We start from the raw sequence: 55,889 nt of genomic DNA, 5'->3' as shown, positions 1-55,889 counted from the left end.
AATTGCCCGCGGTGTGCACGGCGGTCGGCATGACGGGCTTCAGCCGGGACAGCGCCTCCATGCTGGTGTCGCGCAGCCCCTCGTCCCGGTCGACCAGCCGCCACATCCCCTGTCCGGCGGCCTGCTCCTCCTCGGTGGTGGGCACCTGCACGGCGAACGTCTCGTGCTTGAAACGCTCCTCGGCCCATGCCCGGCCCGCCCGCTCCTGCGAGAGAAGGCCGAGCGCGTCCACCCTCTCCCGGGTCAGCCCACGGTGGCGGGCGATCCGCTCGGCCGCCTCGAACTGGTTGGGCAGATCGACGTTCCACTCGTCCGGGAACGGTTTGCCCGGACCGTGCTTGGAGCCGCTGCCCAGCGGCACCCGCGACATGGCCTCGACCCCGCAGCCGATGCCGATGTCGATGACCCCGGTGGCGACCATGTTGGCCACCATGTGATTCGCTTGCTGCGAGGAGCCGCACTGACAGTCCACCGTGGTCGCCGCGGTCTCGTACGGCAGACCCATCGCCAGCCAGGCGGTGCGGGCGGGGTTCATCGACTGCTCCCCCGCGTGGGTCACCGTGCCGCCGACGATCTGCTCGACACAGTCGGGCTGGATACCGGTGCGGGCGAGGAGTTCACGGTAGGTCTCGCCGAGCAGATAGGCGGGGTGGAGGTTGGCGAGCGCACCCCCGCGCTTGCCGATGGGCGTGCGTACGGCTTCGACGATGACGGGTTCCGCGGCCATGTCTCGTCCTCTCCTCGTCCTCGCCTCCGCGGGGCTCCCGGCGGCGCCCGCGCCCGTAGCGTACGTACGGCCCCTACAACTAGTACGTGTTCTAGTTGCGCTCTCAGTCTGCTGACGCCCGCCCCGGCGGCGCAAGGGTTGTGCAGAGCCCGAGTCGGGCCGTTAGCACAACAATGACCGCCATATCTCTTGCCACTTGTAGAACCCGTTACTACGTTGCGGACACTTCTGATGCATCGTCAGATCCTGCTAGGTCCGGAATCTGGAGTGGCCGATGTCGTGTCCAGCGCTCCCCGAGGGCTTCGATCTCACCGACCCCGACCTCCATCAGCATCGGGTACCGCTCCCGGAGCTCGCCCTGCTGCGCCGGACCGCCCCGGTCTGGTGGAACGCGCAGCCGCACGGCATCGCCGGTTTCCAGGACGACGGGTACTGGGCCGTCACCCGTCACGCCGATGTGAAGGCGGTGTCCACCCGGCCGGAGATCTTCTCCTCACACCGCAACACCGCCATCATCCGCTTCAACGAGCACATCCAGCGTGAGCAGATCGACGTCCAGAAGATGATCATGCTCAATATGGATCCGCCCGAGCACACCCGGGTCCGCCAGATCGTCCAGCGCGGTTTCACCCCGCGCGCCATCCGCGCACTGGAGGACGCCCTGCGCGACCGCGCCGTCCGCATCGTGGCGGAGGCGAAGACGAACGGCACCGGGGACTTTGTCACCGACATCGCCTGTGAACTGCCGCTCCAGGCCATCGCCGAGCTGATCGGCGTCCCCCAGCGGGACCGCTCCAAGATCTTCGACTGGTCCAACAAGATGGTGGCGTACGACGATCCGGAGCTCGCCATCACCGAGGAGATCGGCGCCGAGTCGGCCATGGAGCTGATCTCCTACGCGATGAACCTGGCCGTCGACCGCAAGGCGTGCCCCGCCCAGGACATCGTCAGCACGCTGGTGGCGGCCGAGAACGAGGGCAATCTCCAGTCCGATGAGTTCGGCTTCTTCGTGCTGCTGCTCGCGGTGGCCGGCAACGAGACGACGCGCAACGCCATCAGCCACGGGATGCACGCCTTCCTCACCCACCCCGACCAGTGGGAGCTGTTCACCCGCGAACGCCCGGCCACCGCCGCGGACGAGATCGTCCGCTGGGCCACCCCCGTGATGTCCTTCCAGCGCACCGCGACCCGGGACACCGAGCTCGGGGGTGAGCGGATCCGGGCCGGGCAGCGGGTCGGTGTGTTCTACTCCTCCGCCAACAACGACCCGGAGGTGTTCGACCGCCCCGAGGTCTTCGACATCACCCGCGACCCCAATCCCCATCTCGGCTTCGGCGGCGGCGGACCGCACTTCTGCCTCGGCAGGAGCCTCGCGGAGCTGGAGATCCGGCTGATCTTCAACGCGATCGCGGATGCCGTCCCCGGTATCCGGCTCACCGGCGATCCACGGCGGCTGCGGTCGGCCTGGCTCAACGGGATCAAGGAGCTGCGGGTCGCCTACGCCTAGGCCCTGTCCTGCCGGGCATGGCGGCCCCACGCGGTCTCGGCGGCCTCCTGGTCGTACTGTTCCGGACCGCCGACGGATCAGCACCGGACAGCCGAGCCGGGGTTGAACTCAAGCTCACGTCGCGTTCAGTGCCTCGGTCGGTGCCAGGCGGGCGGCGCGGACGGAGGGGTATACCCCGGCCAGGACACCGATGGCCGTCGCTCCACCCGTGCCCAGGGCGATGGCGGACAGCGGGATCACCGGTGGCCAGCCCTGATAGACCGCGTAGACAACGGTGGCCAGTATGCCGATCGCCGTTCCTGCCACACCGCCGAGCAGGGAGAGCATCACGGACTCGGTCATGAACTGGCTCCGGATCTGCCCGCGGCCTGCTCCCAGCGCGCGCCGGAGACCGATTTCGCTGCGTCGCTCCAGGACGGAGATGTACATGGTGTTGGCGACTCCGACGCCGCCGACCAGCAGCGCCACCCCGGAAAGTCCCAGGAAAAGTGCCGAGTATGTGCTGTTCGCCGCGCGTTTGGCGGCCAGGGCATCGGACGGCCGGCTGACTTGCACCAGCCCGGGGAGCTGCGGGTACAGGGACGCGGGAAGGACGTCGGCCACGGCTTCCATGGCGTCTTCGTCGGCCCGCACATAGACGACCGTGGGGTGTCCGTCGAAGCCGAGCTCCTGTTCCGCTGACTGCCAGCCCACCAGTACGGAGCGGTCGAGGTCCTTGGCAAGAGGTATGGGGTCGAGGACGCCGATGACGGTGAACCATGTCTGGTCGATGACGACTTGCGGCGCCTCCTGTCCGGGCACGATCCGGGGAATCCCGAGCCGGGCAGCGGCCTGGTGGCCGAGCACGACTGTGGGCAGCCGATCGGTGGAGGGGCTCAGGAAACGGCCCGATCTCACCTGGCCGTTCAGGGTGGGGAGCAGGTCGTCCTGGCTGGCGAGAACGGTGAGCCCAAGTCCGTCGTCGGGGTCGGTCCGGTCGGAGCGCCGGACGATGGCGTGCGTGTTGGCGACGGCACTGGTGCGGCTGACCGGGCCGATCCGCGCGGCCATTTTCGCCGCCTCCGGAGGCAGCAGTACCGGGGGCTTCTGATTGGGCTGCGGCTGCGCCCGGAGCAGATTCGTGCCCAGTGCCGCCAGTTGCCGGTTGAGGGCACTCTGGCTCGACGCCGGGATACCGGTGACCAGGACGAGGGTGAGGATGCCGATCGCGATGCCGAGTGCGGAGAGAGCCGCCCTCGTGCGGCGGGTGCGGAGGCCCAGGAGGCCGAGGCGCAAGACGTCCGACGGCGCCAGCCGCACGGGGCGGGCCGGATCGCGGCGCTCGTCACCGGCGGGGCGATCTGAGCGATCCGGGTGTCCTGGGTGTGCCGGGAAGCGGAGCTCGCGGGTGTCATCGTGCTCCGCGTTGCCCCCGAGGTCTCCATTGCCTCCACGGTGGGTTTTCCTGCGGGTCACGTGCCGCTCCCGAGGGTGAGCGCCTCATGGTACGAGTCGGTGATGACGCGCCCGTCCCGCATCTCGACCCGGCGCGGCAGGCGTTCAGCGATCTCCCGGTCATGGGTGATGACGGCGATGGTGGTGCCTTCGCCGTTCAGCTCGGTGAGCAGATGGAGCACGGACTGTCCGTTCGCGGTGTCGAGGGCGCCGGTCGGCTCATCGGCGAGTACCAGCGCGGGCTCGTTGACCAGCGCTCGCGCGATGGCCACCCGCTGGCGTTCGCCTCCCGACAGCTGGTACGGCAGGTGGCGGGTGCGGTGGGCGAGACCGACCCGGTCCAGGGCGGCGGCAGCCATCGGCAGGCGCCGGCGGCGCGGCACGCCCGCGTAGAGCAGTCCGGTGGCGACGTTCTCCTGCGCGGTGAGGCCGTCGGTGAGATGGAAGTGCTGGAAGACGAAGCCCAGCCAGCGTCCGCGCAGCGCGGACAGTGCCCGGTCGGACAGCCGGGCGACATCCCGGCCGCCGATCTCCACCGTGCCGCTGGTCGGCCTGTCGAGGGTGCCCATGATGTTCAGCAAGGTGGATTTCCCGGATCCCGAGCGGCCGACGATCGCCAGCAACTCGCCTGCCCGGATGGTCAGAGATACGTTGTCGAGGGCGGTGACCCCTCCCGCGTACACCTTGCCGGCGTTCCGCACGGCGAGCACGGTCGGGCCCCGGTCCGGCGGGACGGTCATGATGCCGTCACCACCACGTCGCCTTCCTCGACGCCCCGACCGCTGACCTCCACGAGCCCCTTGGCGACGAGGCCCGTCGTGACACCGACCAGCTTTCCGCCGGGGCGCTGCAACGCGTAACCGCCTTCGCTCAGGGCGAGGAGCGCGCCCACCGGAACGACCAGGACGTTCTTCCTGGACTTGGCCGTGAAGACGACCTGTACGGACGCCGCGTCAATCTTGGCGACATCGTCGCTGTGCGTCGCCTGGACGCTCACCTGAAGGGTGGGGGCGGTGTCGGTGGCGTCGCCGGCGTCGCTGTCCTTGCTGCCCTGCACGGTGGTGCCGACGGACACGACCTTGCCGGGGACGGTCTTGGTGTCGGGAAGGATGACGCCGACCTTGTCGCCCTTGCGGATGGAGTCGGCGCTGCCCGCGTCCACCTTCACCGTGACCGTCTTCTTCTGTGACGTGAGGGTGAGGACGTCCTCGGCGGCCGGGTCGCCCAGATGCGCCACCACGGTGTCGATGCGTGAGGGGCCGGAGAGGACGGCGGCCTGGTCCGGGTCCAGTGTGCCGGTCGGCTTCCGGCCCGTGTCGTGCTGCCAGCGCTTGAGCGCGTCGAGTACTCCGGTGGTCAGTTCGGTGCCGACGCCGCCGGCTCCGCTGCCCGCGGACGGCTCCGCGGACTGCCGGGGCCGAGAACCGATGTCGTATCCGAGAGCCTGTAGATTCTCGACGAGGACGGTCACGTCCCGCCCGGTCGTTCCCGCCTTGTCCAGCGTGCGGAAGAACGGCGTGTCGCCGAAGAACGCCGTGACCGGCTCGTCGTCGACCCAGTACAGAGGTTTCCCCCGCCCAACGACCGAGCCCGAGGCGGGGAGTCGGCTGATGATGCCCTTCCCGGTTCCCTTCACCGTGATGTGCCGCGCGAAGCCGAGGACGCCGGGCAGGGTCTGGGTATCGGACAGATCAGCCCGCTTGACCCGGGTGGTCTGGGTGGAGGGAGCGGCCGCGGGGCCGGGCTGCCGCCGCTTGCCGTGTTCCGACAGCACTGTGGTCCCGTACACCCCGCCCGCGGCGACCGCGAGCACCGCCGCCACCGCTGTCACCTGGCGCACCGTGCGGGCAGTCGGCCGTGGCCGCTTCCCCATCCTGGGCGAGCGGCTACTTGTCACCGAACGCCTCCAGGGAACAGGCCCGGTCGGCCTGGTCGATCTTGGACTCGGGGAGAGTGCCTGTGGTGTCCTCGTCGAAGGTCCAGCCCAGGCCGTCCGGGCTGACACTCGTGTCGGGGACCAGATGGATCTTCATGCCCTTGTGCTGGAGACACTTGACGTACGCGCGGTAGTCGTCCGCGTAGTCCGGGTTGGTCTCGGGGCGGGTCTCCGGAGGCCGGAGCGGCAGCTTGACCAGGCAGGCTTTGTAGGCGCCCCGGTACTTGGGGGTGTCCGCCTCGCGCTGAAGGGGGGCGGCCTGCTTGGCGCCCGCAAGGGCCGCCCGCTTGGTGTTCATCGGAACACCGTGCGCCTGGAGGCAGGCGTTGTAGGCGTCCCCGAGCCGCTGAGACTCCTCCGGGGAAGTGTCCAGCCTCAACTGGGGACGCTTGGCGTCGACGGCCGAGTCGTGAGCGCCGCCCTTCGAGGCCGTGTTCTTGCCCTTCGGTGCGCCGGAGGCCAGGGTGTCCACGCTCTTCTGGTCGGAACTGCTCTCGACGCCCCCACCGCTACTGCACGCGGCGAGCGGCATCATGGCGGCCACAGCCAAGCCGGCGACCAGGAGGCGAAGGCCCCGGCGGCGGATTTCCGGCGTACGGGGGAGACCCGTCGCCTCGACGGAGCGGGGGATCAGGGGTGCGCTTCTCTGCATGCCGAACAGCGTTCACCAACATTGTCAGGCAAATGTCAGAAACCGTTGGTGGTCCGGTAGCCCCTCCCCCGGCACGGACATGACGTGGCCGTTGCCGTTCCTAAACTGACGCCATGTGTGCACATGTGGTGGTGGCCGAGGACAACGCCGACCAGGCCGAACTGGTCCGCCGTTACCTGGAGCACGAGGGCCACGAGGTGACCCTGGCTCACGACGGCCGCTCCGCCCTCGACCTGCTGCGCGGCCGGCGCCCGGACCTGCTGGTCCTCGATGTGATGATGCCGCGGGTCGACGGGCTCGACGTGTGTCGCGTGATACGTGCCGAGCCCCGTCTCGCGCACCTGCCCGTGCTCATGCTGACGGCCAGATCGTCGGAGGACGACCTTCTCCTCGGCCTGGACCTGGGCGCCGACGACTACATGACGAAGCCGTTCAGCCCGCGCGAACTCATGGCGCGCGTCCGGTCGCTGCTCCGGCGCGGCGACCGCGGCCCGAGCGCCGCGGCCGGCCGGGAGGCACACACCCCTGTGCTGCGCGCCGGGCCGGTGACGGTCGACCGCGCCCGGCACGAGGTGCGGGCGTACGGCCGCCTGATGCGCTGCACGCCAGGAGAGTTCCGCCTCCTGGAGATGCTCGCCGAGCACCCGGGCCAGGTCCTGTCCAGGACGCAGATCCTTGAACGCCTGCACGGATCCGACCCCTTCATCACCCCCAGAACCGTCGATGTCCACGTCATGAACCTGCGGCGCAAGATCAAGGACGCGCGACCGGACACCACCCAGCACGCCATGCCTCTGGTGACCGTGTACGGAGCGGGCTACAAGCTCGCGGACAACCAGCCCGACCAGCAGACGTACCCGTATGCATAGGTTCCGTACGGGTGCGGCCCGGACCTCCGCCGTGCCGCTGCGGCGCAGTCTGCTGATACGTCTGCTGGCGGTGTCGGCTCTCGTCTCGGTCTGCTCGATCACCGCCACCGCGTGGGCGGTGGTGAAGACCACCGCCGTCGTTCTCAGCCGTGAACGAGGCCAAGCACTGGCCGACGACGCCCGGATCTACGACACCCTCCTGGGATACGCCGCGACTCATCCGAGCTGGAGCGGCATCAGGCCCACCGTGGACCGCCTGGCACAGTCGACCGGTCACCGCATCGTGCTGCTCGGCAGGGACGGCCACCCCTGGGCGGACTCGGCCGCCGGCCGGCACGGACCCTTCCAGCCCCCGCAGAAGGCAACCGCAGTCATCGACCCCCTGGCCGTCGACCCGGAGCTGAGCAAGGACACGGACGACGGCTCGGGAACACAGCGGATCGACTCCCGGGCCGTGGGCCCGTTCCAACTGCCCGAAGAAGACAGCGAAAGACTCAAGATCATCGCGAACCGGGTGGTGCTGTGCCTGCGCGATCGCGGCGATGTCCAGGCACACGTGCAGATGACACCCGGCGGACGCCCGAAAGTGGTGGTGGCCGGCCCTGGCGGTACGCTCGCCCTCGGCAACTCAGGCTGCGTCACGACCGTGCTCACCGACCCCACACCGCCGGAAGCAAAAGCCCTGGCATCGCTCACCGCACTCGTCAACGCCTGCCTGGCCCGCCGGCATGCGGACGCGGTGACCGTGCACCTCGACGGCAGCTGGGAACCACAGACCCGCCACGCGCTCCCGTCCTCGACCGTCTCCTCATGCCTGACGACCAGCCGCAGTCAGCAACTGGCACCGTACGTGGCACCCGCCGCGCTGATGTACGTCAGCAGCCCCGGGCGTACGGCGACGACCTTCTTCGATGTCTCCCCCGCCAACAGGCTCCGTATCGCCGGCTGGGCCGCGGCCGTGCTCGTGCTGACGGTGACCGTCACCACGCTGGCGGGCATCCGCCTGGTGAAACCGCTCAGAACACTGACCACAGCGGCCATGCACATGGAGGCCGGGGAGGTGTCCACCCGCGTGCCGGTACGGGGAGGCGACGAGATCGCGAGGCTGTCGGCCGCCTTCAACGCGATGTCGGAACGCCGCGAACAGCTGGAATCGGCGCGCCGGGACATGACCAACGACATCGCCCATGAACTGCGCACCCCGGTGAGCAACATCCGAGGCTGGCTGGAGGCGGTGGAGGACGGCCTCGCGCGTGCCGACCCCGGCCTGGTGACCTCCCTGCTGGGACAAGCGCTCCAGCTGCAGCACATCATCGACGATCTGCGGGACCTGTCAGCCGCCGAGGCCGGCGAGCTGCGTCTGGCCCTGGAGCCCGTCCACGTCACAGAACTGCTGTCGGCCATCGTCATGGCCAACCAGGCCACAGCCACGGCAGCATGCGTCACCGTCAGCGTCACCGACAACGGACCCGTCCCGGTCATGGCCGATCCCGTACGGCTGCGGCAGATGATCGGCAACCTCGTCTCGAACGCGATACGCCACACACCTGCGGGAGGATCCGTCGTCCTCAGCTCCCGCGTCGAGTACGAGACCGTCGTGATCGACGTCGCGGACACCGGGTCCGGCCTTTCCGCCGACGAGTTGCCACACGTCTTCGACCGGTTCTGGCGCGCGGAGAAATCCCGCAGCAGACAGAGCGGCGGCAGCGGCCTCGGACTGGCCATCGTGCGCCGCCTGGCCGAAGCCCACAAGGGAACGATCAGCGCGGTCAGCGTGCCGAACGTCGGGTCGACGTTCACACTCCGCCTGCCCCGCCACGGCAGGGGTAACTGAGCGTTCGACGAGTCGGACACGCTCTGGCCCGACGGCGAAGCGAACTGCCCCTCAGCCCGTCGGCCGGCGGCGGGTGGCCTGCGCATGGCGGGTGGCCCACGCACAGTGGTCGGCGCTGGGGCTACTTGAACGGCACGTTCACACAGGCCACCCGGTCCCCGGCCATCCCGGCCTTCCCCTGGTGCGTACTGGTGGCATGCTCGTGGATCACCACGGAGCGCGCCTCACCGGACCGGAAGTGCCACTTCACCCACGACTTGGACCAGCCCTTGCCGGCCCTGTTGGTGGTGAGGTCGAGCCACACCTCGTTGCGCGGGTTGGCATACGTGGGATTGGTCGAGGGCTGCGTGGGGTCCTGCTTGTTCTGGTAGTGCGGGCCCGACGAGTCGGGCTTGGTGCCACACGGCTTCGTATGGACATGGATCCCGAAGCGGTAGTCGGGCGCGAGGCCGCGCAGGCTGATGAACACGAACGTTCCCTTGTGCCTCATGTGGTAGCCGCGGTCGTGGCCATCCGCACCGTCGTGGTATTTCATGCCCTTGCCGCCCACCCGCGCCTCCGCGATGAACACGCTCGCGGACGTCGGCACCAGCGACTTGTCGTAGGTCACCGCACCGGCGCTCTCCGCCTCTGCCGCAGGCTGGAACTTGTCGTGGACGAAGACGAAGGGGTGGGGCGGCGCGGCGACCGCGGGTGTCGCGATGGCCATCGAGGCGCCGATCGCGACCGCCGCGGTTACGGCCTTCACCAGCAACATCCTTGATCCCTCCTCGGTCGGGGTCCCCGCTCCCCGTCTCGGTTCCCGGATCCCCCCGTTCAACGCGTTTTCGCGCCCTTCCGCCCCCTTTTCACCACGCTAGACCCGCTGGTCATGCAGCTCAACGCGAGGATCACCCCCCTTTGGGGGCTCATCCGCGGCGGACTGGGCCTCCTCGACGGGCCCGGCATCGTCGTGCTGTCCGCCGCGCCGCGGCACCAGCCCCGGTACCAGCCCACGGGCCCGGGCGACCGCGGCGCCCATCGTCGCCGACAGCGGTGGCGCCTCCTCGTGCGGGCGCTTGCCCACCCCGAGCAGCAGATACTGGAGCCCGAACCCGGCCGACACGACGGCCGCGCCGCCGACCGCGTCCAGGACGTAGTGGTTCGCGGTGCCGACGATCACGGCGGTCGTCAGCAGCGGGTACAGCATCCCGAGCACCTTCGCCCAGACGTACGGCGCCACGATCGCGATGACCACCCCGCACCACAGCGACCACCCCACATGCAGCGAGGGCATGGCCGCGTACTGGTTGGACAGCTTGGTCAGCGCGCCGAAGTCCGGGTTCTCCAGATCCTGTGGACCGTGCGCGGTGTCCACAAAGCCCAGGTCCATCAGCCGCGGCGGGGCGAGCGGATAGAGCCAGAAGCCGACCAGCGCGAGCATCGTGGCGATGGCCAGCGGGGTACGGGCCCACCGGTAGGTGGCCGGACGGCGCACATACAGCCAGCCCAGCAGCGACAGCGGGATCAGGAAGTGGAAGGTGCTGTAGTACCAGTTCATGCTGCCCTTCAGCCACGCCGTGTCCGCCACGATCGCGTTGAACCAGTGCTCGATGTCGATGTGCAGCCAGCCCTCGACGGTAAGGACCTGATGTCCGTGGCCCTCGGCCACACTGCGCTCACCGGGCGCGTGGCCGCGGATCCACGAGTACGCGAAGTAGCCGACGCGGATCAGCATCAGCTCGAGCATCAGGTTCGGGCGGGACAGCGGCCGCTTGAGGACGCGCAGCAGCGGCACCCAGGCAAAGCGGCTCTTGGCCGGTTCGGCGACCGGCGTCGGCTCGGGGTCGTCCCAGCGCGGCGAGGTGCGGGAGAGGAACGGCACCACGCAGGTGGCGGCGAGCGCGGCCAGAAGCGGGGCATTATAGCCGATATGCCCCAAGACATCGATGTCGGGCAGCAGCGCGGTACGGTCGAGCGACATCACCAGCACCACCAGCACCGGCCACACCAGCCGGTCCGAGGCGCGCTTGCCGACCCGGCCGACCACCGCCGGCAGGATCCACAGCTGCTGGTACTGCCAGGAGGTGGGCGAGACCGCCAGCGCCACACAGCCGGTGATCGCGGTGGCCAGCAGCAGCTGGCCGTCCCGTGCGTAGCGCACCGCGCGCCGCAGACCGACCACCGCCACCGTCACGGCCAGCAGCGCGAGCAGCGCCAGTTCGGCCGGGCCCTCGAAGCCGATGCGCAGCAGCAGCCCGTGCAGGGACTGGTTGGCCAGGCTGTCGGCGGGTGCGCCGAGTCCGGCGCCGCCGATGTGGTGCACCCAGTACGTCCAGGAGTCACGCGGCATCAGGGCCCAGGCCAGTGCGGTGCAGACGGCGAACGTCGCGCCCGCGAGCGCGGCCGCGCGGCGCCGTCCGACGAGCCACATCACGACGGCGAACAGCAGCAGCGCGGGCTGGAGCGCCGCCGCCACCCCGATGAGCACACCCGCCTGCCGTCCGGAGGTCCTGGGCAGCACGGTGAGGACGACCAGCAGCACCGGGATGATGCTGGTCTGGCCGAGGGTGAAGGTGTTGCGCACCGGAAGCGAGAGCACCAACAGGCAGATGCCGAGCGGCGCGGCGAGCAGCGAGGTGCGCCGGGAGACCGGACCGGGCAGGGCGCGGGCGGCGACCAGGCCGAGGGCCACGACCAGCAGCAGCGTGCCGAAGGTCCAGGCGACCCCCAGGCTCTGCTCGGCGGCGCGGGTCAGCGGCTTGAGCACCAGCCCGGAGAAGGGGGTGCCGGTGAACGCGTCCCCGTCGTAGAGCGATCCGCTCACATGCAGAACGCCCTCGTCGCCGATCCATGTCTCGAGGTCGGTCAGCCGCTCGTCCGGTGGCAGCCGCAGCACCGCCGCGGCCTGACGGGCTGCCAGCACGAAGGCCAGTAACCACAGGGCGCCCAGGACCATTCGGGTCCGTGACGTCCGCGCCCCGACCGCGCCGGGTCTCGGCCCCGAGCCGGGGGTTGTCTCCAGACCGCTCCGCTCAACGTTCGCCACGCCCTGCCGCTCCCCCACTCGCCCTCTGTATCGGTCCGGCTACGACCCTACTGAGCCAACTCCTCAGACGCGGAACACCCCCTCGTCACCTGACTGTCGTTCCCGGTTGTCCCGAAGATGTCAGGCTTTGACGGGCTGCGTCCGCTCGGAGGTGAGTCCGCACGGTCCGGGTCAATTTCATCAGGGGGGCGGGTTCCACCGCGAATCGGACCCGGGGTTGGCGCCGGGAGTCGGGCTGACGCCCGGTCAAGAGGCCGGGCCCACGGCCCGCTGGAACGCCCCCGGAGTGACCCCGAAGCAGCGCACGAACCAGCGGTGGAAGTGGCTCTGGTCGGCGAACCCCGCCTCGGCCGCGGCCTGTGCCGCGCTGCGCCCCGCCATCAGCAGTCCACGGGCACGGCGCAGCCGAAGCTGACGCTGGAAGTCGCTGGGGGCCATGCCGTATTCGGCGCGGAAGGCCCGGTAGAGCGCGAACCGGCTGCATCCGGCCGCCTCCGCGAGCCGGGCGGCCGGGATCTCCAGCGCGTACTCCTCCTCCAGCACCGCCCGGGCGCGCCGCGCGGCCCGCGCCTGTGCGCCGCCGGCCGGGAGCGTACGGGCGCGTACCGGCCGGGTGGCGGTGCGCCGCACCATCGCGCCGACGGCGGCCGTCAACCGCTCGTCGCGCACCAGCGGGCCCGCGCCGCCGACGAGGGCGGTGTGCAGCCGCAGGAGGGCGTGGCCGAGGACCGGATCGGACAGGACGGGCTCGGCGAAGAGCGGCAGCGCCACCCGGCTGTGGTCGACCTTCCCCACATCGGACAGGACATCTCTCACTACATCCGGACCAATATGCACAATCCGGTACTTGTAGCCGAGTTCCCCGGCGGCCTCCCCGTCATGCGGATCGTCCGGGTTGAAGCCCATCACCAGCCCCGCCCCGCTGGTGCGCAGCGCGCCCCGGCAGCGGAAGCGCTGGGCGCCGATCTCGGTCACGCCGAAGGAGTACGCGTCATGGCTGTGCGGATGGAAACGGTGGCTGAAGAAGTGCGCGTGCATGGCTTCGACGGGCCGGTCGGGGTCGCGCCAGTAGCGGGCCCAGTCGCCGGGGCCCTTGTCCCGCTCGCCACCTGGGTTCACCGCTCCATTGTGCAACGGTGCCGCCCCGCGTCTGTGCGACGGTGCGTCCCCGCGTCCCGGCCCCGCGTCCCAGCCCCGCGTCCCGGTCCCGCGTCCCGGTCCCGCGTCCCCGCACCAGCGTTCAAGACCGCGCCGCGGGCCGCGGGGGAAGGTCTTCCCATGCGTTTCGACACCAAGATCGCGGTCATCGTCCGGGACGATCTGGCCGACTGGCAGAAGCTCAATGTGACCGCCTTCCTCTCCAGCGGGCTCGCCCACGCCACGGACGAGATGGTCGGCAAGGCGTACGAGGACGCCTCGGGCAACACCTACCTCCCGATGTTCCGCGAGCCCGTCGTCGTCTACGCCGCCGACTCCCCCGCCCTCACCCGCACCCACACCCGCGCCCTCTCCCGCGGCCTGACCACCGCCCTCTACACCGAGGAACTGTTCACCACCGACAACGAGGACGACAACCGCGCCACGGTCCGGGCGGTCGCGGCCGACGACCTCCGCCTGGTGGGGCTCGCGGTGTACGGACCGCGCAATGCGGTGGACAAGGTGACCAAGGCGCTGAAGCTGCACGGCTGAGTGGCAGGATGACCCCATGAGCGTAGTCAAGATCAATGTGCTGACCGTGCCCGAGGAACAGCGCGAGGTGCTGGAGAAGCGCTTCGCCTCGCGCGCCGGGACCGTGGAGAACTCCGACGGCTTCGAGTGGTTCGAGCTGCTGCGCCCGGTCGAGGGGACCGACGAGTACCTCGTCTACACCCGCTGGCGCAGCGAGGAGGACTTCCAGGCGTGGATGGAGGGCCCGATGAAGGCGGCCCACCAGCGCGGCGGCGAGGACGCCCCGCAGCAGAAGCCCGCCGCGTCCGGGTCCACGCTGTGGTCCTTCGAGGTCGTCCAGCAGGCGTCCCCCAAGCAGGGCTGACCGCCCCGCGCCCCCGGCCCCGCAGTCGTCCGACAACACCGCGGGGCCCACGGTGCGGTGAGCGGGCAGCGTGGCCGAGACGGGCGTCGTCCAAGCGGCATGCCGCGGGACGGCGCCCACAATGTCCAGTTGCCGGCCGACGCGACCATCGTCGTCCTCACCGACGAGGGACTGCGGGGCCTGACCCACCCGGCCGTCGACCGCGCGGCAGCCTTGTCCCGGCACGACCTCGGCCTGTCTGCGCACCCGCACCGCGCTGCTCACCGTCCTCGTCCAGCGGCTCGTCGAACTCGACCAGGCCAAGCTCCAAGCAATCGGGGAGACCACACCGATGCCTTCGGCTGTCGACGAACTCGTCGACTGAATGGTCTAGTTCACTCACCGCACCGGCGGAGTTATGGCCTGGGCCGTCGTCCGCCCGGACACCGGACACCGCCTCAACTCAACGGAGCGTTCTCGTCATGGAATCCCGGCCCGAAAACGGGCCCCGGCGCCCGCCGGCGAACGCGGAGGACGCGCTGGAGATCGCCCGTACGCGGTTCTCCCCGGTCTGGCCGGACGGCACTCCGGCCCCGCTCGAGGTCCGCGCATTCGACATCGGCTACCTCATCACCGCTCGGCTCCCGCCACGGCCCGAGCCCACGGAGCAGCCCGCCGGGCGGCCTCGCCCGCGGGGCAACCCCGGCGGCACCTGCGTCGTCGTGTCCAAGGCCACCGGTGAGTTGAGTACCCTGCCCTATCGGCCACCGGCCACCGCCATCGCGCTCTACCGCAAGCGCCATGGACCGGACGCGCAGAACACCGAACCGGCCGCACACCGTCGCAACCACCCATAGCCTCCCACCCCGAAGGTCTCGAAGGAGTCCCGTTTTGATCAGCCAGGCGCAGGCCGCCGCCATCGCCGACCGTTGGCTCAATCCGCAGGGCGCACCAGCTCCGCAACGCCAGGTGGCCACACATGAGTTCGACCTCGGCTGGGTGGTCTGGGCGGTGCCGCCGCCGCCCGAGCGTGACCCGGTGACCGGGCAGCGGCGCCCTCCGGCCGAGATCGGTACCTCCTGTGGCGTCGTCGACCGCCGCACCGGCGAGCTGACCGTCTGGCCGTCCGTGCCGGTCGAGGAGGTGGTGCGGATGTACCAGGAGAAGCACGGCGGAGCGGGGGCAGGCTCCGGTGTCTCCGCCGAGCGCCCGGTCACCGGCCCCGGCAACACCACCGTCTTCACCTACGTCGATCCGTCGAACGGCGAGGAGACCAGCCTCTTCCGCAACTCGGCGCCGGGGCTGCCGCACTCCGAGTACCAGGCGATGGCCGAGATCCAGCGGATGGGTGTGCCACCGCAGAATGTGGTCGCGATCCACACGGACCTGAGCTCGAGCCTGCTCCCCGGCGGCTACCCGGGCGAGATGCTCCAAGGTGCCTTCCCCAACGCCCAGTTCTCCTGCACACAGAACTACGGTCTGCGCCCGGAGGAACGGGCCGAGGGCGTCGCCGGGCTCCTCCAGCACGTCGAGATGATGCACCAGATCGCCGGGCAGCAGCCCCCGCCCCGCCCGCATCGCGTACCGGTGCGGGCGGATGTGACACCGGCCCAGCCGATGCGGGACGTGGCTCTCGGCCGCCACCTCGCCGAGGTGTTCGGCGCCGACGGCGTACGGCGGTACGACGCCGACGATGTGGCGCAAACGCAGCTGCCGGAAGCGGCCAAGGCCACGCTCACCTGGGGCGGACTCCCGGCGGACATCCCGTTCTTCTTCACGGCCGACCGGGCCGAAGCCCCTCCGCGGGGCGGACTGTTCACGGACGCGGCGACCTATCTGCGCGAGGTCGGGACCCAGGCCAACGAGTCGACGCTGAACACGCTGTCCGGACACGTCCGGATCGGCTCGGACGGCGTGGCCGCGATCACCGTCCAGTGCACTGCTCCCCGGCACATGACGACGCCGGTCGGCCAGGTCTGGGCGGTCCCGCCGCGGGACGCCATGGGCCGCCGCGTGAACACGTCCATATCCGCCTTCGCCCGTTCACTGGCGCTGCTGTCCACCACACGCCAACGGATGCGGGGCATGGACCCGGTCGCGGCGGGCGAGGCGGTCGCCGCGTTCCAGGAGCAGTTGGCGGCGATCGACGCGACAGCGCTGGACGATCCGAAGAACTGGTGGTCCGTGATCGTCGAGCAGATGTGGCACGGATTGTTCTGACCGCGGTCGAGGGGATCGAGGGGAGAGACCGCCTCCGGCCGGGAGGCCGGGGGCGGTCCGCGGGGGCGCGCGCGCTCGTGTCCGGCGTCGGCTCCGTCGGCTCCGTCGAGTCCGGCGGCTCCGTCACCAGGCCCCGCCCTTCTTCGTGTGGCCCAGACCCAGTTCCCACCGGCCGCTGTCGCGGCGCGAGCGGTGCGTGGTGCGCGGGGCCGGGGTGGGCACCTGGTGCACCTCGCCGTGGTGCGGTGGTTTCACCAGCTCCTCGAAGAACGGCCGGGCGTGCACCACGGCCTCACGCAGTTCCTCCGTGTCCGCCAGGCCCTCGCGCGCCCGCGCCGCGGCGTTGTGGATCTGCCGGTAGCCCTGCACACACCGCGCATGGTGCACGGACAGCGCGGCGGCCTGCTCCGCATAGCTGTCGGACGGATAGCCGCGGTCCCGGGCGAGGCGTGCCAGCAGCTGGTCGCCGGTGGCCACCGCACGCTCGGGCGACTCGATGAACAGCTCCTGCGCACCGGCCCACTCGGCCACATACCGCTCGCGCAGCTCACCGGAGAGCGGTCCGGTCCGCAACTCCCGGTAGCGCGCGAGCCGTTCCTCCAGCTCTCGGTGCGCGGCCGGGGCGTCACCCGCATGCTCCGCCACACTGAGTTCGTACTCCGGTCCGAAGTGGCGCCGCAGCACACGCTCTCTGCGCCCCGCACCGCCACGTACGACCCGGACGGCGAGCGCGGCCGCGACGACGACCGCAACGACAACCACGATGATGATGGCGCCAGTTGACATGGTCTGCTTCTGCCTTCCCGCCAGTCGCCCCCGACGGGTACGGGAGCGCCTTGCTGATGCGGGTAGCCCGAGCTCCCGCCCTCAAACTGAGTCGCCACACGGCCGCCACCACTGCGAGGATGCGCGGCATGCCCGGCACCACACCCCGTACGCCCCGCCCCGCCGCCTCCGCCTCCGCCGCCGCCTCCTGGACCGTATGCGCGCGGCCGGTCGACGACCCGGCGGCGACCGCCCTGTTGCGCGCGTACCTGGTCGATGTCGCCGATCGCTACTACCAGTTGCACGAGGGCCGGAACGCCACCCCAGAGGAGATCGGGCGCGCGCTGACGGAGATGCCCAGCGACGACCTCACCCCGCCCGACGGGGTGTTCCTGCTGGCCCACCACAACGGTGAACACGAGCCCGCCGGATGCGCCGGGCTGCGGCGGCTCGACGCGCACACCGCGGAGCTGAAGCGGGTGTTCATACGCCCCGGCACACGCGGGCTCGGCGGAGGCGGTGCGCTGCTCGCGGCCGTGGACGCGGCGGCGGTCGCACTGGGCGCCCGGCGGATCGTCCTCGACACCCGTCTGGACCTGGTGGAGGCGCGGGCCCTGTACGCCCGCCACGGCTACCGGGAAGTTCCGCCGTTCAGCGACGGGCCGTACGCCGAGGTGTGGATGGCCAAGGAGCTGGGGTGAGGGCGTCCGTTCACCAGACGTGCGGGCGCCCGTTCACCAGACGTGCGGGCACTCGTGTGCATCGGGCCCCCGCCGTACGCCCTCTCATCTCGCCCACGGTGGCCGGGGCCCCTGCCACGGGCCGCCGTCCCCGGCCCCCCCACCGCCGTTGCGCGGCTGCTCCGCGTCCGAGCCGCACATCTCCCGCGCCAGCTCGTCCACCAGGTCCATCAGGTCCGTGGGGCGCGACGGCGACCACCAGTCGCCCAGCAGCTCGGCCAGCGACTCCTCACGGGCCCGGTACAGTTTGGCCGCCACCTCCCGCCCCTGCGCGGTCAGGACCAGATCCAGCCCGTACCTCCGGCCGAGGCCCCGCTCCTCGATCTGCCGGGACGCGTCCGTGATGATCCTCAGCGGCAGGGGGCTGCGCTGGGCCAGCATGGCGGGCTCGACCGATCCGTAGTGGTTGATGCGCAGCACCATCCAACTCGTGGCGGGTCTGAGGTCGAGCCCGGCCCGCCGGGTGATATCCGCGTAGATCTGCCGGCGGCCCTCCCGGCTGCCCAGCAGTGACAGCGCCCGTGCGCACTCGTCGTGCGAGGAGCGCTCCACCGGGTTGCTGGCGAGGACCTCGCTGGCGTCCGGCGCGGTGACACTGCCCCGCAGCGGCTCCTCCCGCAGATACCAGGCGAGGACGAAGGCGATCAGCACCACCGGCACCGCGTACAGGAAGACATCGGTGATGGAGACGGAGTACGCGTGCAGCACCGCCGCACGCTGATCGGAGGACAGCCGTCCGATGGCCCGCGGGTCGGCGGTCAGGGTGCCGATGTCGACGCCCGCCGGCAGCCGCTGTCCGGAGAGTGCGTCGACGATGTGCGGGCCGAGGTTGTTGGCGAAGATCGTGCCGAAGACGGAGACGCCGAACGAGGCGCCGATCGACCGGAAGAAGGTGGTGCCGGAGGTGGCGACGCCCAGATCCGCATAGCCCACCGAGTTCTGCACGATCAGCACCAGCACCTGCATGACCAGGCCGAGACCGCTGCCGAACACGAAGAAGTACGCGCTGGTCTCCACCACGCCGCTGGTCTCCGCCAGCTGGTGCAGGAGCAGCAGCCCGACGGCGGTGACCGCGGTGCCCAGGATCGGGAAGACCTTGTAGCGGCCGGTCACGCTGACCAGATGCCCGGAGACGGTCGAGGCGAGCAGCATGCCGACGACCATCGGGAGCATATGGACACCGGAGACGGTCGGTGAGACGCCCTGGACGACCTGGAGGAAGGTCGGCAGATACGTCATGCTGCCGAACATCGCGAAGCCGACGACAAAGCTGATGACCGCGCAGAGGGTGAAGGTGCGGCTGTGGAACAGCTTCAGCGGCAGCACCGGCTCCGCGGCCCGCGCCTCCACCCGTACGAAGACGAAGAGCAGCACCACGCCGATCACCGCGAGCCCGACGATCTGCCAGGAGCCCCAGCCGAAGGTGACCCCGCCGAGCGAGGTCGTCAGCACCAGGGCGGCGGCGACCGCGGCGATCAGGGCGGTGCCCAGGTAGTCGATGGTGTGCGGGGTGCGGCGGGCCGGGATGTGCAGTGCGGCGGCGATGGCGACGAGGGCGAGGATGCCCACGGGGAGGTTGATGTAGAACACCCAGCGCCAGCTGAGCTGGTCGACGAAGAGCCCGCCGAGCAACGGTCCGAGCACGCTGGTGGCGCCGAAGACCCCGCCGAAGAGGCCCTGGTAGCGACCGCGTTCACGGGGCGGCACGATATCGCCCACGATGGCCATCGACAGCACGATCAGACCGCCGCCGCCCAGCCCCTGGATCGCGCGGAAGGCGATCAGCTCACCCATGTTCTGGGAGATGCCGCACAGTGCCGAGCCGATCAGGAAGAGGACGATCGCGCCCTGGTAGAGCTTCTTCCGCCCGTACTGGTCGCCCAGCTTGCCCCACAGCGGGGTGGCGGCGGTGGAGGCGAGCAGATACGCGGTGACGACCCAGGACAGATGCTCCAGACCGCCGAGGTCGCCGACGATCGTCGGCAGGGCGGTGGAGACGATCGTGCTGTCGAGGGCCGCGAGCAGCAGACCGAGCAGCAGGGCGCCGATGGCCACCAGGACGGTTCGCTGCGGGCGACCTTCCCAGGGGGCGGGTGCCACGGGATCCGGCGCACCCGGCGCCGGAGTCGGGTGGCCGGCGTCCTGCGCCATGGCGACTCCTCGGCTGCTCGGGTTCCCATCTTCTCCCCATCCTGGCTCGTATGCCCCGTTACGGTCCGCCGAGTGTGTCCACGCGGCGGTCCACACAGCGAACGAACACCTGCGCGCAAGGCGATCGGATGCGCATAATCGCTGCGAATCCAAGGAGGGGAAGACCCGTGACGGCAGAATCCTGCCCGCACTGCTTGGCCCCGGCGCGTGCCAACGGCCGCCCCGGGTGCGCCTGCGCGGCGCGCGCCGCCGCCGCTGCCGACGCCTCGACGGCGGGCGACACCGATGACCGGACCATGCCTGTGCGGCCCGTTGTCACGCACTCGGAGGAGAGCGTGACCAGACCCGATCCGCGCGATGTGCGGCTGTTCGAACGAGGCTCGTGGAAGACGAAGAAGAAGACGGGCGCCAACGCCCCTGCGGACACCGGCTCCGGTGCCGGCACCGGCACCGATGACGACGCGACTCAGGTGATCGCGCCCGTCGGCGGCGACCGCGCGGACGGAGACCCGGACACGGACGCCTCGGCCGGAGACACCCACGCAGACGCTGGGGGTGCCACCGAAGGCCGTCACCGCAAGAGCCGCCGCAAGCCCGTCGCCATCATGCTCGCGGGCGCCGCCGCCGTGGCCGTGGCCGGAACACTCGCCTTCGGCACCGGTCTGCTGGGCGGCGACAGCGAGGACGACGGCGGCGGCAGAAGCGACCGTACGCTCGCGACCCCCCGGCCGAGCAGCGCAGCCGACAACAACGGCGAGGGGTCCGAGCACAGCAGCGCGTCCGGCGGGCCCTCCGCCACGGCTCCCGCCCTCTCCGGGCCCTCCGGAACGGATCGGTCCGGCGCACCGCACACGGACTCCGGCTCCGGTCCGGGCCTCGACCCCGCTGCCGCGCCGCCGAGCGCCTCCGCCTCGGCCTCCGCGTCGCACAGCGAGGCCGAGCCGGAGCCGACGAAGTCGAGCGGCTCGCCCTCCACGCCGCCCACGAGCCCGGACCCCACCGGTCCGCCCGTGCTGAGCGAGGGCGACAGCGGGGCCGAGGTCAGCGAGCTCCAGAAGCGGCTGACGCAGTTGCTGATGTACATCGGCACCGCGGACGGCACCTACGACGAAGGGGTCAAGGACGCGGTCTCCAGTTATCAGGACCGCCATGACGTGAAGGGCGACCCGGACGGGGTGTACGGCGAGAACACCCGCCGTGACCTGGAGTCCAGGACCGACGAGCCATGATCGCGCCGCCCGCCGGGGCGGGCGGGCGGCAGATGGATCACAGGAAGCACTGGCGTTGAGGCGGACCCATTTGTATGGTGGAGGAACAAAGTGGTTCCGCCCGCACTCCCTGACCGGCGGGCGGAGCCACTTGTCTTCTTTTCATGAGGAGTCCGCCGATGTCGGCCACCGCCACGCTCACCGCCCGCGCCCTGCTGCTCGACATGGACGGCACGCTGGTGAACTCCGACGCCGTCGTCGAGCGCTACTGGCGGCTGTGGGCCGCCGATCATGGGCTGGACGAGGGGAGTGTGCTCAAGGTCGTCCATGGACGGCAGGCCCACGCCACCATGGCGGTGCTCCTCCCGGACCGCCCCGCCGAACAGAACCTGGCCGACAACCAGTGGATGCTGGAGCGGGAGAGCACGGACCTCGACGGCGTGGTCCCGGTGCCCGGCGCCCCCGCCTTCATGGCCTCGCTGTCCGGTCTTCCGCACGCCCTGGTCACCTCGGCCGACGAACGCCTCGCCCGCGCCCGGATGGACGCGGCCGGGTTGTCGATACCCCGGGTGCGGGTGACGGCGGAGCGGGTCGGCGCGAGCAAGCCCGACCCGGAAGGCTTCCTCAAGGGCGCCGCCGAACTGGGCTTCGCCCCCGCGGACTGCGTGGTCTTCGAGGACTCCGAAGTGGGCATCGCGGCCGGGCGCGCGGCCGGTATGCGGGTGGTCGGCGTCGGCCCGCGCGCGGCGGCCCACGCCCCGGACGCCCATGTACCGGACCTGGAGCGGATCCGGGTCGAGGCCCGCCCCGACGGCATCCTTCAGCTGCACATCGCGGCCTGAGCCCCGGGCCGGGCGGACACGAAGCACGGCCCACCCGGCGCCCGGCGCCCGCGATCAGCCCGTCACGGCCTCGTAGATACTGAAGCCCGCCAGTGCCAGCATCACCAGCGCCGCGACCTTCGTGATCAGCCGCAGCGGTACGTACTTCATCAGCGTGCGGCCGCCCAGGATGCCCAGGCCCGCGACCGACCACAGCGCCAGCACCGCGCCGACACCGACCGAGAGCGGGTCGTCGTAGCGGGCGGCGAGGTTGGCGGTCATGATCTGCGTCAGATCGCCGAACTCCGCGACCAGGATCAGCGTGAAGCCCGCCCCGGAGACCTTCCAGAAGCTCTGGTCGGCGGGCTTGCGGATCTCCTCCTCGTCCTCGTCCTTCTTGAAGAGCAGCATCGCCGCGCCGCCGAGGAAGAGCGCCCCCACGATCGCCGAGAGCAGCCGCTGCGGCAGCAGGGTGAGCACACTGCCCGCCGCGATGGCGAGGCCGACGTGGAGGGCGAAGGCGGCGGCGACCCCGGCGAAGACGTAGGACGCGCGATAGCGGGTGCCGAGCATCAGCCCGGCCAGGGCGGTCTTGTCGGGCAGCTCGGCGAGGAAGACGACGCCGAAGACAACGGCGGCGACGGTGAAGCTGAACACGGGCTGGTTACCTCATCGGGTCGGGCCGCACCGAGGGGCCCCGGGGAGGGATCGCTTCGGCACGGCAGCGTCGGACACTGCGGCCGAAGGTCTCGCTGGCGTACGGGCGACCGGTCCGCGCGATGTGACGGCGGTCCCACTCTCGTACGCTCCGGGCGCCGGCCCGCACCTCGAGGGGCGGGCAGTATGTCGACGGTCCGGCGAGGAGCTACTCCCCTTCTGCTGCCACCAGGATACGGGACGCTCCCGGAACCCCCTCCGCCGGGCCCGCGGCCGAAAACAGCCGCTCATCACGCGGGTGGTACGCGCATGTGAGACATCCACCTCCAGAAGCCCCTTGCGTTGACATGGCCGCGTCGCCACCCTGTTACCTGGCGCCCACCCCACAGCAACCCGGCGCCGACACGATGGCCGGGCACCGGCCAACGACCCCCCACATCAAGGGAGTTCGCATGTCCACAATGCGCATCCACTCCACCCGGCGCACTGTCTACGCGCGTCGAATATCCGTCTTCGGTGGATTCGCCGCCCTGTTGGGCACTCTCGTCCTGAACGGGCCGAATGCCCAGGCCGAGCCGCCCGCCCCGCCGAGCGCCGAGGTCGTCCGCGGTTACCTGGGCGAGCTCACCGTGAAGGCGGAGGGGTCGATGGACGGTTACAGCCGCGAGAAGTTCCCGCACTGGATCACCCAGAACGGCAACTGCAACACTCGTGAGGAAGTCCTCAAGCGCGACGGCACCGACGTCCAGACCAACTCCAGCTGCGCGCCCACCAGCGGCACCTGGAAGTCCGCCTACGACGACGGCAGTTGGACCGATCCGGCCGACGTGGACATCGACCACGTCGTTCCGCTGGCCGAGGCATGGAAGTCCGGCGCGAACGACTGGACCACCGACCAGCGCCAGGGCTTCGCCAATGATCTGACCCACTCGCAGCTCATCGCCGTCACCGACAATGTGAACCAGGCCAAGAGCGACCAGGACCCGGCGGAGTGGCTTCCGCCCAAGGAGTCCTACCACTGCATGTACGCGCGGATGTGGGTCTCGGTGAAGCACCACTACAAGCTGTCGGTCAACGACGCCGAGAAGTCCAAGCTCAGCCAGATCCTCAACGGCTGCTGAGCCGGCTCCACCACACACCCCGCACCGCACGGACGGCACGAAACACGTGCCGGAACCTCCGCGCCCGCCTCCGTCGTTCCGTACCGTACGCATACGGAAACGACGGAGGAGGGCCGGATGGCCGGGCTGCGCCTGGGACCACTGCTGCGGCAGATCGACTGGGAGACCGGGACGAACGCAACCGTCTGGGTCGAGGCCGACCGGCCCTGCGAGGCCGAGGTGCGCTGTGCCGACGGCGCCGGCGGCACCGCCTCCACCTGGCAGATCGCCGGACACCACTACGCCCTGATCCCGGTCACCGGGCTGCGTCCGGGCAGTGAGACGGCCTACCGGGTACTGCTGGACGGTGAGCAGGTCTGGCCACTGCCCGATGCGGACTTCCCGGACAGTACGATCCGTACCCCCGCGCCCGCCACCACCGCCGGGGGCGAGGACGCCCCCGTCCGCATCGCGTTCGGCTCCTGCCGCTGGGCGGCGCCGCCCTCCGACGCCTCGCACGACCCGATCGGCCCCGACGCCCTGGACACGCTCGCCGCCACCCTGGCCCGTACCCCCGACGCCCCGCGCCCCGATGTTCTGGTGCTGCTGGGCGACCAGGTGTACGCGGACGAGACCTCCGCCGAGACCCGCCGCCGGATCGCCGCCCGCCGCGCTATCGACGAGCCGCCGGGGGAGCAGGTCGCGGACTACGAGGAATACACCTGGCTCTACTACGAATCGTGGCTGGACCCCGAGGTGCGCTGGCTGCTCTCCACCGTCCCCAGCTGCATGATCTTCGACGACCACGACGTCATAGACGACTGGAACACCAGCGAGGCGTGGCTCAGCCGGATGCGGGCCACCCCGTGGTGGCAGGAGCGGATCGTCAGCGGCCTGATGTCGTACTGGGTCCATCAGCACCTGGGCAACCTCTCCCCCGCCGAACTGGCCACCGATCCGCTGTACACGGCGGTGCGCGAGGCGGCCGACGGCACGGAGGTGCTGCGGGAGTTCGCCTCCCACGCCGATGTGGACCCGGTGTACACCCGCTGGAGCTACCGCCGGGACTTCGGGCGGGTGCGGCTGCTGATGGTCGACACCCGTGGCGCCCGGGTGCTGAGCGAGCACGAGCGGGCGATGCTCCACGACGAGGAGCTGGCCTGGGTCCGCGAACAGGCGCTGGAGGGCACGGACTCGTCCCATGGCACCGACTCGCCCCACACCACGGATGCGGGCTACGACCACCTGCTGATCGGCACCTCCCTGCCCTGGCTGCTCCCCCACTTCGTCCATGATGTCGAGAGCTGGAACGCCTCGGTGTGCACGGGCAGACGCGGTGCGCGCTGGGCGCGCGTCGGCGAGGATCTGCGGCAGCGGGGCGACTTGGAACACTGGGCGGCGTTCCCCGAGTCCTTCGACGCCCTGACCGGTCTGATCGCGCAGGTGGGCGACGCCCCCGCGGCCCCGGCCACGATCAGTGTGCTGTCCGGCGATGTGCACCACGCCTACATCGCCGAACCGGACTGGTCGCGCTGGCCGGGGCGGCCGCGCAGCCAGGTGCGCCAGTTGACCTGTTCACCGGTGCACAACAGCATCCACGCCTCGATCCGGGCGGGTTTCCGGTTCGGCTGGAGCGGGGCGGGACGGGCGATCGGCAGACTCTTCGCCCGCCACGGCCGGGTTCCGCGCTCGCGGCTGAGCTGGCGCAAAACCGGCGGCCCGTGGTTCGGCAACCAGCTGATGACGCTGACGCTGCGCGGACGTACCGCGCGGCTGCGGATGGACCAGGCGCGCAGCGGCCCGGCGGGCGGCCCGGACCGGCTGAGCGCGGAGTGGGAGACGGAGTGGACCGGGCCCTGAGTCACCCGGCCCGCCTTCCCCTCGTTCGATCGACGGCCTCGCACACCGTGGCGCGAGTGATCCACCCCACACCGGAGGGATCAATTCCGGCCAGCTGCTCGATTCTCCCGGAGCGAGCGGCATGATAGGCGCGCGTCCTGCGTCCATCTGCCCCGGGAGACACCACCTTGGCCGGAGAGCCCCACGCCATAGCCGTTGTCGGAGCGGGTCCGCGCGGCACCAGCGTGCTGGAGCGCCTGTGCGCCTCGGCCCCGGAACTGGCTCCCGGCGCCCGGCTCACGGTGCATGTGGTGGATCCGTACCCGCCCGGCGCCGGACGGGTGTGGCGCACCGCGCAGCCGGGCGAACTGCTGATGAACACCGTGGCCTCGCAGGTGACCCTGTTCACCGATCCGAGCGTGGTGTGCGACGGACCGGTACGGACCGGGCCGAGTCTGCACGAATGGGCCGCCACCCAGGGCGTCGCACCCGGCCTCGGCCCGGACGACTACCCCGGCCGAGCGCTGTACGGCCGCTATCTGGAATGGGTGTTCGCGGAGGTGGTACGGGCCGCGCCGGACCCGGTGACGGTCCGGGTGCACACCGCCCGCGCCGTACGGCTCGAGGAGCGCGGCGGCGACGGCGAGCAGATCCTGACCCTCGACGACGGCACCCGGCTGGCGGGGCTGCGCGCGGTGGTGCTGGCCCAGGGCCATCTGGCGGCGGCCGCCGATGAGACGGAGAGCCGGTTCGCGGACCACGCCGAGCGGTACGGGCTGCGTTACTACCCGCCCGCCAACCCCGCCGATGTCGACTTGTCGCCCATCGCTCCGGATGAACCGGTGCTGCTGCGCGGCCTCGGCCTCAACTTCTTCGACCACATGGCGCTGCTGACGCACGGCCGAGGCGGCTCGTTCGTCCCGGCACCGGGCCCGGACGGCCCCGCGCTGGTCTACCGGCCCTCGGGGCGCGAGCCCCGGCTGTACGCGGGCTCCCGGCGGGGTATCCCGTACCACGCGCGCGGGGACAACGCGAAGGGCCCGTACGGCCGCCACGTCCCGCTGCTGCTGACCCCCGAGGCGCTCGCCCAGTTCCGCAAGCGCGCCGACGCGGGCGATCCGCCGGACTTCCTGACGGAGATATGGCCGCTGGTGGCGAAGGAGGCCGAGACGGTCTACTACGAGGCGCTGCTGACCCGGCTCCCGACCCGGGCCGCCTCCCCCACCCGCTTCCGGCGGGATTTCCTGGCCACCGAGCACGGCAGCCCCCAAGAGGCCGCCGTGCTCGCGGAATTCGGTGTCCCGGTCGAGCGGCGCTGGTGCTGGGAGACGGTGTCCCGGCCGCACCGGGGGCGCGCTTTCACCGGGCGCGAGGACTTCCGGCGCTGGCTGCTGCCGTATCTGCGCGAGGACGCGGCGCACGCACGGCAGGGCAATGTGACCGGTCCGGTCAAGGCGGCCCTCGACGTGCTGCGCGACCTCCGCAACGAGGTACGGCAGATCGTCGACCACGGCGGGCTGAGCGGGGGCTCGCGCAGCGCGCATCTCGACGGCTGGTACACCCCGCTCAACGCCTTTCTGTCGATCGGCCCGCCGCGCCGCCGGATCGAGGAGATGGCGGCGCTCATCGAGGCCGGGGTGCTGGAGGTGCTGGGCCCGCGGCTGACGGTCTCCCCGGCGGCGGGGAGCGGCGGAGCCGGTTTCCTCGCGCGGTCGACGGAGGTGCCCGGCCCGCCGGTGACGGCCACGACGTTGATCGAGGCGCGGCTGCCGGAGCCCGATCTGCGCCGTACGGCGGATGAGTTGCTGATGCGGCTGCTGCATACCGGGCAGTGCCGTCCGCACCGGGTGGACGGCTACGAAACGGGCGGCGTTGATGTCACCCCGGCGCCGTACCGGCTGGTGGACGCTCAGGGCAGGCCGCATCCGCGCCGCTTCGCCGTCGGCGTGCCGACCGAGGGCGTTCACTGGGTGACGGCCGCCGGGGCCCGGCCCGGAGTGAACTCGGTCACCTTGTGCGATACGGACGCCATAGCGCGTGCGGTGCTGCGCGTGGCCCTATCGGGCGAACCCTGGCAGGAAGCTGTCCCGGTGCCCGCCGCCCGGCTCTGAAGCACGAGACCGGCTGTTCCGAAGCCCCGTTCCGGGGCGGCATATTGGCAGGAACTTGAACTTGCAACAAAAGGTGAGGGCAGCCTAACCTGGCGCGTTGTCTCCCGTCCTCCGAACAAGGAGCACGTCCCCATGTCTCCCTCAACCGCGCCGCGCTCGCTCGGCGAGCTGCTGGACACCACCAGACCGTACGTTCTGTCCCTTTTCCGCATCGTTGTCGGCCTGCTCTTCTTCTGCCACGGCGCCTCCTCCCTGCTGGGCTGGTTCGGCGGCATGATGGGCACCGGTAAGACCGTCGAGGCGGGCACCTGGCCCGGCTGGTACGCCGCGGTGATCCAGCTCGTCGGCGGTGGCCTGGTGATGCTCGGACTCGGCACCCGCAGCGCGGCGTTCATCTCCTCCGGCTCGATGGCCTACGCCTACTTCGTGGAGCACCAGCCCGAGAAGCTCTGGCCCATCGAGAACGGCGGCGAGGCGTCCGCGATGTTCTGCTGGGCTCTCCTGCTCCTCGTCTTCACCGGCCCCGGCCCGCTGGCGCTGGAGCGCCTCTTCGGCTCCTCGGGCGCGTCGGCCACGACGGCCGAAACGCGGCGCCAGTCCACCTCGGTGTAGTAAAGCCGCCGTTCAGGACTCGTCCCGCATCACGCCATGCGGGGCCATGTGCCCCGCATGGCGTGATTCGAACAACATCATCACCCCACACCGCTATCCTCTTCCGTCACAGGCGTACGCTGTATGGCTGTACAGGCCGCGTCTGCCGCTTCCCGGCGACAAACGCAGCGGGGGGAACGGGATCGGGAGAAAACGGTGCTGGAACAATTGGGGTCGCTGACCAACACCCCATGGATTTACGCGGTTATCGCGATGTCTGTCCTACTCGACGTCTTTCTGCCTGTCCTGCCCAGCGGAGTCCTCGTCATCACGGCGGCCACCGCCGCCGCCGGGACCACGGTCGACGCCGTCGGCGTGGTGCGCCAGGCGGACGCCGCCGACTTCCCCGCGATGCTGGCTCTCGTCCTGTGCGCCGCGACCGCCTCCGTCCTCGGCGATATGGTCGCCTATCGGCTGGCCTGGCGTGGCAGCGACCGTCTGGATCGAGCCATTGCTCGATCCCGCCGACTCACCAGCGCCCAGGAGAAGTTGGACACCGCTCTGATCCGGGGCGGCGGTCCGCTGGTCGTCATAGCCCGCTTTGCGCCCGCCGGACGCTCGGTCGTCAGCCTGAGCGCCGGTGCCGCCCACCGCAGGGTCAAGGAGTTCCTGCCGTGGTCGGCGGTGGCCGGGCTGGCGTGGGCCGCGTACAGCGTGACCCTCGGCTATGTCGGCGGCCAGTGGCTCGGCGCCACCTGGCTGGGGACCGCGGTCTCGGTGCTCGCGCTCTTCGCCGCGGGCGCGGGCGCGGCGTACGTGATGAAGCGCCCCGGCGCGGGCGAGGCGGGTCCGATGCCGGTGGCGGCGGCCGCGGTCGGCCGGCCGGGCGGGCGCCCGTAGCGCGGTGGCCGGGCGCGAGGGAGTCTTAGCCGGACGCGAAGGAGTCCCGGTCGGGCGCCCCAGGGCCGAGGCCATGGCGGCCGGGCGCCCCGCGTCCGGCCGCCGTCGCACCGGGCCCGTTTCGGCGGGCGGGTTAGGCCCGGCGCCGGATTGCGGCTACCGTCCCCCCATGCGAAACCCCTCCCTGTCGGGCCCGGCGTGCTGAGCCGCCGCACCGCTGGGCTGGTCGCGGCCTTCCTCGCCGGGCTGGCCCTGGTCGTCGTCGCCGTCCTCGTGGTACGGCAGCTCACCGCAGCCTCGAAGCCCGAGTTGCCGGTGGTGCCCGAGGCTCGGCGCCCGGTGGTGGAGATCGCCGCCCGCGTCTGCTCCATGCTGAGCGTTCCGCTGCTGGCGGCGCAGATCGACGCCGAGAGCGGCTGGCGGGCGAACGCGGACTCCGGGCAGGCCCAGGGCATTTCGCAGTTCGCCCCGGACACCTGGAAGGAATGGGGGCGGGACGGCAACGGCGATGGTAAGGCCGACGTCTGGGAGCCCCGGGACGCCATCCCCTCCCAGGCGCGCTATATGTGCCATTTGTACAAGATGGTCAAGGTGATCCCCGGCGGCTCGACCCGGCTGGGGTCGACCCGGCTCGCGCTGGCCGCGTACAACGCGGGGCCGAGCGCGGTGATCAGGGCCAGGGGCATGCCGCAGTTGAACGAGACACGCGGCTATGTGCACAAGATCATGCACGATCTGCTGCCCAAGTACCGGAAGGCCGAGAAGACGTACCAGGAGAGCGAGGCGAAGCACCGCTCCACCAAGCGCGGCACCGCCACCCCCTCGCCCTCGTCCCCTCCGTCGTCCGACGCCACTGCCTCGTCCACGGCGCTGTCACCCGCGCCGGACGCCGCCACGGAACCGCGGCCGACCGCGCCCGGCGTCGCCGCGCCGACTACGCGTCGGCCGCGATGAAGTCCTCCACGGCCCGGACCAGTTCCAGCGGGGTCTCATCGGCCGGGTAGTGCCCCGCGCACGGCAGCTCGATCAACTCGGCGTCGGCGTACCAGCGCAGCCAGGTCTGCCGCATCACGTCGGCCGTCAGCGCCGGGTCGTGCGCACCGACCACCACTCGGACCGGTACCTCGGCCCCGCTGATCTCCTCGTGGAAGTCCTCCAGGGCCCAGGAGTCCAGCCACGCACGGAAAGCCTTGGCGTCGCTGTGCCGCACCGAATGCCGCACCATCAGGTCGAGCCAGGCGGCCGGATGGCGGTTGCCGGTGGTCAGATCGATGATCGCCCGCCGGTTCTCCGGACGCTCGGCGGCGGACGCGAACAGCTCCCACTGCTCACCCTCCATCGGCACCCCGCTCGCGGGCACCGGCGCCACCCCGACCAGCCGCCGGACGCGGTGCGGGGCCGCCGCCACAACACGCTGGACGACGGCGCCGCCCATCGAGTGCCCGATGAGCGAGAACCGGTCCCAGCCGAGGTGGTCGGCCAGCGCGAGCAGATCCCGCCCCGCCTCACTGGTGGTGAACCGGCCGGGGACATCGCGCGCCTCCCCGTAGCCGCGCAGATCGGGCAGGACATAGGTGAAGGCCCGCCGGTCGACATGCGGCAGCATGGCGGCGTACGCGGCGCGGTCCGAGAACCAGCCGTGCACCGCCATGACACGGTGCGGACCGTCCCCGACGGTCTCATACGGTGGAACGAGGGGTGGAACGATGGGCCCCATGGCACCTCCGGTCCCAGTCGAATACGGGCGCGCGGCGCATACCCGTGGGGGACAACGGTGACGTCTCCCGCTGAAGGGGGCAAGCCCGGTGCGCATATGCGTGCCAGCGATGTGGTGGGAGTCCACATCGTGGACATGACGTGCTGCATGTGTCGGGGGAGCTTAGGGATGGTTCACGAGGTTCGCCACAATCTTGCTTGATTTTGACGAACCGACCGATCGCGATGAGGTGTGCGACGGGACGGCAAGCGCGTCCACACGACGGGTTTCGGATCAACTGACCTGCGACAACGGCGAGTTGATTGGTCCGTACCGCTGCGGACAGGACGCTAGAACCCCCGGATTACGGTGTCAATACGGCCTTGACGGGCGCGGTGACGGTTCGTGGACATCCGCCCCGCACCACGGCCCGTCGCGCCGTTCCCCCGTACGGGCGGGGTGCCCGCGTGCGTCTGCGTGTCAGCCGTACCGCGCGGGCGCGGGCGTAGTCAGATGGCGGCTGTGGCGCGCGATGACGGAACGATTCGGCGATACGGTGCCATGGTTCTGCGGATCGCGGCCGTGGCCGCCCTCTACTACGCGGGCGCCAGGATCGGCCTGTTGCAGGAACTGGTGCGCGGCCAGGTCACCCCGCTGTGGCCACCCACCGGGATCGCCCTCGCCTGTCTGCTGCTGCTCGGGCCCGCCGCCTGGCCGGGGATCGCACTCGGCGCGCTCGCCGTCAACGCCCCCATCGGTCCGTCACCCCTCGGCGTCGTCGGGATCGCCGCGGGCAACACCCTCGCCCCGCTCTGCGCCTTCCTCCTCCTCCAGCGCGCGGACTTCCGTATCTCCCTGGACCGGCTCCGGGACGCGCTGGCCCTGGTGTTCCTCGGTGCGCTGCTCGGGATGCTGATCAGCGCCACCATCGGAACGGCCGTACTCGTCCTGGCGGGCGCGCTTCCGTCCGATGCCTTCTGGCCGGCCTGGTCGGTGTGGTGGACCGGCGATGCGATGGGGGTCCTGGTGATCACTCCGCTGCTGCTCGCCCTGCGCGGGGTGCGGATGCCGCGCGAGGTCCGCCCCTACCGCTGGCTGGAGGCGGCGGTCCTGCTGGTGGGTACGGCGGCCGTTACGCTGGTGGCCACCCGGAGCGTCGCCGCCCTGCTCTTCCTCGTCTTCCCGTTTCTGATCTGGGCGGCACTGCGCTTCCAGTTGGCGGGCGCCGCGCCGTGCTCGTTCATCGTCTCCGTCCTCGCGATCAAGGCAACGGCGGAGGACGTCGGTCCGTTCTCGGGCAACTCACTGCTGACCCAGATGGTGACGCTCCAGGCGTTCAACGGCACCACCGCGCTGACCGCGCTGCTGCTGTCGGCGATCATCGCCGAACGGAACAACACCCGGCGGCAGATCGAGCGGGTGTGCACGGAGCTGGCGGAGGTGGTGGTCCGGCTGGCGCCGGGCGAGAACTTCGGGAACTGGCCGTCGCGGCGGCATGACGAGGAACCGCCGGACGGACGGGGATAGGGCCCGTCCCGCTCGCGGCCGGACGCCCCCTTTGACGACGGACCTAGCGACACCCGGGCGGGAGGGGCCGGGGAACCCAGGCGGATGCGGAGCCGTCTGAGAGGGCGTACCGAACACGGCGCGCGACGGGGGCGTACGCAAGCAGGGGTGCACACGAACCAACGCGCCCAACGACGGCGTACGCAACGGGCGCGCGCCCGGACAAGAGCGCCCCGGACCCCGAAGGGAACCGCCCCCGAACGGAACCGGTACCCCACCCCCCCCCCGCACCCGGCACCCCGTGCGCTACAGAACGACAGGAACCCATGACCGCCACGACAGCCACCCGCTACCTCTATCTGACCCGCCACGGCGAGGCCACCGCGGACGAGCGCGAGCTGACGGCCGTGGGCCGCCGGCAGGCCGTACTGCTCGGCAAGCGGCTGCGGGGGGTACCCCTGTCGGCGATCCACCACGGTCCGCTGCCCCGGGCCGCCCAGACCGCGCGGCTGATCGGCGACCAGCTCGACGGCGTACCCGCGCACGCCTGCGAACCGGCCGGGGACTACGTCCCGCACACCCCCGAGCGGCATGAACTGCCCGCCGATTCCGCCGACTTCCTCCTCGACTTCGTCCACCAGTTCCCGGCGGAGGAGCGGGAGCGCGGACCGCTGCTGGCCCGGCAGGCGGTGGAACGCTTCACCGGCCCGGTGGACGGCCCCGAGGACCGCCATGAGCTGGTGGTGACCCACAACTTCCTGATCGGCTGGCTGGTGCGGGAGGTGCTCGACGCCCCGAACTGGCGCTGGCTGGGGCTCAACCACGGCAACGCGGCGCTGACGGTCATCCGCTGGCCGCCGCCCGGCCGTCCGCCCTCCATGGTCTTCTGGAACGACATGGCACATCTGTCGGCGGAGCTGCGCTGGACCGGCCTCGCACCGGAACTGCGGGCCATGCCCTGACCGGGCCGTGTCCGGCCGGCGGGGGGGCACGTCGAAGGCCGGACCCGCGCTGTTGGGTCCGGCCCCCACCGTGTCCGAGTCGCATGCAGCCCAGCAAGCGTGAATAAGGACAGGACCCACCGTAGGGCCCGGCACTGACAACGAGCCGCCGTCACCAGCCGATCGTCGGCCGATCGCCTCCGTCGTGAGCGTTCGGAGCCGGACCGGGCAGCGCCAGAATGGCGCCAACCCAGCGTCAGCTGAGGCAACTTGATGCCACACAGTGTCGCTGTGGCGCCAACCGTGTGCCAAGATGGCGCTATGGACCTCACGCCCTACGTCGACAACCTCCGGCACGAGCTCGCGGTCGCCGCGGACGCGGGTGGGGACGAAGCCCGCGCCCTGGCCGAACGGCTCACCGCTCCCCTGGAGTCCGCCGCCCGGCTCACCCTGCTCAACGCGCTGTCCGCCGCCATGGGTGAGGTCACCCGCGAGCTGGCGCCGGGCTCGGTCGACGTACGGCTCCGCGGACTCGACCCCGAGTTCGTGGTGACACCGCCACCGCTCCCGGAGCCGTACGAGGAGACCGAGGAGCGGGCGGGCGCGGCGGTGGGCGGCGCACCCGCGCCACCCGTCTCCCCCGCCGCCCCCGTGGACGGGGACGAGGGGGGCACGGCCCGTATCAACTTCCGGCTGCCCGCCCACCTCAAGGCGCGGGTCGAGGACGCCGCCGGGCAGGAGGGACTCTCGGTCAACGCCTGGCTGGTACGGGCGGTTGCCAACGCCCTGGAGCCGGGTGAACAGACCCGCGCACCCGGCCGCGGCAGCCGCCACCGCGGCCAGCAGAGCTTCAAGGGCTGGGTCCGCTAGCGCGGCCCGCCGCCCCCATCACTTCGGCACCACCCGCACCACTTCTCCTTTCACCGCACCCGCCCCACCAGCGGGTACGCACACCAGAGCCATGAGGACGGGACAGCCATGCCTACGTTCGACACACCCGAACCGGTCTCCGCCAGCCTCGAGTTCGACATGGGATCGGTCCGGATCATCGCGAGCAAGCGCACGGACACGGTCGTCGAGGTGCTGCCGAGCAATGGCGCCGAGGAGGCCGACCTACGGGCCGTACAGCAGACCAAGGTCAGCTGCACGGGCGGCACGGTACTGGTCAAGGGCCCCAAGAAGCGTTTCGTATTCGGCAAGCTCGGATCCGTCGATGTGACCGTCGAGCTCCCGGCCGGGTCGGATGTCCTGGCCCGGTCCGCCCTGGTGGATTTCGTCTGCACGGGCCCCCTCGGAGAGTGTCTGCTCAAGACCTCCGTCGGTGATATCCAGGTCGACGAGGCCACCACCGTCAACCTCAAGACCGACCACGGCGATGTCCGCCTGGCCCGGGTGACGGGGAACGCCGAGATCTCCGGGGCGGGCCGGGTCGAGGTCCACCAGATCGACGGCGCGGCGATCGTCAAGAACCTCAACGGCGAGACGGAGATCGGCGAGATCGTCGGTGAGCTGCGCGCCAACTCCTCCAACGGCCGGATCTCCATCGGCACCGCCCACGCCGGAGTCGAGGCCAGATCCGCCAACGGTCATATCCGCATCGGCCAGGTGACGCGTGGTCAGGTCAAGCTCGACACCGCTTCCGGGGATCTGGAGGTCGGCATCCGGGAGTCCATCGCCGCCTGGCTCGATGTGAACACCCGGCTGGGCAGTGTGCGCAACTCCCTCGGCCCGTCCGAGGGCCCCGGGGCCGCCGAGGACACGGTCGAGGTACGGGCCCATACGCACCTCGGCGACATCGTGATCCGCCGCGCCTGACACCCCTTGACCCAGCGACCTTCCGCAGAAGAGAGAGCAGAAGAGACATGCCAGCCATGACCGGGTCCTCCGCGCCCGCGCTCTCGTCGGCGATCACAGCCGTCGGACTGTCCAAGTCCTACGGGGACAAGGTGGTGCTCGACGGCATCGACCTGCACATCCCCGAAGGCACCGTCTTCGCGCTGCTCGGGCCGAACGGCGCGGGCAAGACGACCACCGTGCAGATCCTGTCCACCCTCGTCCGCGCCGACGCGGGCGAAGCACGGATAGCGGGCCACGACCTGGTCCACGACGCCGACGCGGTACGCGCCGCGATCGGTGTCACCGGGCAGTTCTCGGCGGTGGACAATCTGCTGACCGCCGAGGAGAACCTGATGCTCATGGCGGATCTGCACCATCTGAACCGCCGCGAGGGCCGCCGCCGCACCGCCGAACTGCTGCGCCGCTTCGATCTGACCGAGGTGTCCGCCAAGCCCGTGGTCACCTTCTCCGGCGGGATGCGGCGCAAACTGGACCTCGCGATGACCCTCGTCGGCAATCCGCGCGTGATCTTCCTCGATGAGCCGACCACCGGCCTCGATCCGCGCAGCCGTCGCACCATGTGGGAGATCATCCGCGAACTGGTGGCCCACGACGGCGTCACCATCTTCCTGACCACCCAGTATCTGGACGAGGCGGACCAACTCGCCGACCGCATCGCCGTCCTGGACCACGGCACGCTGGTCGCCGAAGGCACCGCGGAGGAGCTGAAGCGGCGTATCCCCGGTGGTCATCTCCGGGTGCGGTTCGCCGACCCGGACCGGCTCGACGCGGCCACCGCGCTCTTCGGCGCCGTCACCCGCGACACCGAATCGCTCACCCTCCAGATTCCCAGCGACGGCAGCATCCCCACTCTGCGTGCGGTCCTCGACGTACTGGACAGCGCCTCGATCGCGGCCGAGTCCCTGACCATGCACACCCCCGACCTCGACGATGTCTTCCTCACCCTCACCGGCCGGCCCCGGTCCGGCGACGCGGCCACCTCGCCGAAGGAGAACGCCCGATGACCTCCCTGTCCTACGCGGTCAGCGACTCCATGACGATGCTGCGGCGCAATCTGAAGCATGCGCTGCGCTATCCGTCGATGACGGTCTCGGTCGTCGTGATGCCCGTGATGATGCTGCTGCTCTTCACCTACGCGTTCGGCTCGGCGCTGGGCACCGGTATCGAGGGCATGTCCACCGGTGGCGGTGACTACATCGACTATGTGGCCCCCGGCATCATCCTCATGGCCGCGACCTCCGGGGCCATGGTCACGGCGGTCGGCGTCTGCGTCGATATGACCGAGGGCATCGTCAACCGCTTCCGTACGATGGCGATCTCGCGTGCGGCGTTCCTCACCGGCCATGTGGTCGGCAGTGTCATCCAGACCATGATCAGCGTGGTGTTCGTGGTGGCCGTCGCGTTGCTCGTCGGCTTCCGCCCGGACGCCACCCCGCTCGAATGGCTCGCCGCCACGGGTCTGCTGACCCTGCTCACCCTCGCGCTCACCTGGCTCGCCGCCGGGGTCGGCCTGGTCGCCAAGACCCCGGAGACCGCGAGCAACATCCCGCTGCCCTTCCAGTTCCTCCCCTTCATCGGCAGCGCCATCGTGCCTCCGGAGTCCATGCCCACCGGACTGCGCTGGTTCGCCGAGTACCAGCCCTTCACCTCGCTCATCGAAACCCTGCGCGGTCTGCTGATGGGCACGGAGATCGGCAACAGCGGCTACGCCGCCCTGGCCTGGTGCCTCGGCCTCACCCTCGTCGGCTACCTCTGGGCGCGTGCCATGTTCTCCCGCGACACCAACCGCTAGCCCCTTCAGCCAGCCCTCTCCGGTCCGGGGGACCGGAGAGGGCTTCAATGCGCCGAAAGGGATGCGTGGCGGCAGCCCGGAGGGCTAGCGCCGCGCAGGGTCGCTCACCACGCCCGCGGCCCGGGCGGCGGTCAGCCACTGCGGGAAGTCCTGGAGCAGCTGGTCGTAAAGCCCCTCGTCGGACAGCGACTTCGGGGACGCCCCGGCGGCGAAGAACCCGGCGTTGTCGACCACGCGCTTGTCCGGCACCGGCAGCTCGTCCAGCTTGCGCAGGAAGCGAAACTCGTCGTGCCCGAAGCCGATGAACTGCCAGAAGATCGGCAACCGCGCGGCCGTGCACAGCACATGCTCCGCCGCGGTCCTGGACGTCGGGGAACCATCGGTCTGGAACACCACGAAGGCCGGGTCCTGGGCCCCCGATGCCTGGTAGTGGTCGATCACCGCCTGCATGGCCAGGTGGTAGTTGGTCCGCCCCATGTGCCCCATCGAGTCGTGCAGCGGATTGATCCGGTCCCGGTAGGCATCGAGGCTGATCTCCGCGGTCCCGTCGATGTCCGTGGAGAAGAAGACCACCGGCACCACCCCGTCGTCATCGAGGTTGGCGGCGAGGGCGAGCGTCTGCTCCGCCAGGCGCTGCACGGAACCGTCACGGTAGTACTGACGCATGCTCCCGGACCGGTCCAGCACCAGATACACGGCGGCCCGCTGCCCACCGACCCGGTGCTTGGCCAACGAGACCGCAGCCGTCTTGTACAGGCTGACCAGCCCGGGAGCCCGAGCGGCGACCTTCTCCGGACTGACCCCGGCGGCCGGGGCGGCGGGAGTCCTGGGCGGCTTGCGGTAGTCGATCGTGGGGCGCTTGCGGTACTCGATGGCCATAGGCAGGGATTGTGCCCCGAGGACCGGGCCACGTCTTCCCCTTGCTCAGCATCGCGGGCGCGCGATCAGCCGGACGTCCGGTCCGGACCGGAGGAGCTTCCTCACGCCCGGCGTGAGGCCCCGTCCGGCCACACGACGTCCACGGGAACGCCCGCCGCACGCGCCTCGTGCACCACGTCCGCCGTACCCCCACCCTTTCCGGTGGGCGGCTGCATGTTCCATACGGCCACCAGACGGTCGGCACGCTCCAGCAGCACGGCGTTCGCCGCTTCGTACGCCTGCCGGTTCGCGTGGGGCATCACCAGCGCTTCGTCCGCCGCGTCCAGCAATCGGTCGAACGTCTCGGCATGGTCCGGCTTCACCTTCGCCTGCCGGTAGTCCCGCGACGGAATCACCACGACGAGGCGCCCACCGGCAGCCAGCACCGCGTCCGCGAACAGACTGTCGCTGCCCTGCGCGATGCAGGACACCCCGATCAGGCCGGAGGGCTCGTAGACGGCGAGGGCTCTGTCCAACTCGCCTCGCACCAGCGGCACCGTGCCATCGGTGAGGTCCATGTGCAGACTCCGGATGCTACTGCTCACCGGCATCCACGGCTCGGTGGCTAGGCTGCCCGCATGATCCGCGCTGTGGCCCTCGACATCGGCGAGACCTTGATCCGGGACGACCGTGGGTGGGCCGCATGGGCCGACTGGCTGAGCATTCCCCGTCACACCCTCTCCGCCCTTGTCGGCGCGGTCGTCGCCCAAGGCCGCGATAACGCCGAGGCACTGCGGCTCATCCGGCCGGACATCGACATCGCCGTCGAACGAGCCGCCATGGAGACGGCTGGGTTGGGCGAGCAGCTGACCGAGGACGATCTCTACCCCGATGTGCGTCCGGCACTCGTCACACTCCGTGAGACGGGCATTCGCGTCGTTGTCGCCGGGAACCAAACGGCGCGTGCGGGGGAACTGTTGCGCCGCCTCGAGTTGCCTGTTGACGCGATCGCCACATCGGGGGAATGGGGCGTCTCCAAACCCGATCCGCAGTTCTTCGCTCATCTCCTGGAACTCTCGGGAACGGCACCCTTCGAGACCTTGTACGTAGGTGATCACCCGGCGAACGACGTACGGCCGGCGGAGGCCGCCGGCCTGCGCGTCGCGCATCTTCGACGCGGTCCGTGGGGCCATCTGTGGGCAGGCACAGCGGAGGCGGCTGCGGCCGACTGGCAGATCGACTCGCTGCACGATCTCCTGCGACTGACCGTCGCATAAGGCGAACTGCCCCGCTGTCGCATAACCGCTCGCTACCGTTCGGAGTGGACGCACCGAACGGAGCACCCGTATGCCCACTGCAAACGCCCTCACATTCGGTCAACGCGTGGCCTACCGCCGTCGCGTCGCACGAATGACACAGCAAGAACTTGCGAACGCCGCTGGCGTGCACGTCGGCACGCTACGAAAGATCGAGCGGGGCGCACGGGGCGCGAGCGACGGCGTCGTGGAAGCGTTAGCTGCCGCGCTCGGAGTCGACACCTCCCGCCTGTTAGGCAGCCGGGATCAGGCCGATGCCCGGGTCCATGCCGCCATGCCGTCGCTGTCGGCCGAGATCGCCGCGTACGAGGGACCGGACGACGGGCCGGTCCGCCCACTGGCCGACCTGCGGATCGCGGTGGACGAAGCGGTGACCTGGCGCCTGGCCGCGCAATACGTTCGGATCGCCCGTCACGCGCCGAAGCTCATTGGCGAACTGATCCGCGCCAACCACCTTGCCCCGGCCAAGGAGCGCGCCGAAATCGCGGGTCTGCTGGTATCCGCGCTCCGAACAGCAGACGCAGTGGCGTACAAGTATGGCGCCCGAGACCTGTCCGCCCGCCTCGTGGACCTGATGCGGTGGGTGGCACCGCATGCCGGAGACCCGCTACTGGTCGCGGCAGTCGCGTACGTTCGAACGGAGACCTTCTTCGCAGCCAGGGCGTTCGCTCCGGGGCTGCGTGCTCTGGAGGCCGCGCTGGACGCCGCACCAGTAGGCGATGACGATGCCACTGTGGCGGCCAGGGGCACTCTGAACATGCGAGCCGCGGTCATCGCCGGACGCGCCGGTCTCGTGGAAGCCGCGAACTTCCACCTCTTCGAGGCCCGACGCCTGGGCGACGCGGTGCCGGAGAGCGTCTACCAGGGCACCGCATTCGGGCCGGAAAGCGTCCGTATCCACGAGGTCTCAGTCGCGGTCAGTCTCGGCCATGACCACGTGCGCCGAGCACTCGACGTCGCCAACGAGTGGGCCCCGCCGCAGAGTCTGCCAGCCGAACGCCGGAGCGGGTTCTACATCGAGGTCGCTCGTGCTCAGCTGTGGACCGGGCTGGCGCGCGATGCCTTCGAATCACTGAAGGTCGCACGCCGTATTGCCCCGCAGCACACACGTGATCACCCATGGGTACGTGAGGACGCCGCGACGCTGCGCCGCCTGCGGCGCGGAGATGCAGAGAGCCTCAGCAGTTTCGCAGAATGGTGTCACGCCGGGGAGTAGCACCCACTGACCCTCACTGGGTCACTTGCGGTCCTTCAAGCGGAGAACCATCCATCTGTCCGCACCGACACGGCAGATGGGGCAACTTGTGTCCGTACCCTTCCCGACCGGACTCGCGTGTGGCCTGTCGTCCTCTGTGAAGATCACCGCGACCAAGGCGAGCCGAATGACAGCAGACCCCTTGAACTCATGGGCACCTCCGAACACCACCGACGTAGAGATGGTGGAGGTCGGCCATCACTGGGACGCGGTATCCGCACCCACTGCCATCGCTGACCGCGCCCTAAAACTGCTCGACGCGCGGTCCGGAGCCGTCATCCAGGACGACCTTCACGGAAAGGTCTACTGGCTCATCGCGGTCGACACCGCCCGCAGCTGGTGCCTTCGTCGAGTCTCCGTCCTCACCTCCCTGCTTGACGAAAGCACGCTCCTCGGCGTACCGCCCGCTACATGGACTGCCGACCGGTACAGCTACTGGCGAATTCCCCTCGCCCCCGGCCGGTATTTGACCGACGCCCAGCAGTTGCACCGCGCCCTGGCTCAAGCAGCGGACGAAGCCCTCGGCCCCGTGCCGGAGGGGCGGCAGCTCTGCTACCGCTGTCAGCTGCCGACCGACGAGCCCGTCATCGTCGCCGAGGAGCACGGCGGCAGCATCGGCGGGGGCACCACCTACGCCTGCCCTCAGCACGCGCAGGACTACCCCGCCGACACAGTGGCCCGGCTTGTCGGCACGCGGCACGCGCCTCACCAGGACGAGGCACGATGACGACGCAGCAGGATTCGCACGCCGCCACGGAGGCGGAGCAGGCATGGCGGGCGGCCATCGAACACGCCGCGGGCTGCCACGCATGCCGGACGCGAGGCGCCGTGTGTGAGCGGGGCGAGACCCTGCTCGAGGCGTTCAACGCCGTCATGCACCAGCAGAGGCAGAGGAGGAACAGCGATGCGTAGCACCGCGCTCCGTATGTTCCGCGCCGCTCGTGCGGCCGTAGTCGTGGCCGCGATGGCCGGGGCACCCGTGGCAGTCGTGGCTCTCTGCCTGGCCGGAGACCCGGCCCGCTAGACCGGGTGGGCCATCGGCGGTCCGGTCCCTCGTCCACCGGACGACGGCACCGGCGGCCCACCCAGTAACCACCGGACGGACCACAGAGAACCGCACATACACAAAGCCCCTTCTCAGGAGGTGAACTGTGCGTGACCGCACAGCTCAAGCACAAGGGCGACCCCGCCCCGATCAAACCGTGGACACCCCGCCGCCGCCCCCGCCGGACGACAGTCAGCCGCCCAAGGGGAAGTGAAGCCCTGTGGCAGCGCATTGGCAGGAGCGGCATCCGGCGCGCTCACGCCCACGTGGCGTCCGGTGTTCGACGCCGTACCGCGGCACCGGTTATCCCGGCCGAGGTCTGGGAGCAACAGGCCACATGCGTCCCGGTCACCACGGACGCCGCCTGGCGGCTTCTCTGTTTTCCTACGTGCCGAAGGATGACGTGAATGGAGTCTCTTGACGCCGAAGGCTGGGCCCGACTTTTCGACGCCTGCCATGAATCTGCCTACCACCTGGAAATGCGTGATCAATATGCGGTGGCCGAGGAGCAGGCCGACATCGAGAAGTGGCGGGCCGACGAATGGGGGCCCGCTCAGGATGCCGCAAGCAAAGCCGGCTGGCTCGACCTGATGCGAGCCACCTCAGCACGTGGGGTGAGGCTCCGCCGAGTACGAATCGTCTCCGAACCGGTCACCGAGTACATCCGATTTGAACACGAGGGTACTCCGCAGAACATCGCAGCTGGAGAAGATGTGCGCTGGCTGCCTCGCCCCCGCGCATCCGGCCTGGCGCTGCCGGGCAACGACTGCTGGATCTTCGACAGCACTACCGCGTTGTTCAACCACTTCACTGGGGACGGCGGCTGGGTCGGCAATGAAATGAGCACCGACCCCGAGGTGGCAGCTCTATGCACCAAGGCATTCGACAGCGCCTGGAAACTGGGCATCCCGCACAATGCGTACACCTTGGACTCATGAGCGGAGTTATTACTGGTGCAACAATGCGGACAGGGACAGCCCTGACCTGGCGGCGAGGGCCCGGTACCGCCGGAGTTCGGGGCGGGTGCGCGGACGGGGCTTCGGCTCCTTGCCGCAGCCGCACGCCGACAGCCCCTCGTAGCGCAGCCCTTCGCCCAGCACCTCGGCGACCACCGACCACCCCCGGACGTCATGCTTCCGCGGCGGCGCGAAGTCATGGCCCGCGCACACCAGCGGCCGGGCGCAGTGAGGGCACGGGCGGTCCTTCGCCGCCCGACCCGGATGCTGCTTGAAACTGACGCGGCACGACACACGCGTAGTGCAGCTTGTAGTAGGTCATGGCGTAGAAGCACATCCCCTCACCGTAGTGAGAGGCCACGCAACCGGGCCAGCCGATCAGGGGGCCAGCCCGGCAGCCACCGAGCCGGCCGGGCGTGGGGATCGGTGGTGGTGTCGCCGGGCATGCGGCTGTCCGCGGCGGCGACCAGCTCCGGCCAACCGGGGTGGTGCAGAAGGTAGTCCGTCCGTCGTCTCCCTCGCAGGTGCGGTAGACGATGTGGAAGCGGTGATCAGCACGGAGCGGGACGGTGAAGGCGGGCCGTCCGCCCCGGACAGCAGCTCCCCGGCCCCCTCTCCCCGTGCACACGAGAAGAGGTGCCCCAGCCGGAACAGGTTCTCTTCCAGGAGCTCCGGGCGACGGGCGAACGACGGAGCGGGTCATCAAACAGGACAGCCAGGCCCGGTGGCGGGGTTGGCGCAGGTGTTGGTGCCGGGACCCCCGTTATTGAAGTTGAAGCCGGGACCGCCGTCGAGGTCGTCGTTGCCATCGCCGCCGAAGAGGTCGTCGCCGCCGGCCTCGCCGGACAGGTCGTCGTTGTCGGCGTTGCCGTAGAGGTCGTCGTTGCCTTCGCCGCCGAAGAGACCGTCGTCGCCGTCACCGCCGTAGAGGGCGTCGTCACCTTTGCCGCCGTGGAGACTGTCGCCGCCGACGCCGCCGTCGAGGCTGTCGCGGCCGTAGCTGCCCAGGATGGTGTCGTTGCCGGTATTGCCGGAGAGGATGTCGTTGCCGGCGTCACCGCAGATGACGTCGTCGCCACCGAGGCCGTCGACACGGTCGTCCCCGCCCAGCGCGGCAATCACATCGTTGCCCGGGGTGCCCACGAGGTTGTCGTTGCCCTTCGTGCCGACGATCGTCGCGGGCAAGCCCCCGCAGGTCGGGGTACCCGCCATGACGGCCCGCGGGTGGGCTGCCGGGACCACGGCGGATGCGGGACCGGCGGCGGTGATGGATCCCGCGGTCGCCAAGGCCAGCAAAGGCAGGATCAGGCCGCCGACACGGCGCGCCCTGCGGCACGCGCCGGGATCCATGACCGGCCCGGAATCCCCACCGTGGGCATCCCGATCTGTGCGGGCGTACCGGTTGTGCCAGCAAGCAAACGGGTCCAGTTCCATCAACGTGCACCTCCGAAGCGGGAAAACACTCAACCCATTCAGCAGGCCACGTCCCTGTCCCATCCGCCCGTCCCACGATCACAGCCATCGCCCGCCACCTGCCCCCTCTCCGCAGGTCAGGCCCCGGACGCAGCACGGAAAGATCCACTCCCACGGCTGTCCCCCGCCCAGACCGCTCCGGAGTTCCCGAACCCCCGCTGACGACCGGGGCTTTCTCGTAGAAGGCTGCTGCTGGACGCTCGGCGGCCGACAGCGTTGATGTCATCTGCGGATGTCAAAGGCCCCCAGCCGTCATCGGCTGGGGGCCTTCGTGCTGGTGGGCGCAGACGGGTTCGAACCGCCGACATCTGCCTTGTAAGAGCGGGCGCGTAACTTCGAGGTCTGCTGGTTAGGGGACCGCGCAGCCTCGGACCTGCGCAGACGTCTGACGCTTAACGCCTTCTCGCGACCTTTCGCGACCTCTCGCGTCGTACCGATTCTCAAGATCCACTCCCAATCCGCTCCCAATCCGCTTCGCATTTCCCCAGGTCGATGCCCCAATAAGGACGCGCCCCCAACTCGCAATGAGTTGGGGGCGCCGTGTGCCGAAGCCCTGTGAGGGGGGCCACCCTGTCAAGGCTCCGGCACGCTCGCGAGGACGCCCCGCCCGCCGCCAACGGGGGGAGTCCGGGAGACCACGTCTTACGGCTTACGGGCAACTCCGGCCCACACGCCAGACTCGATGCGTGTCGTGAACGGCTCACTCTCGGTCGGCCGCCAGGCATTCGTGGTCACCATGCCGGGCTCAACCAGCTCCAAGCCGTTCTCAGTGAAAAATTGCTGAACTTCGGCTTCGGTGCGCACCTGGGTCCTCACCCCGGCCTCGGCATAGATGCGTGCGATCTCCGCGACCTCCGTAGGAGCGAAATCGGCAGTGGCGTGAGCGAAAACGAAATGCGATCCGCTGGGCAGCTCGTCGATGATCCGTTTCACTGCCGGGCGGGGATGCTGATCGTCCGGGACGAAAAGCAGCACGGTGACGAGCAGTAGAGCGATGGGCTCGGTGAAATCGAGCGTGCGCTGCGTCTCTGCGGCACCCAGGATGCTCTGGGGTCTGGTGACGTCCCCCTCGAGCACCTCAACCATGCCCTCAGGTGTGGAATCCATCATTGCCCGGCAGTGTGAGATGACGTCGGGGTCGTGATCGACGTACACGACCCTGGCGTCGGCAGCGTAGCTCTGGGCGATCTCGTGGACGTTTGGCGACTGCGGCATGCCGACGCCGATGTCGAGGAACTGGCGAATGCCGACCTCACCGGCCAGGTAGTGAACAGATCGGCGGAGGAACCCGCGGTTGTGCTGGGCGACGCGCTGCACCCATGGCGCCACCTCCATCACGGCCTGTGCGGCAGCGTCATCCACCGGATGCGCGTCTTTGCCCTCCAAATACCGGTTGTAGAGCCTCGCCGCATTTCCATCGAGATGTGCAGTCATTAGTGCCCCCTTACGCATGTATGGATTTGAGTAGTGCCAGCGAGTCCATGGGCGAGAGAGCGCGGGCGTATGCGTCCCACGCCACGCGGTAGACACCGACGCTGTCGCGGTCATCGGTGAACTGGCCGCCGTCCAAAACTTCACGACAAACGACATCGGGCAGTTCCTGCGGCGCCAGGCGGTAGATCGTGAACGGCTCTGCCGCTGGCTGTCCGGTGGTGGTGAGCGGCACGATCTGGAGGGTGAATCGTCGACGAGACGTCAGGTAGATCAGGTGATCGATCTGCTCACACAGCACCTCGGGATCGCCGCTCACCGACCGGCAAAAGATCGATTCGTCCAGGATGACCCACAGGCGCGGACGCTCTGGGGTGGCGCGGTGCAGCACTGCCTGCCGACGAGCAAGCAGACTCAGGCCCACCTCGTCGCACCCACGCGCCTGGGCATAGCCCGGGGTCTGGAGCAAGTCCGGGATCCTGTGGGGGGCGTAGATCCGGATCATTGTGCTGGACTCCGCATAGGCGATGGACGCCTGTACCCAGCCCGGCAGTTGGAAGCGGTACGGGTGCCACCAGGGGCGCGCCGCCGCCTTCTCGGCGAGGTCGAGGATCGCTGCGATCTCGTCGTCGGCTGCCCCGTAGAGCCGCAGCAGAGCCTCAATCGTGTCGGTTTTGGGTTTCCTCGGCAGCGTGCCGGCCTCCCAGCGCCAGAGCGATGGAGCGCTCAGGGCGGTTTCCGATACAGCGGTTTCCACCGAGATCCCGGCGCGCTCGCGCCAGCGGCGCAGCAGTTCGCCGACCTGCTGGCGCAGTACATCGGGGCTGGCTGGGCTGGCTGGGCTGGCATTGGGCATGCGCGAGCACTCCCGTCCGTGGCCGGAACGTGTTGCTACATTTGATTCTCTCAAAGCTGTGGACGGCAGTTAACACCCATAACCCAACAGGCGCTAGGGACCGTGCGCTAAATCTTCACGGGGCTCCGCTGCTTTCCAGACAGTCATGCAAAGCCCCACCCCGGCCGGTCCGTCCTCACCGTCAGCGGGCGGCCGGGGGGAGCGTGGGTGGGCAGCTGGCGCGTGTCGGTCCGGCCGCCCACCCTTTCACTCGGGCTGTGGCCCGATTCAGCGCGGCAGCGGGCCGGGGTTGGAGTCAGGCACGATGAACCCCTGAAGACGGCCGGCCTCGGTCGCGTCGTCCTCGGCCTCCGCCTGAGCGGTCCGCATGGCGGCGACCAGCTCGGCGTACCTCGGGTCGATCCACTCCATCGGTGTGCTCCTCTCTTCCGGTCCGCAGCTTACGGGGCGGGTCAGCCCTTGGGCTTGGGGATGATGACGATCGGGCCGCCGTCGTCTGAGTGCTGGCACTTCGCCGCCACGGCAACGAGGGGCTTGTCCGGCGCTGTCCACAGCTCTTCGTCGGGGGTGAATCCCGCCTCCCGCATCATGGCCTGCGTACGTGTGAGGATCGCCGGATCGTAGTTCTCCGGGTCGTAGCCCGGCGCGTGCTCCACATAGTTTCCTCGCCGCGCGCACAGTGCCTTGTACAGGCGGGTGTGGAGGATGAGGGCATGCCATCCCTCGTCGACGACCCGTGACGGTGTCAGTGCCGCTTGCGGGAACTCCGCGGCGGTGAGGACGAACTTGGCTGCCTCGTCGACGATGCGGCCCGCCATCTCGGCCGTCATGTCGGGGTTGGCATCCATGACGGTCTGGGTGACGCCTTGTCGCTGTGCGTCGTCCAGTAATGCCGTACGTTCGGCCATGTGCCTGCCTCTCTGAGTGGGGTGGTGCACGGTCTCCGTCCCGGTCGCTGGCCGTCCAAGCGCGCGATCCGGGGCGGGGGCCTTTTCGTGTGGGGACTCCGCCCCGCGAGCCCCATCTCGGGGCCGGAGTCCCTGCCCTGCGGTCGGCGGCCGTGACTGGCTGCACCGACCGCAGGGTGCCTGGGAGGGCGGGCCGCCAGCGCGAAGCCGTGCCCGGGGCGGGGGATCCCCGGACCGCCGACGGCCCACCCGGTCTATGGGGTGGACGGATCGCCCGCGATGCACAGGGCTACGACGGCGGCCAAGACGCCGAGCATCGCGCCGAGGACCACACCGGCGCGGGCTGCCCGGAAGCACCACAGGGCGGCGCGCACCGTGACGGGTTGCCGGCGGTGCCTCATCCGGCATCACCTGACCGGGCCTGCCGAGCGGCGGAGCTGTACGCGGCGAGCAGTGCCTCGCCCGTCTCGCACATGGCGGCCGGTGTCTGGCACGCCAGGCAGCACGCGGCGTGCTCGATTGCTGTGCGCCACTCCTGCTCTGCCGTGGGCAGGGCGGTGGTCTGCTTGCTGGTCATCAGGCTCCGGCCTCCGGGCCGCAGCGCAGCGCGTCCAGCAGCACCAGCGGGTCGTGCCGCTGGTAGTCCGGGGCGTGGGTCGGGCAGGCGTAGATGATGCCGCCGCCGAGGCTGCCACCGTGCTCCTGGCCGACGATCACCGGTTCATCCGTCGGCAGCTGGCAGCGGAAACAGAGCTGCCGCCCTTCGACGCGGGGCCCGAGCTCGGCGTGGTCGGCGGCGGCCAGGGCCTCCCACAGGAGTCGGGCGTTGGTGAGGTAGCGGTCGGGGCCGAGCGGGACGCGCCAGTGGATGCGGGGGCCGTCGTGCCAGTCGGCCGGGGGCACACCGAGGTAGGTGACCTCGTCGACCAGCTCGCACAGGACGCGGGTCCCGCGGAGGTGCCAGCTGGCGGCGGAGCCGATGGCGACGAGCCAGTAGAAGGTGCCGTGGGCGTCCTGGATGACAGCACCGGTGTCGTCGCCGAGGAGGGCGAGGGCGCGTTCACCGACGGGCGGCGAGACGCGGACCGCGTCCCACGACTCCCCTACGCGTAACGGCTCGACGTCCGTAGCGGCGGGTGGCGTCCAGGGCAGGGTGTTGGTCGTCATGGTCGGCTCCATGCAACGGGTTTGTGTGCTGACCGTCACATCGTGCCGACGCGGCAAGACTCTGGCGTCCACAGACTGTGAACACCAGGGTCCTTGACCTACAGTGATCAGTGCGCTACACGCCGCACCACAGGGAGAAATCCCGAAGCGGATCTGACACTCGCGCCCGAGCCCGCCGCAACGCCGCAGCCGTCTCATGCACCTGCGGGTGATGCCGCGTCATCTGCGGCGCCACCTCCCGCGCCTTCACCAGCGAGGCGAACGCCTCATCGTGCCGCGCCGTCCACACTTGAGCCCGCGCCAGGTCGATGTAGAAGTGCCCAGCCCGGCCCGGCGGATAGTCCTCCGGGATCCGCACCTTCGCCGCACGCTTCAGCGCCAGCCCATGCTTATCCCGGTCGGCCGCAGCAGCAACCGCGTGCAGCTCCACATTCGTCGGACCGAACGTGAGCTCATAGGTCCGTGTCTCCCCGGTCTCCCGGGCGATCCCCCGCGCCTCCTCCAGCCATGCGTCCGACCCATCCTTGTCGCCGCGCCTCGACGCCAGGATCGACCCCTTGAGGTGTAGTGCGCCCCGTACTGCACGGGTCTCCGGACTGCCGTCGTCGTCAAGGTCGCGAAGCGCCTGATCCACCAGGCGCAGACCAACATCGACGCCCGGCCGGCCGCTCTCCACCGACGTCTGGGCACGCATCCACCGCTCAACCGCCACCTGCCGGGGGTCCCCGGACTGCACTGCGGCATGCGCCATCCGGGACAGCGCGAGCCGGGCAAGGTGCATCTCCCCAACCCGGTACGCCACCCGCCACACCCCGCGGGCTGCCTCGGCCTGAAGCCCGTGCAACTCCTCCCGGGTCCGGCCGGGCTGGTCGTGGAGGTGGATCGCATGAACGATCTCGGCCAGCAGCGGCGGCAGGTTCTCCGCCAGCCCGCCGAGGTTGGCGGCCGCGCGCATCTCGACCGTGTCCGCCACGGCGGCGCGGAGCTCCGCCAGCGGGCGCGGCGGAGGCGCAGCCGGGTCCGGCGCCAAGTCCCAGTTGTCGAGGGCCCCTCCGAGGGGCTCGATCATACGGTCGATGCGGTCCTGTTGGAGCTGCTCGCGGTAGGGCTGGCCGCGCAGGTTGGAGACGCCCACGTCGAGGGCGCGGGCGACGGCGGCCACGATTACCTCGCTGGCGTTCCGGTCTCCCTTCTCGATCATCGAGAGCATGGAGGCGGAGACGTGAGCGCGTTGGCTGAGCTGACGTAGTGAGTAGCCGCGGACGGCGCGCAGCTCGGCGATGCGCTGTCCAACTCCACCGGTGTGTTCGTCAGTGCCGTATGGCATTCTGAACTCCGTTCTGTGCTGACACTCAGAACGGTACCGCTGGACGGCTCCTGCGGTATGGCCGATTGGCCCCTGCTTCGGCGGGGGCCGTCGTGCTTCCCGGGCATGACGAAAGGCCCCCTCCGGCACGAAGGCCAGAGGGGGCGATCGATCATCAGAGGCGGCGTCGGTCCGGGGCGAGTGCGGCTGGTGGCGTCAACGCCGGACTGGGCTCGGGCGCAGGGGCTCCGTCCCTCCTACACACCAGCGCATCCGGATCATCCGGCGGCGGCTGGAGGCTGTATCCATCCGGGCACGTCTGCCCATCCTGCCCGGCCCGGCCGTCCGCGCCATCCTGCCCATCCGCGCCCGCCGGACCCGGGGGGCCTTGCGGACCGGCCGGACCACGCTCGCCCTGCTGCCCGGCCGCGCCATCGGACCCATCGGCCCCGTCGGAACCAGGCTTGCCCGAAGACCCCGCCGGTCCCGACGGGCCAGGGCTGCCCGACGTCCCATCCCGACCCGCCCGCCCAGGGCTCCCCTCAGGCCCGCGCGGGCCCGGGATCGGCACCGGCACCTCCGCCCGCGCCGGCAGATCCTCCACCGCACGGGTGGGGTCTGGCGCCTTCGGGGTGTCGCCCTTGGCCTGGATCTGAGCCCGCAGCACCCGCACGTCCCCGGCCAGCGTGCTGACCGCTGTGCCCCGCCGGTCGGCCTCCGCCGCCAGATGGTCACCGCGGCGGTCGGCGGAGTCTATGCGCGCCCACACCAGCAGCACCGCGCCGCTGATCGCCACCAGCCAGCACGCGAGCGCGATCGTGCGCCAACGCTGGGCGAGAGCTCGCTGAGTGCGGGTCACGGGGAGCCTCCGAGTTGAGTGATGATGCCGCGCAGTCGGGCGTTCTCCGCCTCGGCCCTCGCCCGCTCTGCGGCCTCGACAGCCAGGGCCGCGCTCTTCTCGGCCAGCTCGACTTTCTTCGTTGCCAGCTCCTCCTGGAGCTGGTCAGTCAGGCTGGTATAGCCAGTGATCGCGTTCTCAGACCGCTTCCCCAGGAACGTCACCACCGCTGTAGCCAGCCCGCCGAGGCCGACGAGCAGAGCGCCGAGGGCGGTAGCGGCGGTGGCGTCCAACAGGGCCTCCTACAAGGCGGACGGGCCGCGCGAGGTGTGCCGCGCCTGGTACCCGGTGAGGAAGGCGATCCCAGGCGGGACGAGAGCGATGACGATCACCTGGAGCCAGCCGGGCAACGGATCGAGCAGCGACTCGTCCGCCGCGACCGAGTTGAGGACGGCGAGAACGAGCGAGACGAGGAAGGTCGCGGTGGTCGCGGCCTTCACCTTCGCCTCGACAGGAGCGGACTGTGCCATGGGTCTACCTCACTTCTTGATCCGGAGCTTGTCGCCCGGAGTGATCAGCGCGGGGTTGAGGTCGATGAGCTGAGCGAGCGTGAGCCCGTGGGCCTCGGCGATCCCGGTCAGGGTGTCCTTCGCCTTCACCGTGTACGTCGTCGGCTGGCTCTGGCCGTTGTCCCAGCCCGCCGGGTGCTTCAGCCGCTCCGCGATCCGGCCGCGCATCCCGGCCATGCCGAACCCCTTGGGGTCGATCTTGTCGGCGGACCACTCCAGATGGCCGATCACCGAACGGGCCGTCCAGCCGTGCGCCCGGCAGATCGCCGCGCTCACCCGCTCGATCGCCTCGAGCTGGGCGTCCGGCCACTCGTCCTTGCCGTTGCCGAGGTTGATGCACTCGAAGCCGTAGAAGTGCCGGTTCCCGTCGGTACCGTCCGTGTTGCCCTTCGTCGGGGCCGGGGGCCGGTCGCCGTAGTCCTCGGCGACGACGCGGGAGAGGACCGCCGGATCCCCGCCGCCCGCGTGGTTCGCCCGGCCGTAGCCGACCAGGTGCACGGTGCCGTCCTTGGCGATCACGCCATGGCACAGCGGGCCCGGCAAGGCCGTGTAGCCGTTGCGGCAGATGTCTACGGATGCCTGCGTGCCGGAGGTGACGGTGTGGTGGACCATGACACCGTTCACCGGGCCCCACGGGCCCTTCGAGTTGCGGTTGTGGTGCCGCCAGTCGCCGACCTCGACGACGCGCACGCCTTCCTTCCTGAGCGCGGCGAGGAACTCGGCAGCGGACAGTGGTTCGGCCATGCGGATACTCCTGGGGAAGAAGGAACGCCCCGGGCCGGGTGGCACAGGGCGAGAGGAATCAAGCGGTGAGGTCACACCCGCTCCGGCCAGTGCCAAGAGCCGCCGTCCCGCGCGCCCTCCGGCGCCTCGTCGAGGACGCAGCCGCCAGCCGCGAGCGGGTGGAAGAACTGGCCGGTTGGGTTGGCGACCATGAGGCCAACGCGGTCGGGGTCCGTCGGGTCCACCTCGGTCACGATCGCGGCCCGGCACTGCTGGGTGAACGCCTGGCTGCCGTCCGGACGGACCGGGGTCCCGTGGCTGACGTAGTGGACGACGCGGCCGACGCTGGGCATCTGCTGCATGGGAGTGCTCCTGGTGTGAAGGGGGCCCGGCCGACTGGCACGGGGCGGGCGATCAGGCCGTGGTGCTATCGGTCACCAGGCCAAGAGTGGAGAGCGCAGTGAGCAGCGACGCCAGAGCGGCATTACCGCCTCGGGACCCGGTGATCGTGGGTTTGCTGGCGGCCGTGGCTCCGTAGAACCCGAGCGTGCTGCCGAGGTGCCGGAGGGCCAGCGCGACGATCAGGCCGTCGTCCGTGCGCAGCGTGTCGGCCGCGGACCGGTACAGGTTCGTGTCCCGGGCCGCGTTGCCCGGGCCCCACTCCTGCTTGCCGTCGCCGTAGATGCGGTGCCGGTCGAATCCGTCGCCGCTCACGAGCGCCCCGTAGGCGACGTTGCCCGCCGCGGCGGCGGTAGCTGTGGCGCCGGCGGCGAGCGACAGCAGCCCGGCGATCGAGAGCGTGCCGGAGATGCTTCCGCCGGTCTGGAGCAGGTACCGCAGGTCGGCCAGAGCCTGTGTCAGCGCGCCGATCGCCGCGGGGGTGAGCGGGTCTGAGCCGCCGGACGCGTGGCTCCCAGCGTGCGCGGTGGGCGTGCGCGCGTTAGTGAGTCTCGGGTCGGTCAGCGGGACATACTTCCCAGCGGCGTCCAGTCGGTCACCGTGCGGATCCATCGCAGCCACGTGCGCGGACACCGCGGTCGCGGCCGTCCCCTCCGGGTCAGCGTCCACGTCCGCAGCCGTCAGCGGCACATTTCCGGTCGCCGGGTTCGGCTCCACCCCGGCCACCGTAAGCGCGTACTGGATCAGCGTGGGCAGGACCTCGACCGTCGCTCGCTCTGGGAGGTCGATGCCGCCAGGAGCGTCGGCCGCGAGGACCTCGAAGGAGAACGGGGCGGACGGAAGCCATGTGCCATCGTCAGCGCGCACCATGCGGACTGCCGAGTACGTCAGGCCCTCCGGCTCGGTATCGGGGTCGTTCGCCGCGGCGAGGCGGACCGTGCAACGGCCCTCGTTGTCGTACGTCCCGATGACCGGCACGACGGCTTGCGCCACATCGTCGTTGCGGATCACCCCGGAGGGGAGGAAAACGGTCCGGCCGCGCGCCGGTGTCTCGTCCGGGCTGAGGACGTGATCGCGCACCTCGACGTAGGTGAATGCCATGTTGGTTGCCTCCTCTCGGTCAGGTCAGGTCGGTAGCGCTGGTGGCCGGCGAGGTGGAGCTGTCTGCCAGCGCGCCACCGGTGAACTGGGTTCCACGCCAGTCGTTGCCGCTCCGGGCGATGTTCGTGCAGGTGTTGGAGACGGACAGGCCGTTGATGGCCTCGTTGCCGCTGCCGTTGGGCCGGGTCTTGTTCCCGGTCAGGTGAATGCTGGAGGCGTTCGTGCTGATGCGGATCCCATACCAGGTGTTATTGGTCTGGCGCCCCGGCGACTTGATGTAGTTGTTCTTGACCTGGATGTCCGAGCCGTCCTGGACCAGGATCCCGTTGTTCGCGGGATACATGATCGAGTTGGCGTTCAGGCTGGTGTGAGTGGTTGTGACGGAAGTGATTCCGTGACTGCCCGGGGCGTAAATCTCGTTCCCCGTGACGTTGCCGTTGGTGCAGTCCTCCATTGAGATCGCGGTTCCGGAGACATTGCTGATGGTGTTCCCGGACACGGAGAACCGCTCGGCCCTTTGCAGTCGGATTCCGTTCTCGTTCGCTGTCGAGTCGTCTATGGAGTTGCCACTGATGGAGAGGTTGAGGATCTGCCCCGTGGTCTCCCCGAGGGCGACGATCGGCTCGTCGTAGCCGCCGCCGAAGCGGAACGTGTTGCTACTCACGGCGAAGTTCTTGATGGACTGGGAGGCGTTAGTCTGCGTCCCGCTCGGGTCCTTGGTGTCCTCGGTGTCGCTGGCGATGACGGACCGGATGCGTACCCCGGAGCCGCACGACGAGAAGGTGTTGCCGGTGACCGTGACATCTTCCCAGTTGTACGCGCTGACGCCGTACTGCAATACCGACTCGAAGGTGTTGCCGAGTACGCGAATGCGGCGGTGGAATTTGGTGATGGTCGCGCTGTGGGAGCCAACTCCGCGCGGCCAGGCAGTCGTGCCGCCTGTACCGCTCGCCCCGAAATAGCAGCCCTGGATCAAAATGTCCTCGGCCGGAGTGTGATCGTATGGACCAAATCCCCCAAAAACCCCGGAGGACTTCGCCAAATCCAGCTGAATCGCCTCGCTGAAGTCTCTGGCCCCGGGATCGACGTACCCGCGGAACCGGCAGTTGAGGATGGCGCCCCGCTTGGTGCTGTTCAGTTCCACGGCGTGGTAGCCGGGGAGGTCACGCACCTCCAGGTCGCGGATGGTGATGTCCTGGCAGTGCCCGATGCTGATGCACATCACACTGCCCGTCAGCCCCGCTGTGGTCCCCCTCATATTCCACAGGCCACCCTCGACCGTGATATTCGAGTGGCCGGTGTATCCGCCGAAGTTCTGCCCCGCGTCGCCGTTGATGAGCATCGTCTCGGCCATGTTCCGCCGAAATTCCGCACCCGGCAAAAGGGTCAGCCTCGTGTTGCGATAGATCCTCAGCGGGAGCGACGACAGCAGATACACCCCTGGCGGCACGATCACCCAGCCGCCGCCGGAATCCCGTGCGTCGTTCAGCGCCAGCTGGATCGCGGGCGCATCGTCCGCGGCACCGTCCCCGAGCGCCCCGAAGCTCTTCACGGTCGTCATCTCCGACAGGCGCGCCAGCATGTAGTTCAGCCGCCCCGCAGTGATCGGCAACGCGGGATGCCACTGGTCAACAGGCGTGGTCAACGGAGCCTCCTACAGGGCGGCAATGGCGGGGGCCGCGAGAGACAGCGCGGTCCCCGCGGCGTGCGACTTGGTGATGCCGTTCACCGACCGGACGACGGTGAAGGTCTGCGGCGAGCTGGTGCCGGAGACGGCGGTGATCGCGACCCGCTCCCCGCCGAGCATGACGTCCACCGGCAGGTACGCCCCGCCGGTCGGCCAGAGCGGGCCAGCGGTCACGGCTACCAGCAAAGTGGTGGCGGCCTCGTTCACCGGCGATGACAGCTGGCTGCCGTCGGTGTCGGCGAGGTACACGATGCCGGTCAGCGCATCGTCAGCGGCGAGCGCGACCGCCCACGGGCGCGCGGGCGTGCACGTGTAGGTGATGTCCCACCGGCCCGGCAGGAACGACTCGGCGTAGCCCTGCGCGATCTCGTCGATGGTCTCCGGCGGCAGCCACGGCGGCGGGTTGGCGATGGTGAGCCGGTCGCCCTCCACCACCGCGGCCGCCGCACCCGCCAGTAAGGCCGGCGCCTTGGCCACGTCCACACGCACGCTCGGATAGCGCAGCTCGTCCTGTGTGCCCATCCACAGCCGCCACCAGGCAATCGGCTCGGCCTGGTCATCGGCGGCGAGGCTGAGGCTCACGGACTCGTCGTACAGGCCCACGCCCGCGGGCGGCGGTTGCACGGACAGGGGGCCCGCTTCGAGGACCGCGCGGGCAGCGCTGCCCCCGATGCGCTGGACCGTGACGTCGTTGCGCACCTCCGCGTCATCATCCTGCGGCTCCAACGGCGGGGCCAGCCCCGGACCCTGGTAGTCCAGCGCCAGCGCCGGAGGCTGGCTGTAGAGGCTCGTCCTCGTCCGGTACCGCAGCGCGAGCCGGTCTCTTTGCTCGCCGAGGATTCCCCCGTCGGTGTCCGCGGCCTGGCCGAGCAGGTCGAGCAGAGTGGCCGGCCGCTGGGGGCCCATTGCCGGGGTGTCCTGGGCGGCGCCGCTGATGACCAGTGGCACGCCCTCCTCCTGGCACAGGCGACGCATCCGGGCGTGGGCGGTCTCGCCTGCGAATCCTTCGTCGGCCAGGTCGTAGATGGTGGACTGTACGACGCTCATGACAGCCAGGTGGCCCATGCTCAGGTCGCGTTGGTCGATCCCTGCGCCCGGGGCGCACTGT

General features: G+C 70.2%; 58 protein-coding genes (2 of these 58 only partly in view). 27 read left to right on the top strand and 31 right to left on the bottom strand.

All coding sequences use genetic code 11. The annotated features are described in order from the left end of the window. Positions 1-727, bottom strand: partial view of a steroid 3-ketoacyl-CoA thiolase gene (locus JK363_RS26745; protein WP_201877885.1) — the 5' portion only. Its footprint begins 443 nt before the window's first position; only the first 727 of its 1,170 coding nucleotides appear in the window; its start codon is at positions 725-727; its stop codon lies off the left edge, out of view. Between the two features lie 274 nt (positions 728-1,001). Here JK363_RS26745 and JK363_RS26740 point away from each other — a divergent pair, with 274 nt between their 5' ends. Continuing rightward, on the top strand, positions 1,002-2,234 hold the full coding sequence (locus JK363_RS26740; protein ID WP_201877884.1) for a cytochrome P450: 1,233 nt from the start codon (positions 1,002-1,004) through the stop codon (positions 2,232-2,234). A 114-nt stretch (positions 2,235-2,348) separates the two neighbouring features. On the opposite strand, the gene JK363_RS26735 is transcribed toward JK363_RS26740, so the two are convergent. From JK363_RS26735 to JK363_RS26720, 4 genes are all read right to left on the bottom strand, one after another. Beyond that, positions 2,349-3,533, bottom strand: a complete 1,185-nt coding sequence (locus JK363_RS26735) for an ABC transporter permease (protein WP_201877911.1) — start codon at positions 3,531-3,533, stop codon at positions 2,349-2,351. Positions 3,534-3,685: 152 nt separating this feature from the next. Beyond that, on the bottom strand, positions 3,686-4,408 hold the full coding sequence (locus JK363_RS26730) for an ABC transporter ATP-binding protein (protein ID WP_201877883.1): 723 nt from the start codon (positions 4,406-4,408) through the stop codon (positions 3,686-3,688). Then, positions 4,405-5,499 carry an efflux RND transporter periplasmic adaptor subunit gene (locus JK363_RS26725; protein ID WP_201877882.1) on the bottom strand — a complete coding sequence of 365 codons (1,095 nt, stop codon included), beginning with the start codon at positions 5,497-5,499 and terminating at the stop codon, positions 4,405-4,407. The genes JK363_RS26730 and JK363_RS26725 overlap by 4 nt, the downstream gene beginning before the upstream one ends. Before the next feature lie 55 nt (positions 5,500-5,554). After that, the gene (locus tag JK363_RS26720) at positions 5,555-6,256 is read right to left on the bottom strand and encodes a hypothetical protein (RefSeq protein WP_201877881.1); all 702 of its coding nucleotides are present in this window, start codon (positions 6,254-6,256) and stop codon (positions 5,555-5,557) included. Between the two features lie 113 nt (positions 6,257-6,369). Here JK363_RS26720 and JK363_RS26715 point away from each other — a divergent pair, with 113 nt between their 5' ends. After that, positions 6,370-7,125, top strand: a complete 756-nt coding sequence (locus tag JK363_RS26715) for a response regulator transcription factor (protein WP_201877880.1) — start codon at positions 6,370-6,372, stop codon at positions 7,123-7,125. After that, on the top strand, positions 7,118-8,959 hold the full coding sequence (locus JK363_RS26710; protein WP_201877879.1) for a sensor histidine kinase: 1,842 nt from the start codon (positions 7,118-7,120) through the stop codon (positions 8,957-8,959). Before JK363_RS26715 ends, JK363_RS26710 begins: the two co-directional genes overlap by 8 nt. A gap of 121 nt (positions 8,960-9,080) precedes the next feature. Here JK363_RS26710 and JK363_RS26705 read toward each other — a convergent pair whose 3' ends face one another. From JK363_RS26705 to JK363_RS26695, 3 genes are all read right to left on the bottom strand, one after another. Next, positions 9,081-9,716: a superoxide dismutase family protein gene (locus JK363_RS26705; protein WP_201877878.1), complete on the bottom strand. Its 636-nt coding sequence runs from the start codon at positions 9,714-9,716 to the stop codon at positions 9,081-9,083. A 99-nt stretch (positions 9,717-9,815) separates the two neighbouring features. Further along, entirely contained in the window at positions 9,816-11,897 is a 2,082-nt protein-coding gene (locus JK363_RS26700) for a bifunctional glycosyltransferase 87/phosphatase PAP2 family protein (protein ID WP_201877910.1), read from the bottom strand. Between the two features lie 336 nt (positions 11,898-12,233). After that, positions 12,234-13,025 (bottom strand): AraC family transcriptional regulator, encoded by a 792-nt coding sequence (locus JK363_RS26695; protein ID WP_201877909.1) that lies wholly within the window; start codon positions 13,023-13,025, stop codon positions 12,234-12,236. A 240-nt stretch (positions 13,026-13,265) separates the two neighbouring features. Here JK363_RS26695 and JK363_RS26690 point away from each other — a divergent pair, with 240 nt between their 5' ends. The 4 genes from JK363_RS26690 to JK363_RS26675 all read left to right on the top strand — a co-directional run bounded on the left by JK363_RS26690 (position 13,266) and on the right by JK363_RS26675 (position 16,218). After that, entirely contained in the window at positions 13,266-13,676 is a 411-nt protein-coding gene (locus JK363_RS26690) for a DUF2000 domain-containing protein (protein WP_201877877.1), read from the top strand. Positions 13,677-13,692: 16 nt separating this feature from the next. Next, positions 13,693-14,019, top strand: a complete 327-nt coding sequence (locus tag JK363_RS26685; protein ID WP_201877876.1) for an antibiotic biosynthesis monooxygenase family protein — start codon at positions 13,693-13,695, stop codon at positions 14,017-14,019. A gap of 461 nt (positions 14,020-14,480) precedes the next feature. After that, positions 14,481-14,855, top strand: a complete 375-nt coding sequence (locus JK363_RS26680) for an SUKH-4 family immunity protein (RefSeq protein ID WP_201877875.1) — start codon at positions 14,481-14,483, stop codon at positions 14,853-14,855. 34 nt (positions 14,856-14,889) lie between these two features. Then, on the top strand, positions 14,890-16,218 hold the full coding sequence (locus JK363_RS26675; RefSeq protein WP_201877874.1) for an SUKH-4 family immunity protein: 1,329 nt from the start codon (positions 14,890-14,892) through the stop codon (positions 16,216-16,218). A 123-nt stretch (positions 16,219-16,341) separates the two neighbouring features. Here JK363_RS26675 and JK363_RS26670 read toward each other — a convergent pair whose 3' ends face one another. After that, entirely contained in the window at positions 16,342-17,004 is a 663-nt protein-coding gene (locus JK363_RS26670; protein ID WP_201877873.1) for a hypothetical protein, read from the bottom strand. Positions 17,005-17,132: 128 nt separating this feature from the next. Between JK363_RS26670 and JK363_RS26665 the strand changes: the two genes are divergently transcribed. Continuing rightward, positions 17,133-17,684, top strand: coding sequence for a GNAT family N-acetyltransferase (locus JK363_RS26665; RefSeq protein ID WP_201877872.1), 552 nt, complete (start codon positions 17,133-17,135; stop codon positions 17,682-17,684). A gap of 84 nt (positions 17,685-17,768) precedes the next feature. On the opposite strand, the gene JK363_RS26660 is transcribed toward JK363_RS26665, so the two are convergent. Then, complete coding sequence (locus JK363_RS26660; RefSeq protein ID WP_201877871.1) at positions 17,769-19,874, bottom strand: MDR family MFS transporter; 2,106 nt, start codon at positions 19,872-19,874, stop codon at positions 17,769-17,771. A 167-nt stretch (positions 19,875-20,041) separates the two neighbouring features. On the opposite strand from JK363_RS26660, the gene JK363_RS44275 reads away from it, so the two are divergent. Together JK363_RS44275 and JK363_RS26650 are read left to right on the top strand one after the other, a co-directional pair. Further along, positions 20,042-21,103, top strand: a complete 1,062-nt coding sequence (locus tag JK363_RS44275; RefSeq protein WP_201877870.1) for a peptidoglycan-binding domain-containing protein — start codon at positions 20,042-20,044, stop codon at positions 21,101-21,103. Between the two features lie 158 nt (positions 21,104-21,261). Continuing rightward, positions 21,262-21,924 (top strand): HAD-IA family hydrolase, encoded by a 663-nt coding sequence (locus JK363_RS26650; protein WP_201877869.1) that lies wholly within the window; start codon positions 21,262-21,264, stop codon positions 21,922-21,924. A gap of 54 nt (positions 21,925-21,978) precedes the next feature. Here JK363_RS26650 and JK363_RS26645 read toward each other — a convergent pair whose 3' ends face one another. Further along, positions 21,979-22,560: a TMEM165/GDT1 family protein gene (locus tag JK363_RS26645; protein ID WP_201877868.1), complete on the bottom strand. Its 582-nt coding sequence runs from the start codon at positions 22,558-22,560 to the stop codon at positions 21,979-21,981. A 452-nt stretch (positions 22,561-23,012) separates the two neighbouring features. Here JK363_RS26645 and JK363_RS26640 point away from each other — a divergent pair, with 452 nt between their 5' ends. The 6 genes from JK363_RS26640 (at position 23,013) to JK363_RS26615 (ending at position 30,055) form a co-directional block, all read left to right on the top strand. Next, positions 23,013-23,681: an HNH endonuclease family protein gene (locus JK363_RS26640; protein WP_201877867.1), complete on the top strand. Its 669-nt coding sequence runs from the start codon at positions 23,013-23,015 to the stop codon at positions 23,679-23,681. A 117-nt stretch (positions 23,682-23,798) separates the two neighbouring features. Further along, positions 23,799-25,520 carry an alkaline phosphatase D family protein gene (locus JK363_RS26635; RefSeq protein WP_201877866.1) on the top strand — a complete coding sequence of 574 codons (1,722 nt, stop codon included), beginning with the start codon at positions 23,799-23,801 and terminating at the stop codon, positions 25,518-25,520. Positions 25,521-25,687: 167 nt separating this feature from the next. Next, on the top strand, positions 25,688-27,610 hold the full coding sequence (locus JK363_RS26630) for an FAD/NAD(P)-binding protein (RefSeq protein ID WP_201877865.1): 1,923 nt from the start codon (positions 25,688-25,690) through the stop codon (positions 27,608-27,610). A 132-nt stretch (positions 27,611-27,742) separates the two neighbouring features. Continuing rightward, positions 27,743-28,222: a DoxX family protein gene (locus JK363_RS26625; protein ID WP_201877864.1), complete on the top strand. Its 480-nt coding sequence runs from the start codon at positions 27,743-27,745 to the stop codon at positions 28,220-28,222. Positions 28,223-28,417: 195 nt separating this feature from the next. Next, positions 28,418-29,101: a DedA family protein gene (locus JK363_RS26620; protein ID WP_201877863.1), complete on the top strand. Its 684-nt coding sequence runs from the start codon at positions 28,418-28,420 to the stop codon at positions 29,099-29,101. A gap of 198 nt (positions 29,102-29,299) precedes the next feature. After that, positions 29,300-30,055: a lytic transglycosylase domain-containing protein gene (locus JK363_RS26615; protein WP_307821876.1), complete on the top strand. Its 756-nt coding sequence runs from the start codon at positions 29,300-29,302 to the stop codon at positions 30,053-30,055. On the opposite strand, the gene JK363_RS26610 is transcribed toward JK363_RS26615, so the two are convergent. After that, on the bottom strand, positions 30,036-30,818 hold the full coding sequence (locus JK363_RS26610; RefSeq protein ID WP_201877862.1) for an alpha/beta fold hydrolase: 783 nt from the start codon (positions 30,816-30,818) through the stop codon (positions 30,036-30,038). The genes JK363_RS26615 and JK363_RS26610 overlap by 20 nt on opposite strands. A gap of 540 nt (positions 30,819-31,358) precedes the next feature. Between JK363_RS26610 and JK363_RS26605 the strand changes: the two genes are divergently transcribed. From JK363_RS26605 to JK363_RS26580, 6 genes are all read left to right on the top strand, one after another. After that, positions 31,359-32,324, top strand: coding sequence for an MASE1 domain-containing protein (locus tag JK363_RS26605; RefSeq protein WP_236076117.1), 966 nt, complete (start codon positions 31,359-31,361; stop codon positions 32,322-32,324). 305 nt (positions 32,325-32,629) lie between these two features. Continuing rightward, positions 32,630-33,265, top strand: a complete 636-nt coding sequence (locus JK363_RS26600; RefSeq protein WP_201877860.1) for a histidine phosphatase family protein — start codon at positions 32,630-32,632, stop codon at positions 33,263-33,265. Positions 33,266-33,565: 300 nt separating this feature from the next. Beyond that, the gene (locus tag JK363_RS26595; protein ID WP_201877859.1) at positions 33,566-34,114 is read left to right on the top strand and encodes a hypothetical protein; all 549 of its coding nucleotides are present in this window, start codon (positions 33,566-33,568) and stop codon (positions 34,112-34,114) included. 108 nt (positions 34,115-34,222) lie between these two features. Continuing rightward, the gene (locus JK363_RS26590; protein WP_201877858.1) at positions 34,223-35,059 is read left to right on the top strand and encodes a DUF4097 family beta strand repeat-containing protein; all 837 of its coding nucleotides are present in this window, start codon (positions 34,223-34,225) and stop codon (positions 35,057-35,059) included. A 47-nt stretch (positions 35,060-35,106) separates the two neighbouring features. After that, on the top strand, positions 35,107-36,105 hold the full coding sequence (locus JK363_RS26585) for an ATP-binding cassette domain-containing protein (protein ID WP_372444850.1): 999 nt from the start codon (positions 35,107-35,109) through the stop codon (positions 36,103-36,105). Then, positions 36,102-36,893, top strand: a complete 792-nt coding sequence (locus JK363_RS26580; protein WP_201877856.1) for an ABC transporter permease — start codon at positions 36,102-36,104, stop codon at positions 36,891-36,893. Before JK363_RS26585 ends, JK363_RS26580 begins: the two co-directional genes overlap by 4 nt. 84 nt (positions 36,894-36,977) lie before the next feature. Here the strand turns inward: JK363_RS26580 and JK363_RS26575 are convergent, their stop codons facing one another. Together JK363_RS26575 and JK363_RS26570 are read right to left on the bottom strand one after the other, a co-directional pair. Then, positions 36,978-37,772: a vWA domain-containing protein gene (locus tag JK363_RS26575; protein WP_201877855.1), complete on the bottom strand. Its 795-nt coding sequence runs from the start codon at positions 37,770-37,772 to the stop codon at positions 36,978-36,980. Between the two features lie 101 nt (positions 37,773-37,873). Further along, entirely contained in the window at positions 37,874-38,329 is a 456-nt protein-coding gene (locus tag JK363_RS26570) for a hypothetical protein (protein WP_372444853.1), read from the bottom strand. A 60-nt stretch (positions 38,330-38,389) separates the two neighbouring features. Between JK363_RS26570 and JK363_RS26565 the strand changes: the two genes are divergently transcribed. The 5 genes from JK363_RS26565 (at position 38,390) to JK363_RS26545 (ending at position 42,305) form a co-directional block, all read left to right on the top strand. Beyond that, a complete protein-coding gene (locus tag JK363_RS26565) occupies positions 38,390-39,028 on the top strand; it encodes an HAD family hydrolase (protein WP_201877853.1) in 639 nt (212 codons plus the stop codon). Between the two features lie 70 nt (positions 39,029-39,098). Further along, positions 39,099-40,283 carry a helix-turn-helix domain-containing protein gene (locus tag JK363_RS26560; RefSeq protein ID WP_201877852.1) on the top strand — a complete coding sequence of 395 codons (1,185 nt, stop codon included), beginning with the start codon at positions 39,099-39,101 and terminating at the stop codon, positions 40,281-40,283. Positions 40,284-40,449: 166 nt separating this feature from the next. Then, a complete protein-coding gene (locus JK363_RS26555; protein WP_201877851.1) occupies positions 40,450-41,049 on the top strand; it encodes a hypothetical protein in 600 nt (199 codons plus the stop codon). Then, positions 41,046-41,234 (top strand): hypothetical protein, encoded by a 189-nt coding sequence (locus JK363_RS26550; RefSeq protein ID WP_201877850.1) that lies wholly within the window; start codon positions 41,046-41,048, stop codon positions 41,232-41,234. The genes JK363_RS26555 and JK363_RS26550 overlap by 4 nt, the downstream gene beginning before the upstream one ends. 540 nt (positions 41,235-41,774) lie before the next feature. Further along, positions 41,775-42,305, top strand: coding sequence for a DUF6879 family protein (locus JK363_RS26545; protein WP_201877849.1), 531 nt, complete (start codon positions 41,775-41,777; stop codon positions 42,303-42,305). A 9-nt stretch (positions 42,306-42,314) separates the two neighbouring features. Here JK363_RS26545 and JK363_RS26540 read toward each other — a convergent pair whose 3' ends face one another. The 17 genes from JK363_RS26540 to JK363_RS26455 all read right to left on the bottom strand — a co-directional run. Then, positions 42,315-42,617: a hypothetical protein gene (locus JK363_RS26540; RefSeq protein ID WP_307821875.1), complete on the bottom strand. Its 303-nt coding sequence runs from the start codon at positions 42,615-42,617 to the stop codon at positions 42,315-42,317. A gap of 408 nt (positions 42,618-43,025) precedes the next feature. Next, the gene (locus tag JK363_RS26535) at positions 43,026-43,757 is read right to left on the bottom strand and encodes a calcium-binding protein (protein WP_236076116.1); all 732 of its coding nucleotides are present in this window, start codon (positions 43,755-43,757) and stop codon (positions 43,026-43,028) included. 681 nt (positions 43,758-44,438) lie between these two features. Then, positions 44,439-45,230 (bottom strand): SAM-dependent methyltransferase, encoded by a 792-nt coding sequence (locus tag JK363_RS26530; RefSeq protein WP_201877847.1) that lies wholly within the window; start codon positions 45,228-45,230, stop codon positions 44,439-44,441. A 10-nt stretch (positions 45,231-45,240) separates the two neighbouring features. Continuing rightward, positions 45,241-46,083 (bottom strand): helix-turn-helix domain-containing protein, encoded by an 843-nt coding sequence (locus JK363_RS26525; protein WP_201877846.1) that lies wholly within the window; start codon positions 46,081-46,083, stop codon positions 45,241-45,243. Positions 46,084-46,350: 267 nt separating this feature from the next. Next, complete coding sequence (locus JK363_RS26520) at positions 46,351-46,494, bottom strand: hypothetical protein (protein WP_201877845.1); 144 nt, start codon at positions 46,492-46,494, stop codon at positions 46,351-46,353. A gap of 41 nt (positions 46,495-46,535) precedes the next feature. Continuing rightward, complete coding sequence (locus tag JK363_RS26515) at positions 46,536-46,991, bottom strand: glycine-rich domain-containing protein (RefSeq protein WP_201877844.1); 456 nt, start codon at positions 46,989-46,991, stop codon at positions 46,536-46,538. A gap of 254 nt (positions 46,992-47,245) precedes the next feature. Beyond that, complete coding sequence (locus tag JK363_RS26510) at positions 47,246-47,392, bottom strand: hypothetical protein (protein WP_201877843.1); 147 nt, start codon at positions 47,390-47,392, stop codon at positions 47,246-47,248. After that, entirely contained in the window at positions 47,389-47,568 is a 180-nt protein-coding gene (locus JK363_RS26505; protein ID WP_201877842.1) for a hypothetical protein, read from the bottom strand. Before JK363_RS26505 ends, JK363_RS26510 begins: the two co-directional genes overlap by 4 nt. Then, positions 47,568-48,158 carry a hypothetical protein gene (locus tag JK363_RS26500; protein WP_201877841.1) on the bottom strand — a complete coding sequence of 197 codons (591 nt, stop codon included), beginning with the start codon at positions 48,156-48,158 and terminating at the stop codon, positions 47,568-47,570. Before JK363_RS26500 ends, JK363_RS26505 begins: the two co-directional genes overlap by 1 nt. A gap of 115 nt (positions 48,159-48,273) precedes the next feature. Then, the gene (locus tag JK363_RS26495; protein WP_201877840.1) at positions 48,274-49,485 is read right to left on the bottom strand and encodes a helix-turn-helix domain-containing protein; all 1,212 of its coding nucleotides are present in this window, start codon (positions 49,483-49,485) and stop codon (positions 48,274-48,276) included. An 834-nt stretch (positions 49,486-50,319) separates the two neighbouring features. Next, complete coding sequence (locus tag JK363_RS26485) at positions 50,320-50,595, bottom strand: hypothetical protein (protein ID WP_201877838.1); 276 nt, start codon at positions 50,593-50,595, stop codon at positions 50,320-50,322. Positions 50,596-50,604: 9 nt separating this feature from the next. Continuing rightward, positions 50,605-50,832 carry a holin gene (locus JK363_RS26480; RefSeq protein WP_201877837.1) on the bottom strand — a complete coding sequence of 76 codons (228 nt, stop codon included), beginning with the start codon at positions 50,830-50,832 and terminating at the stop codon, positions 50,605-50,607. 9 nt (positions 50,833-50,841) lie between these two features. Beyond that, positions 50,842-51,615: an N-acetylmuramoyl-L-alanine amidase gene (locus JK363_RS26475; protein WP_201877836.1), complete on the bottom strand. Its 774-nt coding sequence runs from the start codon at positions 51,613-51,615 to the stop codon at positions 50,842-50,844. A 71-nt stretch (positions 51,616-51,686) separates the two neighbouring features. Then, positions 51,687-51,956 (bottom strand): hypothetical protein, encoded by a 270-nt coding sequence (locus JK363_RS26470; RefSeq protein WP_201877835.1) that lies wholly within the window; start codon positions 51,954-51,956, stop codon positions 51,687-51,689. 52 nt (positions 51,957-52,008) lie between these two features. Further along, positions 52,009-53,094, bottom strand: a complete 1,086-nt coding sequence (locus JK363_RS26465) for a hypothetical protein (RefSeq protein ID WP_201877834.1) — start codon at positions 53,092-53,094, stop codon at positions 52,009-52,011. Between the two features lie 19 nt (positions 53,095-53,113). After that, positions 53,114-54,739, bottom strand: a complete 1,626-nt coding sequence (locus tag JK363_RS26460) for a right-handed parallel beta-helix repeat-containing protein (protein ID WP_201877833.1) — start codon at positions 54,737-54,739, stop codon at positions 53,114-53,116. 9 nt (positions 54,740-54,748) lie between these two features. Beyond that, positions 54,749-55,889: the final stretch of a hypothetical protein gene (locus tag JK363_RS26455; protein WP_201877832.1), read on the bottom strand. Its footprint extends 1,589 nt past the window's final position; 1,141 of the gene's 2,730 nt are visible here — the last part of the coding sequence; the start codon falls outside the window, past its right edge; the stop codon is at positions 54,749-54,751.

The sequence above is a fragment of the Streptomyces coffeae genome (genome assembly GCF_016741875.1).
GTDB lineage: Bacteria > Actinomycetota > Actinomycetes > Streptomycetales > Streptomycetaceae > Streptomyces > Streptomyces coffeae.
This window is presented reverse-complemented; position numbering and strand designations above follow the sequence as displayed.

Coding starts and splice junctions, on each gene's coding strand:
- JK363_RS26705 (WP_201877878.1), bottom strand. CDS start 9,716: ATGTTGCTGGTGAAGGCCGTAACCGCGGCGGTCGCGATCGGCGCCTCG.
- JK363_RS26530 (WP_201877847.1), bottom strand. CDS start 45,230: ATGACTGCACATCTCGATGGAAATGCGGCGAGGCTCTACAACCGGTAT.
- JK363_RS26580 (WP_201877856.1), top strand. CDS start 36,102: ATGACCTCCCTGTCCTACGCGGTCAGCGACTCCATGACGATGCTGCGG.
- JK363_RS26475 (WP_201877836.1), bottom strand. CDS start 51,615: ATGGCCGAACCACTGTCCGCTGCCGAGTTCCTCGCCGCGCTCAGGAAG.
- JK363_RS26640 (WP_201877867.1), top strand. CDS start 23,013: ATGTCCACAATGCGCATCCACTCCACCCGGCGCACTGTCTACGCGCGT.
- JK363_RS26465 (WP_201877834.1), bottom strand. CDS start 53,094: ATGGCATTCACCTACGTCGAGGTGCGCGATCACGTCCTCAGCCCGGAC.
- JK363_RS26700 (WP_201877910.1), bottom strand. CDS start 11,897: ATGGTCCTGGGCGCCCTGTGGTTACTGGCCTTCGTGCTGGCAGCCCGT.
- JK363_RS26670 (WP_201877873.1), bottom strand. CDS start 17,004: ATGTCAACTGGCGCCATCATCATCGTGGTTGTCGTTGCGGTCGTCGTC.
- JK363_RS26585 (WP_372444850.1), top strand. CDS start 35,107: ATGCCAGCCATGACCGGGTCCTCCGCGCCCGCGCTCTCGTCGGCGATC.
- JK363_RS26635 (WP_201877866.1), top strand. CDS start 23,799: ATGGCCGGGCTGCGCCTGGGACCACTGCTGCGGCAGATCGACTGGGAG.
- JK363_RS26570 (WP_372444853.1), bottom strand. CDS start 38,329: ATGGACCTCACCGATGGCACGGTGCCGCTGGTGCGAGGCGAGTTGGAC.
- JK363_RS26565 (WP_201877853.1), top strand. CDS start 38,390: ATGATCCGCGCTGTGGCCCTCGACATCGGCGAGACCTTGATCCGGGAC.
- JK363_RS26555 (WP_201877851.1), top strand. CDS start 40,450: ATGACAGCAGACCCCTTGAACTCATGGGCACCTCCGAACACCACCGAC.
- JK363_RS26495 (WP_201877840.1), bottom strand. CDS start 49,485: ATGCCATACGGCACTGACGAACACACCGGTGGAGTTGGACAGCGCATC.
- JK363_RS26505 (WP_201877842.1), bottom strand. CDS start 47,568: ATGACCAGCAAGCAGACCACCGCCCTGCCCACGGCAGAGCAGGAGTGG.
- JK363_RS26560 (WP_201877852.1), top strand. CDS start 39,099: ATGCCCACTGCAAACGCCCTCACATTCGGTCAACGCGTGGCCTACCGC.
- JK363_RS26480 (WP_201877837.1), bottom strand. CDS start 50,832: ATGGCACAGTCCGCTCCTGTCGAGGCGAAGGTGAAGGCCGCGACCACC.
- JK363_RS26600 (WP_201877860.1), top strand. CDS start 32,630: ATGACCGCCACGACAGCCACCCGCTACCTCTATCTGACCCGCCACGGC.
- JK363_RS26510 (WP_201877843.1), bottom strand. CDS start 47,392: ATGAGGCACCGCCGGCAACCCGTCACGGTGCGCGCCGCCCTGTGGTGC.
- JK363_RS26605 (WP_236076117.1), top strand. CDS start 31,359: ATGGTTCTGCGGATCGCGGCCGTGGCCGCCCTCTACTACGCGGGCGCC.
- JK363_RS26525 (WP_201877846.1), bottom strand. CDS start 46,083: ATGCCCAATGCCAGCCCAGCCAGCCCAGCCAGCCCCGATGTACTGCGC.
- JK363_RS26590 (WP_201877858.1), top strand. CDS start 34,223: ATGCCTACGTTCGACACACCCGAACCGGTCTCCGCCAGCCTCGAGTTC.
- JK363_RS26665 (WP_201877872.1), top strand. CDS start 17,133: ATGCCCGGCACCACACCCCGTACGCCCCGCCCCGCCGCCTCCGCCTCC.
- JK363_RS26595 (WP_201877859.1), top strand. CDS start 33,566: ATGGACCTCACGCCCTACGTCGACAACCTCCGGCACGAGCTCGCGGTC.
- JK363_RS26470 (WP_201877835.1), bottom strand. CDS start 51,956: ATGCAGCAGATGCCCAGCGTCGGCCGCGTCGTCCACTACGTCAGCCAC.
- JK363_RS26660 (WP_201877871.1), bottom strand. CDS start 19,874: ATGGCGCAGGACGCCGGCCACCCGACTCCGGCGCCGGGTGCGCCGGAT.
- JK363_RS26515 (WP_201877844.1), bottom strand. CDS start 46,991: ATGGCCGAACGTACGGCATTACTGGACGACGCACAGCGACAAGGCGTC.
- JK363_RS26625 (WP_201877864.1), top strand. CDS start 27,743: ATGTCTCCCTCAACCGCGCCGCGCTCGCTCGGCGAGCTGCTGGACACC.
- JK363_RS26710 (WP_201877879.1), top strand. CDS start 7,118: ATGCATAGGTTCCGTACGGGTGCGGCCCGGACCTCCGCCGTGCCGCTG.
- JK363_RS26650 (WP_201877869.1), top strand. CDS start 21,262: ATGTCGGCCACCGCCACGCTCACCGCCCGCGCCCTGCTGCTCGACATG.
- JK363_RS26730 (WP_201877883.1), bottom strand. CDS start 4,408: ATGACCGTCCCGCCGGACCGGGGCCCGACCGTGCTCGCCGTGCGGAAC.
- JK363_RS26695 (WP_201877909.1), bottom strand. CDS start 13,025: ATGCACGCGCACTTCTTCAGCCACCGTTTCCATCCGCACAGCCATGAC.
- JK363_RS26575 (WP_201877855.1), bottom strand. CDS start 37,772: ATGGCCATCGAGTACCGCAAGCGCCCCACGATCGACTACCGCAAGCCG.
- JK363_RS26690 (WP_201877877.1), top strand. CDS start 13,266: ATGCGTTTCGACACCAAGATCGCGGTCATCGTCCGGGACGATCTGGCC.
- JK363_RS26610 (WP_201877862.1), bottom strand. CDS start 30,818: ATGGGGCCCATCGTTCCACCCCTCGTTCCACCGTATGAGACCGTCGGG.
- JK363_RS26685 (WP_201877876.1), top strand. CDS start 13,693: ATGAGCGTAGTCAAGATCAATGTGCTGACCGTGCCCGAGGAACAGCGC.
- JK363_RS26720 (WP_201877881.1), bottom strand. CDS start 6,256: ATGCAGAGAAGCGCACCCCTGATCCCCCGCTCCGTCGAGGCGACGGGT.
- JK363_RS26715 (WP_201877880.1), top strand. CDS start 6,370: ATGTGTGCACATGTGGTGGTGGCCGAGGACAACGCCGACCAGGCCGAA.
- JK363_RS26740 (WP_201877884.1), top strand. CDS start 1,002: ATGTCGTGTCCAGCGCTCCCCGAGGGCTTCGATCTCACCGACCCCGAC.
- JK363_RS26535 (WP_236076116.1), bottom strand. CDS start 43,757: ATGGAACTGGACCCGTTTGCTTGCTGGCACAACCGGTACGCCCGCACA.
- JK363_RS26500 (WP_201877841.1), bottom strand. CDS start 48,158: ATGACGACCAACACCCTGCCCTGGACGCCACCCGCCGCTACGGACGTC.
- JK363_RS26520 (WP_201877845.1), bottom strand. CDS start 46,494: ATGGAGTGGATCGACCCGAGGTACGCCGAGCTGGTCGCCGCCATGCGG.
- JK363_RS26680 (WP_201877875.1), top strand. CDS start 14,481: ATGGAATCCCGGCCCGAAAACGGGCCCCGGCGCCCGCCGGCGAACGCG.
- JK363_RS26550 (WP_201877850.1), top strand. CDS start 41,046: ATGACGACGCAGCAGGATTCGCACGCCGCCACGGAGGCGGAGCAGGCA.
- JK363_RS26545 (WP_201877849.1), top strand. CDS start 41,775: ATGGAGTCTCTTGACGCCGAAGGCTGGGCCCGACTTTTCGACGCCTGC.